The organism is Bacillus cereus group sp. BfR-BA-01350 (assembly GCF_022663775.1).
Taxonomy (GTDB): domain Bacteria; phylum Bacillota; class Bacilli; order Bacillales; family Bacillaceae_G; genus Bacillus_A; species Bacillus_A paranthracis.
Genome location: NZ_JAKUGD010000011.1, coordinates 57,672 through 115,342, shown reverse-complemented (window position 1 = coordinate 115,342; position 57,671 = coordinate 57,672). Strand labels below are relative to the sequence as shown.

Sequence of the window (57,671 nt, the reverse complement as noted above, 5' to 3'; positions counted from 1 at the left end):
GGTTTTCAATAAAGAATTGTGGTTGTACTGTTTTTCCTACATCATGATAGTACGCCCCTACACGCGCTAATACACCATTTGCTCCAACTGCTTCACAAGCCGCCTCAGAAAGATTCGCTACCATTACACTATGGTGATATGTCCCTGGCGCTTCTAATAAAATTCTACGCAACAGTGGATGATTCGGACTTGATAATTCCATAAGCTTCATACTTGATACAATTCCAAGTCCACTTTCTAAATATGGTAATATCCCCATAGCCAAAACGGATGAGATAATACCTGAAAGGGAAGCCATTAATAATTGGGTACCAATTTCAAGAGGCGAAAAATTCCCATTACGTAATAATAATAACGCCGCCAAGACGACTACATTTAAGATTGAAACGAGTATACCAGCTTGTAAAATCATCGTACGACGATTTTTTTCTCTTAAGAAAATGCTCACTGATAATGAACTTAATAACACATAAATGCCTACACTATAATTTAGTGTACTTGTTACTCCTTCATTAAACATAATACTTCCGCACACAGAAAAAATCATACTTGTTAAAAATACAAATCGATCGCCAATCATTAGTTTTACAAGTATCGTTCCCATCGCAACTGGGACAACATACGCAATTCCTGCATATTCAAGCTTTTGAAACAAACTAATAATTTTCATTAAAACAATCGTGATAGACAAAATTGTAATATACGCTAAAATGTACGGTTTGTCTTCTCTTTTCCGCTGTAAAAATACTTCAAACTGTTTATGCATAAAGTATAGTAACACACCAATGAGCACCGCTAATCCAACATAAGGCTGAAAACTATTACCTTTTTCTAATAAACCGACTAATTTCAACTGATTATACATATCACTTGAAATTGTTTCACCTTCTCTAACAATAACTTGTCCTTGAAGAATATAAACAGGTGGAACTAAATCTTCTTCTGCTTTCTTCTTCTCTTTCGTTACAGCCGGATCATAGAAATAATTTGCTGTAATCGCATATGACCCTAGCGCATTCACAGCTTCTTTCAATCCGCTATTCACATTCAGGCTTTTCATTTCATTAACAAATCGCTCTTTCGCTGCCATTTCTTCGGACATTTTAATATTTCCACCCATGATAACGCTAACAGACGTTAAAGCCGCATTCTTTGCTAATTCTAATTGATCCGGTTCTGCATTAATAAAGTATAATAAATTCTCATCCGATAATTCCTTCGTTAAATTGGAGGGCAACTTCTTCTTCAACTTTTCTAATTTATTCGCATCGGTCATCTTTTTTTGCTCTTCAGGTCCAGCAGCTTTCATCTCCTGAATTACTTCATTCACCTTAGCAAAAACATCATTCACAATATCTACTCTATTTTGTTTATATTCACTTCTATATGTATATTGATCCCCGACTTTTTGAGCGGCCTCTTGTTTTTTTCTTTCCGTTATAACCTTATCTTCAATTTTAATAGGAGAATGAATTGTTTTTTTCGCAATAGAATACATATCAACATCTAATTGCTCTGGTTTCACATTATTCATAAGTGCAAAAAACAGCACCGCCCCTAATAAAACATAAGAAATCCAACTTAGTTTTTTCGAATGTTGTAAATTACGAAACCACTTAGAAATTTCTTGAGATCTTAACATGATTTCAATACCTTCTCCTCTCTAGAAATAAAGTGAAACTATTTATAGCTTTCATTTCTTCTAGCCAACGATACTTTTAGGTAACATTTTTATACACCAGTACCTATAGTTTATTTCTCTTATCTTTTATGATAGTAAAAAATATGCCGTTCGCCAACCTTAATACAAAAAGAAATGATCCTGACAAATAGGATCATTCCATTTTATCATATGCCTCAATAATACGTTGTACCAGTGGATGCCTTACAACGTCCGTTTGTTCTAACGTAATGAATGAAAGACCTGATACACCAGATAAAATGTTAGCAGCTAGCGTAAGCCCTGATTTTACCCCTTTTGGTAAGTCTACTTGTGAAGGGTCCCCCGTAATAACCATTTTAGAACTAAAACCTAATCTAGTTAAAAACATTTTTATTTGTGCACCCGTTGTATTTTGCGCTTCATCTAAAATAACAAATGAATCATCGAGCGTACGTCCTCTCATATAAGCAAGAGGCGCGATTTCAATTACACCTCTCTCCATCATACGCTGCGTATATTCTTGTCCAAGAATATCGTGCAGAGCATCATACAATGGACGTAAGTACGGATCTACCTTCTCTTTCAAATCACCTGGTAAAAATCCTAAACTTTCTCCAGCTTCTACAGCCGGTCTCGTTAAAATGATTTTCTTTACATACCCTTGCTTTAAAGCTCTTACAGCCATTACTACAGCTAAGTATGTTTTCCCAGTCCCGGCAGGTCCTATTCCAAATACAATATCATTTTTCTTCATTGCATGAATATATCTTCTTTGTCCCATCGTTTTTACACGAATGGATTTACCTTTTGCCGTTTTAAAGATTTCTTCTTCATATAACTCTTCAAATTGAGCAATTTTCCCTTGTTGTGCGAGCTGAATTGCATACGCAACATCTCTTTCTGTAATTGACACACCTTTTCGAATAACAACAAGTAGTTGTTGTAAGATTTTTTCTACGAGTGTCACAGTTTCAACTGCTCCAGATGCATGAACAGTTTCACCTCTAGTTACGATTGATACATTCAGTTCCCGTTCAATTACTTTCAAATGAGCATCATTGACTCCAAAAAGAGCGATTGCTTCGTTAGTATTTTCCAATTGTTGGTTCATTTCTACTAATTGTTCTGCCATTACTCAGTCTCCTTGAATATCGGATTCGGATATTGGTTGTGGCTCTGCAATATTTTCAATCACAGTATAATGCAAAGTGACTTTTAGTTGATCCGCCTCAACCTCTTTACTCAAAATCTTATCACTTACAATCATAGCATGTTCATCCAATTTTTTCTTTAGTTCTTTTTCAGCCATTTCTTTCGCTACTTTCATTGCCTGTTTTTCTGTATATTCTCGGTTCGCCTCTTCCTCTTCTCGCACTACATCTTTTTCATATGCAATCGGCAGTGTAAAACCAAATAATTTCACATCATGTTTTACACTTTCCGTACGAGAACGTTTATACTTATCATGCTGAAATCCCCATATTTTTATTTTTGTACTCCCAAATGTAAGGTAATGCTCATTATACGTATTACCAGTATATACTTGAAATTGCGTCTTGAGTGGTACATTCACCTCAGATGTGTACCACGTTTCTCCATATACAATACCTTTCGCCGAAACAATCGTTGGACTCTCCTCATTACCGTATATCCCTGATACGAGAAGCTGCCCTTTTTCTACATGATCATTTTTTAAAACGACTGGTTTTCCAACTTCAACAAATGTTTTTGTAACAATCGCTTCTTTTTTTGCCACTAAATTTTGCGGCCTTTGTTCTTTTTCTTTTTTCGGCTCATTTTTTTCAACAATTTTAAAATGGTACGTCGTTCCCCTTACTTCTAGTCCTGCCCAAGTAATCGCATTAATATTGTCCGTCAAATGACGTTGTACATCTTCTACACTAGGCATTTGGAATTGTAATTTTCCTTTTTTAATACCCATTTTGTCCAATTCTTTCATCAATATATATTCTGTTTCAGGTTTCGCTCCTGTAATTTCAATTTTCCAAACCATATTCGATAATGCAATCATGCCAAAGAAGAAAATTAAAAAACCAATTAAGAATCCACTATTTTTAATTAAGCGCTTATTCCAAAATGGAAAACCGTAACGCCCAATAAAATATAGTTTACACTCATTTTTTCTATAAATCGGCTTTATTTTTTTCACATCTCGTAATAGCATACAAAAGACTAACGTTTCATCGGCGATTTTCTTAACGTCCCAAACTAATAATTTTCTACGCACACATTCGTTAACAAACCGCTCCGCTCCTCTACCTTCAATTCGTACCTTTACATATCCAAGCCACTTTATAAACCATTTATTTTTCATCTACTACCTTCACTACCTTTCCAAAAGTAGACACACTACTTTTCACTTTAATTAGCAAAATAGCTCGTACGAAAATGAAATAAAGAGTTTTATTTTCCATAAATAGCGGGATAAAGTGAGACTTTAATCAACCCTCACCAATTGGACTTTAATGGATAGCCCGACCCCCACCTAACTTCTTTGCTTTCGCTGAATTTTGAGGCGGGGGCTTACTGCCCATTAAAGCGGGATAAACTTAAATAGTAGGGGTAAATCATTAAAATAAAGAAGAAAAACTTCACATACGGAAGTTTCCCTTACTTCTCTTTCTGTTCGTCTTCTAAAAACGTCACTTGCTCAATTATCCCTTCAAGCAAAAGTTCTTCCGGAAGGATTGTTTTAATAACAAAGGACTGCCCCTTAATCAATAATTGACCATGTTTTAACAACAATCTTACTTCTTTATCTGAAAACACTAATAAACCTCGATGATTTTCTATATAGATATGCACTTGCCCAACAAGCGTGATCCGAGGTAGATCCATTAGCACATCCACTGGCAGGTCTATTTGCTTCGTTAACCAATTCTTCATTTGTTCTAATTTTTTCATCCCAAAAGACCCCCTCTCATCCCATATGTATGAAAAAAGAGCTTGTAATATCACGTCCAAACTGAAAAAAGCATAAAAAAACGTCTCATACGAAATGAGACGTTTTTTTATGCTAATAGCTGGATAACCAGCTTATTCACAAGCGATCCATCTGTTTTACCTTTTACTTTCGGCATAACAGCAGTCATCACCTTACCCATATCTGCTTTAGACGTCGCACCAACTTCAGAAATAACTTGCTTGATTATATCAACTAGCTCTTCTTCCGTTAATTGCTCCGGCAAATATGCGCTTAAAATCTGAATTTCACTTTGCAGTTTATTAACAAGGTCTTCACGACCAGCTTTTTTAAATTCAAGGAGGGAGTCCTTATGCTGTTTTACTTCACGAGCTAAAACTGTTAGTTCCTCTTCTTCAGTAAGAGTATGCTGTAGTTTAATACCTTCATTTTGTAAAGCAGCCTTAACCATACGAATGACGGTTAATTTTTCTTTTTGTTTATTCTTCATCGCTTGTTTCATATCATCGTTTAAACGACCGAGAAGACTCATAACTTACACCCTCTCTTAGAATTTACGCTTTCTTGCCGCTTCAGATTTCTTCTTACGTTTTACACTTGGTTTTTCATAAAACTCGCGCTTTCTTGCTTCAGCAAGTGTACCAGTTTTAGAAACCGATCTTTTAAAACGGCGAAGTGCATCCTCCAAAGACTCGTTTTTACGAACGACTGTTTTTGACATTCTCTTTCCCTCCCTCCGAAACATCACACTTACATACTAACTCCAGCATGCAAAAAGAAACACTTCTTCAGCATGTCTTTTACGATTATAATACATTTTATCACTTCAGGTCAACTATTTGGCAGAATAAAAGAAGAATAGATGCTCTTCCTTTTTCAAAAACTATGCAGATAGCTGTTATCTTTTCCCCTGAAGGCAACTATATTTTTGTCATTATACCTTTTTTCATGCAGAAACGTACGGAAAACTACTCATTTCGTACATTTTCAGTACTTAACTTCTCCACTAAAAAAGAAAGCATGCAAATCGTTTCCGTTTGCATGCTTTTTTATCCCGATTGGTGCGGGCTAATAATGAGCGGGGAATGAATCCCACGCTCATTAAAGTTTCACTTTATGCGCTTGCTGATTCCTTTTTCACATCATCTTCAAGGACACGAACAAATTGCGCTTCGTTATATGGATAACCAGCTTTTGTGATTTTTACTTTCACTAGTTTACCGATTAATTCTTCTGATCCTTCAAATACAATTTTCAAGTAGTTATCTGTATAACCTACATATAGGCCTTCACGGTCGCCCTCTTTAAATTGTTCTTCTGGAATAATTTCAAGTACTTCTCCTTCAAACTGTGATGCATACTCTTTCGCTAATTGATTAGATAGTTCAATTAAACGGTGAACACGATCATTCTTCACATCTTCAGGAACTTGATCTTCCATACGCGCTGCAGGTGTTCCTGTACGTTTTGAGTACGGGAATACGTGCAACTCAGAGAAGCGATTCTCTTTAATGAAATTGTATGTTTCCATGAATTCTTCTTCTGTTTCACCTGGGAAACCAACGATTACGTCTGATGTAATCGCAAGACCTGGTAACGCTTCTTTCAAACGATCTAAGCGCTCTTGGAAAAATTCCATCGTATATTTACGACGCATACGCTTTAATACAGTATTAGATCCAGATTGCAACGGAATGTGTAAGTGACGTACAACTACTTCAGACTTATCTAACACTTCAATTACTTCATCTGAAATCTGACTCGCTTCAATAGAAGAAATACGAAGACGTTTTAATCCGTCTACTTCCGCTTCCATATCACGAAGTAATCCAGCTAAGTTATAATCTTTAATATCTTCACCGTATCCACCTGTATGAATACCTGTTAATACGATTTCCTTATAGCCTGCATCTACTAATTGCTGCGCTTGTTTAATAACTTCTTTCCCATCACGAGAACGCATTAAACCACGCGCCCAAGGAATAATACAGAATGTACAGAAGTTATTACAACCTTCTTGTATTTTTAAAGATGCACGTGTACGATCCGTGAAATAAGGTACATCCAGTTCTTCGTATACACGTGTTTTCATAATGTTACGGACAGCATTAATTGGTTGACGCTCTTTACGGAATTCTTCGATGTATCCTAGCATCTTTTCACGATCTTGTGTACCAACTACAATATCTACACCTGGAATCGCCATAATTTCCGCTGGAGATGTTTGTGCATAACATCCTGTTACACAAATGACTGCATCTGGGTTTTGACGAACAGCACGTCTAATAACTTGACGACTTTTCTTATCTCCCGTATTTGTTACTGTACATGTATTAATAACATATACATCAGCTTTCTTTTCATATTCCGTTCTTTCATATCCACCTTGTTTAAACAATTGCCAAATGGCTTCTGTTTCATAGTGGTTTACTTTACAACCTAACGTATGGAACGCAACAGTTGACATTGATCATCACCCCATCAATTCAAAATGATACGAAGCAGCACTTAACGCGTATAACGGCGCCGTTTCTGTTCTTAAAATTCTTGGTCCTAAACTACATGGTACAAAATTATGTTCACGAAGCACTGTAATCTCTTCCTCTGCTAAACCGCCCTCTGGGCCAAATACAATCAATAACTTTTGACCTGGTTTCATCATCGTTAAAGCTTTCGCAAAATTAGATTTCTCGCCTTGTTTTGCTTCCTCTTCGTAAGCAACAAGACAAACATCATACTCACCACTCATTGAAAGCAATTGCTTAAATGATGCCGGAGCATGTACTTCTGGAATTTCACTTCTATGTGATTGTTCCGCAGCTTCTTTCACAATTTTTCTTAAACGCTCAACTTTTTTATCAGCTTTTTTCGCATCCCATTTTACGATAGAGCGAGATGCTTGAAATGGTAAGAATGCAGCTGCCCCAAGCTCAGTTCCTTTTTGGAAAATTAACTCTAGCTTGTCTCCTTTCGGCAGTCCACTTGCAATCGTCACGAAAACAGGAAGTTCACTTGACGCCTCTACCCATTCTACAATAGCCGTATTAATAAATTCACTGGTAATTTCATCAATTGAACATACTGCCGTTCTTCCATTTACACAGCAATAAATATGATCACCAACTGACATACGCATCACTCTTGCGATATGATGTACGTCATCACCTACAATGCGAATACTTGTCTCATTTACATGTTTCTCTTCTACAAAATAACGTTGCATATAATCACCTTAGTAGAGTTTCGTTCCTTTCGTAAGCCAATACTTACGAAAAGAACGAAACGTTATCATTTTTCATATAACAAACGGCAAGTCCCTCACCTTATAGTGAGAGACTCCCCTTTTCATTATAGACTAAAATCTATATTACGCATTTCGTGCAATAATTGCTACCCAATCTTCCATTCGCAACACTTCTTCAATTGTAAATCCAGCTTTTTCTAGTGCTTCAGAAATTACTTTTTCCTTTGCAGCAATAATGCCCGATGTAATAAATAATCCGCCTGATTTCACAACTCTTGCTGCATCTTCAGGGAATAATAAAATAATTTCTGCTAATAAATTAGCTACGATTAAATCAACAGGACCTTCAATACCTTCTAAAAGACTATTTTGTCCAACAGACACGACGTCATCTGTTTTATTTAAACGTACATTCATTTCTGCACTTTCAACTGCAACCGGATCTAAATCATAGGCTTGAACAGAAGACGCACCTAATTTTGCCGCTGCAATACTCAGTACACCAGAACCCGTCCCTACATCAATGATCGTATCACCTGGCTGTACTGTTTTTTCTAAAGCACGGATACACATCGTCGTTGTTGGATGAGTTCCTGTCCCAAACGCCATACCTGGATCTAATTCAATAATTTTTTCTTCCGGAGAAGATGGTGTATATTCTTCCCAAGTCGGTACAATTGTGAATGTATCAGAAATTTGTACTGGATGGTAATATTTTTTCCAAGCAGTAGCCCAATCTTCTTCATTGACTTCGTTAACGGTAATATTTCCAGTACCAATTTCGATGTCGTAAGATGGAAGCACATCAATAGATGATTTTACACTTGCAATCGTTTCATGTAAAGAATCCGTTTGCGGGAAGTATGCTTTTATTAATACACCTTCCGCCGGATATTCATCTGGGTTCAATGCATAAATTTCACCGTATTGTTGCTCGCGCTCTTTCGTTAACTCCGCTGGATCCTCAATCGCAACTCCACTAGCACCAGCTTCATGTAAAATATGAGAGACAGCTTCTACTGCTTCTTCTGTTGTATGAATACTAATTTCTGACCATTTCACAATTTACCAACTCCATTTTTTATTTCCATTATTCCCCTTTGAAAGCACGTTTAAGCTTTCCGAATAAACTATCATCCTGCTCTTCTTGCCCTGCAAATTCGCGTAATAAATCTTTTTGATGTGAAGTTAATTTCGTCGGTACAACAACACGAACGACTACATATTGATCTCCTTGACCATATCCACGTACATTCGGAGCACCTTTTCCTTTTAATCGGAATTCTGTTCCAGTTTGTGTTCCTGCTGGAATTTTCAGCTTCACTTTACCATGAACAGTAGGAACTTCTACTTCAGCACCAAGTGCCATTTGCGCAAACGTTAATGGCATTTCGCAAATAATGTGATCTCCTTCACGTTCAAAGAATTCATGACTTCTTACATGAACAACAACATATAAATCTCCTGCTGGTCCGCCATTTACGCCCGCTTCACCTTTTCCAGATACGCGGATTTGTTGACCATTATCGATACCTGCTGGAATTTTAACATTGATTTTTTTACGTTTACGAACTTTACCAGAACCGTGGCATGTCGTACATTTTTCTTTAATGATTTGCCCAGTTCCTGAACAATGACCGCAAGCTTGACGGTTTACGATACGACCAAATGGTGTATTTTGTTCTACACTTACTTGCCCTGATCCTGAGCAATGTTTACATGTTTCTTTTGAAGTTCCTGGTTTTGCCCCGCTACCTTTACAAGTATCACATGGATCTTCTACTGGAATCTCAACATTTAACTCTTTACCAAAAATAGCTTCTTCAAAATCTAAAGTGACTTGATATTGTAAGTCAGCACCTTGGCGCGGAGCATTTGGATCACGACGTCTGCCGCCACCGCCGCCAAAGAATGAACTAAAGATATCTTCAAAACCGAAGCCACCGCCGAAGTCTCCTCCGCCGCCAAAGCCACCGAAGCCTTGATTAGCACCAGCATGACCAAATTGATCATATTGCGCACGCTTTTGATCATCGCTTAATACTTCGTATGCTTCTTGTACTTCTTTAAACTTTTCAATTGCATTTTCTTCTTTACTTACGTCTGGATGGTATTTTTTAGCCAAACGACGATACGCTTTTTTTATTTCATCTTTTGAAGCACCCTTGCTAAGTCCAAGGACCTCATAATAATCTCGTTTACTCATAAATTTACAACCCCCGAATCTTTCACATAAACGTAATTTTAACACCGAAAGAAAGTGCTTTGCAACAAAGTTTCCTCACTTACAGTATGCAAAGTAAAAAACTTAAGACCCTCACACATTCCTTCTCATTCGTGAAAAAAGCCAAAGCCAAGGCACGCTTGACTTTGACTTTTTGTCATCTTACTTATTATGTTTAAAGTTGAATTACTTGTCTTCTTTTACTTCTTCAAACTCAGCGTCTACTACATTGTCTTTCTTCGCGCCAGCATCTTGTGCTCCTTGTGCACCTTCTGCTTGCCCTGCAGCTGCTTGAGCTTGCTCATATAGTTTAACAGTTAGTTGTTGTACGATTTCTTGTAAAGCGTCTTTTTTTGCACGGATTTCCTCAAGCTCGTTCTTCTCAATCGCAGCTTGTAATGCTTCTTTCGCTTCTGTTGCTTTTGCAACTTCAGCTGCATCTACTTTACCTTCTAAATCTTTTACAACTTTATCTGTTTGGAATACAAGTTGGTCAGCTTCGTTACGAAGTTCAACTTCTTCCTTACGTTTTTGGTCAGCGTCAGCGTTTGCTTCTGCTTCTTTTACCATACGATCTACTTCTTCATCAGAAAGACCTGAAGAAGATTGGATTGTAATGGCTTGCTCTTTGCTTGTTCCTAAATCTTTCGCACGTACGTTAACGATACCGTTCGCATCAATATCGAATGTTACTTCGATTTGTGGAATACCACGTGGTGCTGGTGGAAGGTCTGTTAATTGGAAACGACCTAATGTTTTGTTGTCAGCTGACATTGGACGCTCACCTTGTAATACGTGAATGTCTACTGCTGGTTGGTTATCAGCAGCTGTTGAGAATACTTGTGACTTACTTGTTGGAATTGTAGTGTTACGCTCGATTAATTTCGTGAACACGCCACCCATAGTTTCAATACCTAAAGAAAGTGGAGTTACGTCTAATAATAGTACGCCTTCTACATCACCAGTAAGTACGCCACCTTGAACTGCAGCACCTAACGCTACAACTTCATCAGGGTTTACACCTTTATATGGCTCTTTACCAGTTTCACGTTTAATAGCTTCTTGTACAGCTGGGATACGAGTAGATCCACCAACAAGAATAACTTTATCTAATTCGCTTGGAGCAAAACCAGCGTCTTTTAATGCACGACGAGTTGGCTCTAATGTTCTTTCAACAAGACCTGCTGAAAGCTCTTCGAATTTCGCTCTTGTTAATGTTAATTCTAAGTGTAATGGGCCAGCAGCTCCAGCACTAATGAATGGTAATGAAATTTGTGTTTGTGTTACGCCAGAAAGATCTTTTTTCGCTTTTTCAGCTGCATCTTTCAAACGTTGAAGTGCCATTTTATCTTGGCTTAAATCAATGTTATTTTCTTTTTTGAACTCAGCCACTAAGTGGTCAATAATAACTTGGTCAAAGTCATCTCCACCAAGACGGTTGTCACCAGCAGTTGAAATAACTTCGAATGTTCCATCTGCTAACTCAAGGATAGATACGTCAAATGTACCGCCACCTAAGTCATATACTAAGATTTTTTGCTCTTCATCTTGTTTTTCTAAACCGTAAGCAAGCGCTGCTGCTGTTGGTTCGTTGATAATACGCTCAACTTCTAAACCAGCGATACGACCAGCATCTTTTGTTGCTTGACGTTCTGCATCGTTGAAGTATGCAGGTACTGTAATAACAGCTTTCGTTACTGTTTCACCTAAGTATGCTTCAGCAGAAGCTTTTAAGTTTTGTAAAATAATTGCAGAAATTTCTTGTGGTGTATAATCTTTACCTTCAACTTCTACTTTGTAGTCTGTACCCATATGACGTTTAACAGACATGATTGTATTTGGGTTTGTAATTGCTTGACGCTTTGCAACTTCCCCAACTTGACGCTCTTCATTTTTGAAAGCTACAACAGAAGGCGTTGTACGGTTTCCTTCTGGATTTGGGATAACCTTTGGTTCTCCACCTTCCATAACAGCTACACAAGAGTTTGTTGTACCTAAGTCAATACCGATAATTTTACTCATGGCGAATCCTCCTACTTTTATGTAAATTATTGATTTACTTTTACCATTGATGGGCGAATTACACGGTCTTTTAATTTATAACCTTTTTGGAATTCTTCAACTACCGCGTTTGATTCAAATTCACTGTCTTCTACTTGCATAATAGCTTGGTGCTCATTAGGATCAAACTGTTTACCAACAGCTTCAATCACTTCAACACCTTCTTTAGCCAACGCTTCTAGCAATTGACGATGCACCATTTCCATACCTTGTAGTAAGGATTTCGTTTGCTCATCAGTTGCTTCCACTTGCATCGCTCTTTCAAAATTATCAAGAGCTGGCAAAATGTCTGAAACTAGACTTTGTGCTCTATATTTTTCAGCAGCCTGTTTATCCATTTGGACACGGCGCTTATAATTTTCAAAATCAGCTTGTAGACGTAATGTGCGACCTTCCGTTTCCGTTAGTTTCGCTTGTAACTCATCTACTTTTTCTTGTAAAAGAGCAGCCTCACTTTTTTCTTCTACAGTTTCTTCACTGTTTTCTGGCGTGACAGCTTCTTCAACTTGCGCTTCTTTTACTTCTTCTACCACTTGTTCGTTACGCTCTTCCACAATATTCACCTCCTTAAAAGGTATTAGGTATCATGCATAGCATGATTACCTAAGCATTATATATTACACACAGCAATGAAAAGTTCATCACTTGAGCGAATGTATTACTCTCATTTACTTTTTAAGTCCATCTGTAAATTGTCTCGTAAATAACTGTAACAAACTAATTACCCGAGAATATTGCATTCTTGTCGGACCTAAAATAGCAATTGTTCCAAGCTGTTCTTCTCCAATCGAATATGTTGCAGAAATTAAACTACAATCTTCCATGGCTGTCGCAGAGTTTTCCCTACCAATTTTCACTTGAATACCTACTTGTTTATGACGCAAAATATCATAAAACTCGGCTTCGTTATCAATCATCGTCAGCAAGGACCTTACTTTGTGAATGTCATGGAACTCTGGCTGGGAAAGCATATTTGCTTTTCCTCCAAAGTATATCTTTTCCGATAACGGAACTTGAAATGTACCATCCAACATTTTTATTGCACTATCGTAATTATGAACATACCCACGTAAAACTGTAACAATCTCTTTAAAGATTTTATTATGAAGTTCTTCCATCGGTACGCCAGATAGCTTTTCATTTAAAATATTAACCATTTTTTCTAAATCTGATAAATCAACAGATTCCGGAACGGTAATCGTTTTGCTTTGTACATGCCCTGTATCCGTTACAATAATAGCGACTGCGGTTTGACGATCAAGCGGAACAATTTGTACGTTTTTAAGTTTATTTGTGCTTAACTTCGGTCCAAGAACAATGGCCGTATAATTTGTAAGCTCTGATAAAATTTGAGCTGATTGTTGTGCAATCTTTTCCGCTTCAAAAATTCTTTCAGCAAATAAATCTTTAATTTGTACAATTTCATCGTTCGGTAAATTTTGCGGCGCTAAAAGATGGTCTACATAAAATCGGTATCCTTTTTCAGAAGGAACACGTCCAGAAGAACTATGCGTTTTCTCAATAAATCCTAGTTCCTCTAAATCAGCCATTTCATTTCGTATAGTAGCTGAACTAAATGTAATTTCATCTTTTTTAGCCAACGTCCTTGACCCAACAGGTTGCGCTGATCCAATAAAGTCATCAATAATTGTTTGTAAAATTAAGAGCTGACGTTCCGTAAGCATCTCATCATCACCTCTGTTAGCACTCTTTGTCTTCGAGTGCTAAATCTATTAATAACTTACCAAAATTGACATTCAATTGTCAACGGAAACGTCACGAAATAATGAAACTTTTTCACGTTAATGGAACATTTAATTAGTCAATCAAAAATGATTGGAATACTTCATTCCCTAATAATTTTCCTTTTCGCGTTAAACGAACATATCCATCGCTCTCTTCAAGCAATCCTTGTTCTTGGTTGTGTTGTAACTGTTTCGCGAAAACTTGATCCATTTCCATATTAAATTTCTTTTGAAACGCTATTTTAGATACACCTTTTGTTTTTCGGAGTCCTAAGAACAACTCTTCTTCCATTTTTTCTTTCTCCGTCACCACGTGAACATCTAAATACGGAAATCCGGTTTCATCGATTTTATTGAAGTATTGCTTGAGCGGCCCTACATTTTGGATACGTTCTCCATTTACATAACTATGCGCCCCAGCTCCAAATCCATAATACTCTTCATTATTCCAGTATGTGAGATTATGTCTACTTTCATTATTACCTTTTGAGAAATTACTAATTTCATACTGGGTATAGCCGTGTTTCTCCATTTCATCCATTACCATTTCGTACATTTTCGCTTCATGGTCTTCACCTGGTAGTCTTAATTTCCCTTTATTCATTAAGTTATAAAACACAGTTTTCGGTTCCACAATTAATGAATATGCCGAGAAATGTTGTACACCAAGCGTAAAAGCAATGTCTAATGTTTCTTTTACATCTTCTATCGTCTGTCCTGGCAGAGCATAAATAATATCTACATTTATATTTTTAAAGCCTACTTCCTGCGCTTCTCTAATTGCTACAAACGCATCTTCTCTCGTATGCTTACGTCCAATTTTCTCAAGCAATTCATCTCGAAATGTTTGCACACCAAAACTAATTCGGTTCACTCCACCTTCTAGCAATACATTTAATTTCTCTTTCGGCAAATCACCTGGATTCGCTTCAAATGTTAATTCACAATTCGGGGCAAACGGACGTAAACGACGATTTATAATATTTAATAATTTCTTTGTCTGTTCCATATTTAATGCTGTTGGAGTTCCCCCGCCAACAAAAATCGTTTTCATACTATCAAACGGTACCTTTTGAACTGTATTTATTATTTCTTTCTCTAAATACTCTAAATATTGATCGACCGGCTGGCGTTCAATAAACACTTTATTAAAATCACAATAGTGACAAATATGCTGACAAAACGGAATATGAATATATGCAGCTTGCACCAAAAATAACTCCTACCTTTCTAAAAAGAAAACCTCCGCGCTCGGGAGGCTTCTTTTACTTCTCTAACGTATTACGAATTTGTTCCATTCGCATTTTTCCCCAATCATACATCATTTCAACGATTGGTAAAAGCGACATGCCTAATTCCGTCATATAATATTCCACTCGCGGTGGAATTTCTGGGTATACTGTTCGATCAACAATCCCATCTTCCATTAACTCTTTTAATTGGTTTGATAAAACTTTATGAGAAATGCTCGGAAATAATCGCTGTAATTCACTAAAACGATGAGGCCCTTCCACACCAAGATGCCACAATATCACAACTTTCCACTTTCCACTAATAATAGAAAGCGTCAATTCCTTTTCACAATTAAAATTGCCATTTTGTATTTTTTCTTGAATATCTTTTCGAATATTTTCGGACATTAACAAACTCCTAACTTTATATGAACTAAAAAGCTCTCTCACTATTGTAAATGAGAGCTACTCAGATGTCTAAAAAGTAATTATACATAAAAAAGAAGCCGCATAAACGACTTCTTTTTCCACTCCAAATATTAGTTGTCATCCATTTTCAGTACAGCCATGAATGCTTCTTGCGGTACTTCTACAGAACCAACAGACTTCATACGTTTTTTACCTTCTTTTTGCTTATCAAGAAGTTTACGCTTACGAGAAATGTCACCACCGTAACATTTCGCAAGTACGTTTTTACGCATCGCTTTAATTGTAGAACGTGCTACAACTTTGTTTCCGATCGTCGCTTGAATTGGCACTTCGAACTGTTGTCTTGGAATTAAATCTTTTAATTTTTCTACGATTACTTTACCACGGTCATACGCTGAATCACGGTGTACGATAAATGATAGAGCATCCACTTGTTCATTATTTAAAAGAATATCCATTTTCACAAGTTTAGATGGTTTGTAACCAATTAACTCGTAATCAAATGATGCATATCCTTTTGTGTTTGATTTCAATTGATCGAAGAAATCATATACGATTTCTGATAACGGGATTTCATATGTTAATGTAACACGTGTTTCATCTAAATACTGCATATCAATAAACGTTCCACGTTTACCTTGGCAAATTTCCATTACAGCTCCAACATAGTCATTCGGAACCATAATTGAAGCTTTCACAAACGGCTCTTCTACACGATCGATAGACTGTGGATCTGGCATATTAGATGGGTTATCAACAATAACATCTTCACCGTTTGTTAAATAAACTTTATAAATAACGCTTGGCGCCGTTGTAATTAAGTCAATTTTAAATTCACGTTCAATACGCTCTTGAATAATTTCCATGTGAAGAAGTCCTAAGAAACCACAACGGAAACCAAATCCTAGCGCTTGAGATGTTTCTGGTTCAAACTCAAGAGCAGAATCGTTTAACTCTAACTTTTCTAATGCATCACGTAAGTCGTTGTAACGTGCAGAATCAATCGGATATAAACCACAGAATACCATTGGGTTTAATTTACGATAACCTGCTAACGGCTCAGCTGCTGGACGTTTCGCGTGTGTAATCGTATCACCAACGCGTGTATCACCAACATTTTTAATTGATGCTGCTAAGAAACCTACATCACCTACTGTTAACTCGTCACGTTGCGTAGTTTTCGGTGTAAATACACCTACTTCTGTTACTTCAAATTCTTTACCAGTTGCCATCATACGTACTTTATCGCCAACTTTTACCGTTCCATTTACAACACGGATATAAGCAATTACACCGCGGTACGGATCATATAAAGAGTCAAAAATCATACATTGTAATGGCTCTTCAGAATCACCTGTTGGTGCTGGTACTTTTTCAACGATTTGTTCTAAAATCTCTTCAATACCAATCCCAGCTTTTGCAGAAGCAAGTACAGCTTCTGATGCATCTAAACCAATTACATCTTCTACCTCTTGGCGTACACGCTCTGGGTCTGCACTTGGTAAGTCGATTTTATTAATAACCGGTAAAATTTCTAAATTGTTATCAAGCGCCAAGTATACGTTTGCTAACGTCTGCGCTTCAATACCTTGCGCTGCATCTACTACAAGAATCGCACCTTCACAAGCCGCTAAACTACGAGATACTTCGTACGTAAAGTCGACGTGTCCTGGTGTATCAATTAAGTGAAGAATATATTCTTCGCCGTCTTTTGCTTTATAGTTTAATTGTACTGCGTTTAATTTAATTGTAATACCACGCTCACGCTCTAAATCCATAGAGTCAAGCAACTGAGCTTTCATTTCACGTTGTGTTAACGCGTTTGTTTTCTCTAAAATACGGTCTGCTAACGTTGACTTTCCGTGGTCAATATGAGCAATGATAGAGAAATTACGAATTTTGGACTGTCTTTTTGCTCTTTCTTCTTTGTTCATCTATGTTCTCAACTCCTAATAGTCTCGCCAATATACACTAGCACTGATTATATCAATAGAGCAGCAAAGATTCAATGAAAACTCGTGCTGCTTACAATACAAATCATTCTATCTATATCTTATGCGAACAAACCATAAGAGACAAACCTTTTTCAAATTAAAAAACGGTCGTCTTACAAATCTGTAAAACAACCGTCCTCCGTTTGACTCTTAACTAAAAATCCCTTTTACTTTCCCGACAACTATATCTGTTCCAAACTTTGTTATTTCATAGGCAACGCTTGCTATCGCCATACCCACTCCTTCTACAACATTAAAACTTTTTAAGCTTTCTAATTGTTTTTGTTTTTCAGTAGCGGAAAACGAACTCTCCAAAATTCCTGATTCAGCGGCCTCACCTTTTGTTCCTGTCATATGAGCGATTTGTTCATACGACATTTGCTGATAACCTTTCATACTTTTCAATCCGTGATTTGCAAGTGTCACCCCTGCTGCCACCATAAGTAAGCATATGATCGCACTACATATACATAAAAGGGAAAAGCGGCTTACATGATTATCGTCTCTTTCCATCAATGTGTATACGCTCCTGTATTATCTTGGTCAATTTGATGATGCAGTGCTGCATTTAAACCACTTGCTATTACATTTGCCATATCCTCTATGAAAGCATCCACTTCTTTCGGAGTCACCATTAAATTATGACCAAGAGGAGATAACACTTCATAAATTAATTTTCTCTTCTCTTCATCTTCCAGTGTACCTACAGCACCTAAAAACATATTTCGGCTCTTTTCATCCGGCATATCTTCTTCTGTTAATTTTTTCTTTTCTCCAAATGTAAAACCAGCCGGCAACAAAGATCGAGAAGGTTTGTTTCCTTCTTTCATCTCCCGGCCAAAATGTTTCAAAATAAAATCAATTGTATCGCTTGTAATTGAAACGGCATCCACCACAGTCGGAACACCAATTGCGATAACAGGAATACCTAATGTTTCTTTACTCAGTTCCTTACGTTTATTCCCAACACCCGATCCAGGATGAATTCCTGTATCAGAAATTTGTATCGTACTATTTACCCTTTCAATAGAACGAGCAGCTAATGCATCAATTGCAATGACAAAGTCTGGTTTTGTCTTCTCAATGATTCCATAAATGACATCGCTCGTTTCAATTCCTGTAATCCCCATTACCCCGGGGCGAATTGCACTAACAGGCCTAAAGCCTTCTTCTACACTTTCAGGCTGCAATTGAAACAAATGTCTCGTTACCAATACATTTTCTACCACTATCGGTCCAAGCGCATCAGGGGTTACATTCCAATTTCCAAGACCAACAATTAAACAACTCGCTTCTTTCGTAACGCCAACCTCTTCTAAGAAATAGGAAAATTCTTTTGCAAAAATGCGCTCTACTTTTTGTTGCAATTCCGTATCTTGTTGACGTATACCTTGTACTTCAAGCGTTAAATAATTCCCAGGTTTTTTACCCATCGATTCAGAGGCAACTTCATCAATCGTTACTTTCGTAATGATAATACCTTCTTCTTCCCTCTCTTTTACAATAACGCCTTGTATCCCTTTCTCCTCTTCTTGTCGCTCTTGCAGCATTTGATGTGCCTCTACAGCAAGGTCAGTTCTAACGCTATATTTACTTAAATCTAATGGTTCTTTCATCGTATCTCCTCCGTAATTCATAGTAAATATCGTTAGATTTCCCAAAGTTATATAAGGTCATTCTTTCCTTTACGTGAAATTTCATAGATATACTATTGCAATTCTCTTCACCGTTTGATAGAATATCACTTGTTCTATGTTAAGAATCGAGTCATTCGATTGCACCAGGGAGGTGAAAAGTATGGCAAACATCAAATCTGCTATCAAACGCGCTAAACTTAGCGAAGAGCGTCGTGCACATAACGCTTCTATCAAGTCTGACATGCGTTCTGCTGTTAAAACTGTAGAAGCTTTAGTTACTAATAACGATCTTGAAAATGCTAAAGAAGCTTTCAAAACTGCTTCTAAAAAACTTGACAAAGCAGCTCGTAAAGGTCTTATCCACCAAAACGCTGCAGCTCGTCAAAAATCTCGCTTAGCGAAACAAGTAAACGCGTAAGGCGTTTAAAAAACGATCCATTTGGATCGTTTTTTTATATACAAAAAAGTTCACGCTCTTAGCACGTGAACTTTTTTGTTTCATCACATATGATTTAACCGCATTAAGAAAAACTCGAGCACAAGTTTTTTATCCATTTTTCCCGTTTTCATACTATAATCAGCTTCCGCTAATTCCATTATCACTTTTTTTAATTCTTCAAAAGAGAAAAACTTCGTTTGATTCATCGCTAATTTTACACGATATGGATGCACACCAATATGAGACGCGATTTGATTTTGGCCGTAACCACGCTGCTGTAACTCTTTCACTTGATGCAGTAAACGGAATTGACTTACTAATAACGCAAGCAATTTAATAGGTTCCTCCTGCTGCGTAAATAATCCATCCAAAATTTGCATCGCACCCGCGATATCTTTTTTTACCACTTTTTCTGTCAAAGCAAACACATTTTGTTCAACTGATTTTGGCACAAGCTCTGCAACGAGTTTCGGTGTAATGTCTCCGCCCATACCGACATATAACGTTAACTTGTCCATTTCCTTCGCCAACATCGTTACATTACTTCCCACAAGCTCTAACAACAAACTAACAGCCGCATGATCAATATGCACATGCACTTCATCTGCCCGAGCAACAATCCACTTCTGAACATCCTGCACTTGCATTGCATTCGCTTCTACTACATCCGCTGTTTTCTTTAATAGTTTTGTAATTTTTTTTCGTTCATCCAGCTTTTCGTAAGGCGCAACAAAAACAAGAATAGAAAAGGGAGAAGGTTCCCCGATATATTCTTCTAAAATTTTTATATTTTGTTCTAACTTTTCTTTTTGTGAAGTTAAAAAGAGTGGTGATTTTATTAATAACACTTTACGTTCTCCGAAAAAAGGAAGTGTGCGTGCATCCTCAACCACATCTTCTAAATACGCTTCTTCTAAATCATATGTCACAACATTAAACTCGCGATCTTCCTCTTCAAGCGCTTCTGTTGTAATAAGCTTTATCGTTTCATTTATAAAAAACGCTTCCGTCCCATACAGTAAATACAACGGAGCAAACTGCTTTTTTTTAATCTTTTTATGTATATCACTCATACTTTTTCCTACTCCCTAACTTGGCAATATATATTTATACTAATGCCCTAGCTTTTGTTTTACAAGTACAAAGGAACAGGCAATATAACCCGTCCCTTTATTTATATTAAACGCCACGCAATAAGCCCCGGGTTTCTTATTGGTGTGCGGTAATCACCTTCCCTTTATTATTCGCAATAAAAATTCGAGTATAAGTGCCAACTGTTAACATGCTTGGAAACAAAAATTCACATTACTTCATGATCTAAAAGTAGTAAAAACGCTCTATTTCTCCTCACATGGAAATTGTAGATTTTTTTCTGACAATATTTTATACTAAAGTGGAATGTTGGGGAGGGATTCTAAATGAATGATTTTGAACAAAACGTTCAAAGTAAACGCAATGACGCTATTGATTCAGGGGTAGGATTTATCGTCTCATTTGGTTTTTTCGCAACACTTTTCATCATTGCAACTGTTATTAAATTTATCGGTTCTTAAAGGCTGCTGCTTACTGGCAGTCTTTTTTATCTATTATGTGTTTCATCATATGTGATTTTGCTGCGAAAGGTTCCGTTTTCCCCTTTAAAAACATAGGAGATAGCCCCTTGCTTATCCGTACGCCATATTTCAATCCCCCTCTTCTTAAAACGCTCTATAACGTCCTTATGAGGGTGCCCATACCTATTACGCTCACCGGCAGAAATAACCGCTATATTAGGCTGTACGACGCTCAGAAAAGTTGTTGTAGATGACGTATTACTCCCATGATGAGCAACCTTTAAAACATCCGCTCGCAACTCTGGATACGTAGCTACTAAAAACTTCTCACCTTCTTCTTCTAAATCACCTGTAAACAACCACGTTAGTCCTCCTAATTTTGCCAACATTACAATTGAAGCGTTATTTTCACTGCTCTCCTTCCCTGTTGGCGCTAATACGAAAAATTCCGCTCCATTTATGCTCCAACTTTCTCCTTCTCTCACTTCTCTTATTTTCACTTTCTTTTCTAAAGCCTGTTTCTTTACTATTTTTTCTAATTCCGCATCTTGTTCCTTTCGGCCAAATACAACTTCTTTTACGGTTATATTTGATAATAACTGTTGCGCAGCACCTATATGATCCGCATCTCCATGCGTTATAATTAATTTATCGATCTTTTTAATACCTTCCTTTTGTAAATAAGGAATCAAAATATCATTTCCGACAGAAAATTCATGCTTTTTACGTTGCCATTCTTCCTTGTTTGGACGAATTGTTCCACCAGTATCAATAAGGTAAATCTCTTGATCATACGGGAGACGAATTAATATTGCATCTCCCTGTCCAACATCGAGAAAGGTAACACTCCCACTTTCTCGAAAATACGGATATACATAATGGCATGTACTAATAAAAAGAAATACACCCGCAGATATAAACAGAATCCCCTTCGTCATGCGCCTTTCCCAAACCACCAATATACTAATAATACTCACGCAATATAGGGCTACAAGAAGTATAGGTGTTTGCCCGAAATTAAGACGGGTAAATGGTAAGTTTTCGCAATAACTTAAAAAATCATTAGAAAGATTCAAACCTATTGATAGTACATTCCCAAGCCTTTTTGCAAGAAACGGAATGATCGGTATACATATCAAAATAACAATACTGCACGGCAATACAACGAGAGATAAAAACGGAACGTATAGGATATTTAAGAAAATACTATATGGAGAAAAATAACCGAAGTGATATAACAAAATCGGAGTACTAACGAGCTGTGAAATGAAAGAAATATAAATAGAATTTCGAATTACTCCATTACCACTCTCTAGTAAAAGCGGGGCAGATAAAAGTAAAACAAAACTACCGACGAAAGAAAACTGAAAACCAATATTAAACACGAGATATGGATCAAATATAAGCATACATATAGCTGTTATACTTAAAGCATCTAAGCTAGATAAACGAATAGAACACATAAAAGCAATTAACATGAAAACTCCTGTTATAGAAGCTCTTATAACAGATGGTGACGCTCCTGCTAAAATCATATATAGAGGAATGCAGAAGATAAGACATACTGTTGCTACCTCCCTTGTCACACCGTTTCTTAGCAAAATAAAATACACGATTACCATTAACAATACGATATGCGATCCTGAAATCGCCAACAAATGCACGAGACCGAATTGTTGATATTGCTCTTCAACTTCAAATGTCATTTGTTGTCTATCACCAAATACTAATGCATTCATAAAAGCACCTGATTGTTCTGGAAACATTTCTGCAACTTCTGAGATTGCTTGTTGCCTCAAAAGAAGAATCCATTGCACGAGTGACAACGATGTTTTATGGCATTCAGAAATATATGTAGCGTCCAATATGAAATGAATATTTTGCTTATATAAATAATCACGATAATTAAACCCATGGAAATTCCGAGCTATTTGTGGTTCTTTCCTCTCACCTTCGAATACACATGATACTCCTGCATGTAATTGTCGCATCTGTTTCTTTTCCAAAGCTGATTTCATTTTGTAACTTAACTGCACTATATTTTTATTCTGATCTTCAATTTGAAACGAGAGGCGATCTCCATTAATAAGAGGTGTATTATGTATCACTCCTCTTGTAGCTTCATAGGACTCTCCCAGAGGCTTGTTTTGCCCTTGAACATACGTGGTGTACATAGCGCCACTTAAACACGCTATCATGCAATAAAAGAAGGTTTTACGCGAAGTACGATATAAACAAAAGAAAATATTTAGAGCGAGACAACAAATTAGCCATACAACTGAAGAGGAGAAGGCAATTGCAATCCCTATTATAAATGAGATTGCAACATAGCCCCATTGTCCTTGCAACTCATACCCACTCCTTATAGCATCATTTTTGCTTTCGTGAATACATGCTGTAATTCTTCCATTGATAAGTTCTCTTTTTCTAAAGATGCAAATAGTTCTTTTAACTCCATATGACGTTTTTGATCCTCTAATGCTGCAATATCATATTCTAGCGGAACGTGTTTCACCGTTACATTCGCTTTTTCAAATAACTCTACGGCATACGGATGATTTTTATAATCCTGTGCATAATAAACTGCTGTAATACCACTTTGAATAATCGCCTTACAACATTGTAAACAAGGAAAATGCGTAACATAAATTTCCGCTTCCTCCGTTTTCACGCCAAATTTTGCACACTGTAATAAAGCATTCATTTCTGCATGAATTGTACGAACACAATGATTATCAATAACGTAGCATCCATCATCTATACAATGTACGCCACCTTTAATTGAACCATTATATCCACCAGCAATAATTCGTTTATCACGAACAATTGTCGCTCCTACTGCAAGCCTTGTACATGTACTACGTAAAGATAACAAATGGCTTTGCGTCATAAAATATTGATCCCATGAAATTCGTTCCATATTCTTCACCTACTTTTTTGTCTACTTGTAGTGTATCGAATGAAGAAAAACTTCGTCAATCTTTTACGGAATAATAATTTGATCTTTTATTTTCTCCAAAGACTTCACACCAATCCCATCAATCTCTAACAAATCTTCTATTTTTTGAAACGGACCATGTTCCTCTCGATATTTCAAAATACTTTCTGCTTTCCGAGAACCAATACCTGTAATTTTTTCAAGTTGTTCTTTAGAAGCTGCATTTATTTGAACTTTCCCCTCTCCCTTTGAAACAGCAGCTACCTCTTGCACTTGTTCGTTTTTATTCGGTACATAAAGAAGCATTTGGTCTTGTACCATTTGCGCTAAATTTACCTTCATCCTATCTGCCTCAGGCAAAAAACCACCTGCTTTTTCAATGGCATCCTTGACCCGGTCCCCTTCTTTCATTTCATACACCCCCTCTTTAACAACAGCCCCTTTCATATCAATTACAATTATTTTTTTCCGCTGCTTTGTATCCGATATTTTCGGTTTACTTTTCTTCTCTATATCTTTCGCTTGAACATCCGTTGCAATAGCTGACTGCTCTGTATGCTCGTTCGTTTTCCAGAAAAGAAGAAAAAGCACAGTTCCAATAATAGCTGCTAATCCTAACCATTTCTTTGGAAAATCCCACATCATTTTTCACCTCTAATCATAAATTTATAACATCATTCATATTGTTTAGGAGAAAGCTGTTACGAAGGAGGGATGAAACATTGAACATAGGAATTATAGGGACAGGAAACATGGGGAATATACTAATCGATGCATTTTTAGAAACCCGTGCTACCAAACCTTCGTGCCTTACGATCATTAATCGAACGCCCGCCAAAGCATATCATATAAAGGAAAAATACCCTTCTGTTCATATAGCCAAAACTATTGATGAGGTAATCGAACGATCGCATCTTATTTTTATTTGTGTAAAGCCGATAGATATATACCCAATCTTACAAAAATACGCCGAACATTTTTCTGATGAAAAGTGCTTAGTTTCTATCACAAGTCCAATATCTCCATCACAATTAGAGACACTTGTACCTTGCCATGTTGCTCGTATTATTCCGAGCATTACAAACCGCGCCCTATCCGGCGCATCACTATTTACATTTGGAAGTAACTGCTCTGAAGAATGGCAACAAAAACTATTTCGCTTATTCAAAAACATTTCTACTCCCCTTGTAATAGAAGAAGATATAACGCGCGTTTCATCTGATATAGCAAGCTGCGGCCCTGCATTCTTTAGTTATTTATTACAATGTTTCATTAATGCTGCTGTAGATAAAACAAATATTACACATGAAGAAGCCACTACTTTAGTAAGTGAAATGGTCGTTGGAATGGGGAAACTACTCGAAAAGGGAATTTTCACATTGCCTACTTTACAAGAAAAAGTATGTGTGAAAGGCGGCGTTACAGGAGAAGGTATTCGGGTTTTAGAAGAACATGTTGGAGATATGTTTCATAAATTAATCGAGCGGACACACGAGAAATTTGATGAAGATTTAAAATGCGTTGATCAGCAATTCAATAAACACACATAATAAATACGTCATCGTCATTCCAAATCCTTTTTATAAATACTTAATTTTTCACATTACATTTTTACTTAAACTAGCATTTTCACAATTCACGTATGTCATTTTCTTATTATCCTAGAACTAAAATTACAGCTTCTCCACAAAACAAAAGCAACCTTCTCGGTTGCTTTTGTTTTATCCGTTTTTCTTCGCCATGAAGAAAATACGCTCTGTTTGTTCTGTAACTTCAAGTCGCTCAAAGTCACCAGTTACACGAAGCACTGTAAAACCAGCTTCTTCAAGCCATTTCGTTAACTCTTCAACCGGATATGCACGTTGTACGTGACATTCGTCAAAACGATGGTACACATCTTCTTCTGGGTCTTGAACAAAGAATGTTAAATCATGTTCTACACTGTTTGAATCTTCACCAGGGAAGCAATTCCAAATAAGAGATATTTCTTCTCCATTCACTGTGTATGTTTCATTTTGAAATACATGATGTATTTTATATAAAGAATGTACATCAAATAAAAACAAACCATCTTGACGTAAATGATGAAACACTCTTCGGAATGTTTCTTGCACTCCATCTTCTTGCAATACATAGTTTAATGAATCACAAAAGATAGTTACACAGTCAAACTCACCTGGAACATCAAGCTCCCGCATATCTTGTTGGTAAAAAGGAATAAAATATCCTGCCTCGCCTAGTTTTTGCTGTGCGACTGCTAACATTTCTTCCGAAAGATCGACACCGATTACATCGTAACCCTTTTGTACAAGCGGAAGCGTTACATTACCAGTACCGCATGCTACATCAAGAATCTTCGCCTCTTTCATATCCGCTTGCTGCAAGCTTTCCTCTGTGAATTCCACCCATTTATCATAAGGGACATCATTCATTAGTTCATCGTACAGCAACGCAAATTGCTCGTAGTTCATTGGCCTAACTCTTCTGTAATATCTTCACGTGGCACATCGCCCCATAGACGCTCTAAATTATAGTGATTACGCTCATCTTTATGGAATACATGAGCAACTACATCTCCAAGGTCAACTAATACCCAGCGAGCTTCGTCAAAACCTTCCATACGTTGTACGTCGATTTGGAACTCGTGTGCTTTCGCTTTAATTTCACGTGCAATTGCTTGCACTTGCTTATCTGAGTTACCGTGACAAATAATGAAATAATCTGCAATTGGTGAAATACCTTGCATATTTAGGACAACCATATCTTCTGCTCTCTTATCATCAGCTGCTTTTGCTGCTAATACTAATAAATCTTTATCTTTCATTTACTCATTTCCTCCTTGATAACTGCATTGTATGTTTGGAATGTTAATGGATAAATCGTTTGATCTTTTTCCATTAAAAATTGAATTGTTCTCTTTAGCGCAAATAATAAAGCTTGATCTATATCCGTATATGCGAGTTTACGAGCTTCCTCCACCCCTGGAAACTTTCGCCCAGGCTCAATGTAATCAGCTACATAAATTACTTTATCTAACATCGTCATTTTCTCATGACCACTTGTATGATATGTAATAGCTTGCAGGATTTCAGGATCTGTAATACCTACTTCTTTTTCTACTAAGTATGCCCCAACAGGTGCATGCCATAACTCTTTGTTATAACAAAGTAAATCTTTCGGCAAACCTTCACTTTTAATGATCTCTTCCATCTCTGAAATCGCCCTACACTTCGCATAATCATGGAATATAGCTGCAACTTCAGCCTTTTTTTCATCCACACCGTATAATTTAGCAAGTTCAATTGCCGTCTCCATTACACCAATTGTGTGTATATAACGTTTTTCATGCATTTGTTGTTTCACAATATGAAGTGCTTCCTCACGATTCATACAACCCATTCCTCTCGATATATACCTGTACTTTTTCAGGAAGTAAATATTTGCATGTTTTCTTCTCTTTATATCTCTCACGTAATAAAGATGAAGAAACTGCAAACTCCGGAATTTCCACAGTGGTGATAGGATAAGGTGTATGCAATGTATAACCCGGTCTTGCAACCCCAACAAACGTTACAAGATCAAGTAACGCTTCAATGTTATACCACTTCGGTAAATACTCAACCATATCTCCACCAATAATAAAGTGAAACTGCACATCCGGATGCTTCTTCGTTAATTGTAGCATAGTGTCATACGTATAAGATGGGCCCTTCCTGCTTAGCTCTTCTAAACAAATAGAAAAATGTTCCTCTTCCTCAGTCGCAAGTTCTAACATTTGTAAGCGACTTTCTACACTTGTAATATTCCGCCCTTGTTTATGCGGCGGAATTTGGTTCGGTAAGAACCATACTTCTTCTAAATTCAAAGCATGATATACTTCATTTGCAATGAGCAAATGTCCATAATGTGGCGGATCAAATGTACCGCCAATGATGCCAACTTTTCTCAAAAGAAACGCCCCTTCCTTTTACATACAGCAACTCTCTTCATTGCCATCCGAAGAGAGTTTACTGTTAATAAAAGTTCAATTGGTTTCGATCTCTACACCATTACTAGTGATAAAAATAGCATATGCTATTTTTATCGAGGAAGTTTAATTTGCTTGTTTTCTCTTGATTCTTTGTATAAAACAATTGTGCTTCCAATTACTTGAACGATTTCCGCACGTGCACCTTTTGCAAGTTCTTCCGCAACTTCACGGCGATCGAATTCACAGTTTTGTAGCACACTTACTTTAAATAGCTCACGAGCTTCTAAAGTATCTGCGATTTGTTTAATCATATTTTCATTTACTCCGCCTTTTCCTACTTGAAAAATTGGTGTTAAATGATGTGCCTGTGCACGTAAAAATCTTTTTTGTTTTCCTGTTAACATATATGTTAGCCTCCAAGCTTTCTTATAACTAATTGTTTCATTCGTTCGATATTTGGCGTGCGCCCTGTCCACATTTCAAATGCAAGCGCTCCTTGATAAACAAACATATCAATACCATTTTGAATCATTGCACCTTGCTCTTTCGCCTCACATAAAATTTTCGTTTCAAATGGATTATAAATTATATCTGATACAATCGTTCCCTTTTTCAACGAAGAAATTTGTAACGGCGTATGTTCGACACGTGGATGCATACCTATTGTTGTCGTCTGAATGATAATATCATAATTCTCTTGTTCTTCTGTTGCTTTCTCTAACGATAAAGCAACAGAATGAACAGTAGCCGTACATGCAGCAATAAGTTCTTTCGCCTTATCTACTGTACGATTCGCTACATCAATCTCTTTCACACCTACATCAGCAAGTGAAAAATAAATAGCTCGACTAGCACCACCTGCGCCAAGCAATAAAATACGTTTCTCTTGAAGTGGTTCACTACTAATTGACTGTAGCGCTCGGACAAAACCAATTCCATCTGTATTGTAGCCAATCAATTTCCCATCCTTATGAACCACCGTATTTACTGCACCAATTTGTTTTGCTAGCGGGTCAATCTCATCCAAATAATCCATAATCGCAACTTTGTGCGGAGTTGTTACATTAAATCCTGAAATACCTAACGCTTTTAAACCTCTTACTGCTTCCCCTAGCACTTCCTCTTTAACAAGAAAAGCATGATAATGGGCATCCATATTCAAGTGTTCAAATGCATCGTTATGCATAACGGGTGATAATGAATGTCCAATTGGATTTCCGATTACACCATATAATTGTTTCATAAATCCCTCTCCATATTAAATTAAAGATTTACGCAATGAAACACTTACTCCTTTTGGTACGTGTGCAACAATTTTTGCTCCAGGTTCGTTCACAGTAACCCATCCTAATCCAGAGAATACAACATCCGTTTTTGGTTCACGAATATTAAACTCGTATTTCACTAGCTCTGGCATATTTTCTAATTCTTCTGGTGTTGGCGGGCTTAGTAAATCCCCTGCATGATTTTTATACAATTCATCTGCTTTCTCAAGCTTTGTACGATGGATTGTTAAACGATTTGAGAAGTGACAAGTAAATGCACGACGACCGCCACTTACGTAATCAAAACGTGCCAATCCGCTAAAGAACAATGTTTGTTCTTCATTTAATTGGAACACCATCGGCTTAATTTCTTTTGTTGGTGTAATAAGCTTTAAGCTTTGTTTTCCAACATAATGAGCCATTTGATGGTGGTTAATAATACCTGGTGTATCATATAAAGAAGATTCTTCGTCTAACGGAATATCAATTAAATCAAGCGTTGTTCCTGGAAAATGAGATGTTGTAATTACATTTTCAGTCTCATCACTAAATTCTTTAATCATTCGATTAATAAATGTTGATTTCCCTACATTTGTACATCCAACAACGTAAACATCTTTTCCGCCGCGGTAATACTCAATCGCATCTGCCAGCTCAGCAATCCCTTGTCCCTTCGCTGCACTAATTAAAAAGACATCTTCTGGCTTTAATCCTAGCTGCTTTGCACTATAGCGCATCCAATGCTTTACTTTATCATGTTTTACTGACTTAGGAATTAAATCAGCTTTATTCCCAACAAGTAATACTTTATTATTTCCCACGAAACGATGTAAGCCAGGTAACCAGCTACCATTAAAGTCGAAAATATCTACAATTTTAACTACTAACGCATCCGATTTTCCAATACCGTTTAGAATACGTAGGAAATCATCATCTGTTAATGAGACATCTTGAATTTCGTTATAATGTTTCAATCGAAAACAGCGTTGACAAATGACTTGTTCTTTTTCTAAAGATGAGGCAGGAGCATATCCCACTTCATTTTTATCTTCTGTTTGAATTTCTACACCGCAACCAATACATTTAATTGTTTCAGTCAAACTTTATTCCTCCCAGTTAATTAAACCTTTTTTCTTCATGTTTCTCATAATTCTTCGTTCAATTTTTCGATTAAAGCGCGTTACTAATCCGTCTGTTTGTGCTACTGGTACAACTAAAATTGTATGCAGTCCAACTCGGTTTCCACCTAGCACATCTGTCAGTAACTGATCCCCAATTACTACAACTTCATCTGGTTGCAACTGCATCTCTCGTATCGCACGCTTAAACGCACGAACAAATGGCTTACGCGCACTATGAATAAATGGAATGCCTAATGGATCAGCAAAATCTTTCACTCGTTGCTCATTATTATTTGAAACGACCGTTACTTGAATGCCTTGCTCTTTCATTTTCAAAAACCATTCTTCAAGTTGTGGCGTTGCATTTGGACGATCCCATTCAATTAAAGTGTTATCTAAATCAGTAATAACACCTTTAATTCCACGTTTTTTCAAATCTTCTGGTTGAACATGATATACATTTTTCACATATTCATTTGGTAAAAATAGTTTCAATTTCTTTCACCTCTTTGAGGAGTTTTCATAAAAATTTTTCGACAACATATTTCGATATATGGCCTGTGGATAAAATTGTACACATTTTCCACATTAATTTTTCGGTTAATTTGGAATTTACTAACAATCTATACACATTTTATCCACCTAGGTATGTGGATAACCACCCGTTTGTGACTGTCATATTTTTTTGGTACATTAAATGCAACAACGAATCAATCCTTATATTATTAGGAGGTGACTCACCTTGAAAACAAAACATATGGAACAGTTATCTACTGAGTTACTCACTGAGTCTTATTATAAAGCAAAAGAACTAAAATTAAATCCCGACTTCATTTTACTTATAAAACAAGAAATTATTAGACGCTCATTAGAGGACAAGCTCGTCAAATCGTCTTGATTACATATAAAGTGAAGTTTTAAGTAACTAACTTGTAAAAAGAGCCATCCTGCGATGGCTCTCGAATAAACAAGTACTCCCATCTAGGGAATTTCATCATTACGCATCTTTGTCCATAAATCTTGCTTACAGTTATAAAATCTTTTTTACTTATGAGCCAATCGAGTAGCAATCTTTTCACCAAGGCGAAGCTCTTGTCCACTCTTCAATTCTTGCACTACTTCTATCATATCTTTTTCAAACAATAACACAACTGTTGAACCGAATGTAAAGTATGCCATTTCTTCACCTTTTTGAACAGTGTCTCTTTCATGCAGCAGCTCAATACTATTTACAAACATAGCTCCTACTTTTACAAGCGCCATATGTTCACCGTCACTATTCACTTCTGTAACGGAGCGATAGTTTTTTGACAATGGTTCTTTCCCGTATTCCATACCAGCTGCATTTACCGGATATGATTTTCTACCGAGTACAAACCTTTCAGTCACAGAACCAGAAAGCGGACTATGAATACGATGATAATGACTTGGGCTTAAATAAATAACCATATATGTACCACCTGCATATCGCTGTGCACGTTCTTCATTACCTAGCATATCCACAATCGAATAACGCTTGCCTTTAATATCAAATGTTTTTGTGTCCTCAATAGGACCGTGATCAGCAAAAACACCATCAACAGGACTAACGATACTCGATGCATCTGTATCAATACTACGCTTTCCTTCTTTTAGCTTACGTGTAAATAATTCATGCAATGTTCTATATTCCTTCAAACCCTTTTCCATCTCATCTTGATTAATTTGAAATACTTTCGCATACGATGGAATAATGATAGAGCTCAAACGAGATTGTGCAAATTTACGTAATATATAAGAAGTAAAACGACCATTTGTAAGTTCGATCATAAGTCGATATAATGTACGTCGCAAATTGCGGAACCTCCTAATCAGTCTATAACTTTAGCTTCCCCTTCTTTTCCTTCTATATCATATGTAAAATTAGTTCTTATTCCCACATATCATATAGAACCGCCATATTATACATGCAGAAAACTAAGTACGGTATCATTCTTAAATTGTTTAGCACCTTCTAATATTACAGATAGAATCCGTCATTTTCAACAGTGAACATGGATTTCTTCTGAACACAACTCTTTTTCTTTCCTTATTTCCAAAAAGAAAAGCAGCCCATTTTAAAATACGGCTGCTTGTAATGTACATTATTCTTTTGCTTTTTTCTCTTTCTCTGCTCTTACAAATTCATGGAACATTTTCATTAAAGCGCGCTTTTCAATTCTTGATACGTAGCTTCTGGAAATACCAAGTGCCTTCGCAATCTCTCGTTGCGTCTTCTCCTTATCAAGCCCCAGTCCAAAACGCTTCACGATTACTTCTTTCTCTCGTTCGTCTAAAATATCGATATACTCTTTAATCTTTTCTAACTCCATACTAAGCTGGATCATATCAATTACATCTTCAGACTCTGATTTTAATATATCAATAAGCGATATTTCATTCCCCTCTTTATCTTGCCCGATTGGATCATGAAGTGAAACGTCCTTTTTCGTTTTCTTTAATACACGTAAATGCATCAAAATTTCATTTTCAATACAGCGTGCTGCGTACGTTGCAAGTTTCGTTCCTTTTCCTGCCGAATAGCTCTCGATTGCTTTAATGAGCCCGATTGTACCAATTGAAATTAAATCTTCTGCATCTTCCCCTGTATTTTCAAATTTTTTAACGATATGAGCTACAAGCCGTAAATTATGTTCAATTAACAGATTCCTTGCTTGAGCATCACCTTGCTCCATTAACTCTAAGTACTTTCTCTCATCGTCTGATGATAATGGCTGCGGAAACGCATTGTTCTTCACATAAGAAACAAAAACAAACACTTCTCGAACCATATATCCAATTGCGGCGAATAGACTCAAACCTTTCACCTCCGCCAAAATAGTGGTCTTTACTAAGTGTATGTGGGCATGAGGTTGTTTGTGTCTGTACGATATCATTCCCGTATGTTTTTAAGCATAATAATTGTCTCATAAAGCTTCACTACGTATACTTAAACAAAAGATTGGAGAGTGGAATATGAAATATTTCATTTCCCTCTTGTACCTGAGTAGCTTGTAAGAGATGAACTCCTTGTACGCTCTTGCAAGCTACTTGTACTACAAGGAGGGATTACAAATATGAAATTTGAAAGAACACGTGCTTATACAAGACACCAACGTCAACGTACAATGCGTCGAAAAATGAATATTGCAAAACACGCATGGGGATATACTCCTGAAATTGCCGGTATTTTTGCAAAAGGAAAAGTTCACTGTTCTTGTGGAATGTGTACAATAAAGTGGAGAACAGAAGGACCGCCTGCTAGTGTACAGAAGTGGTTATATAAAATTGATACATACGAAGAATAATCGTTCTTTCTAAAAAAAGTCTTCTCTCGAAGACCTTTTTCCCTATTTAAAAGTTTATTTACTCCAAATTTTCTCCCCAGTATGCGCATCAATATAACGAATTTCTCGACTACAGTCGAAGGATTCTTTATGATTTTCATCCGTTGTTTGTTTATACAATAGTTCGTAATTTGTTTCCTCTACCTCATTTTCTAAAAACCATTCTAAATAAACTCGCATGGCCCCTCTGTATATTTCTAACGCTTTTTCCTTTGTTACTTTTGGTGTTGTTTCGTATGTGAGCAATTCTTTTATAAAATTGCTAGACTCTCCAGAGTAGTGCATCACAGCACCATTCTCTGTATTAATATTAATCATAATATATTTTCCCTCTACTTGAATGTCATTTACATATATTGAAAAGGAAAATCTCTCAATTCCATCTTCCTTTTCATAATTATCCCAAAGTTGAACATAATTGGTTGCATCTGGAATAATATGCTCCAAAAATTGAAGTGCTTTGTCTAAACATTGGTCTCTAGATAAGAGCGTTTTCCTTTCTCGCTCATCCTTCCACATTAAACAGGAAAGTAATTGATTTGTTTCTTTATCTAAAGTAATTACAACGAAGTTATCATGTTTCAATATCGGGGAATACTTTTTATAGAATGCCTCCATTGAATATGCATCTTTCTCTTTTCTTTCTTTTTGTAATTCTTTCTCCAGTACAAATCTCATCTGAATTTCATACCTATCCTCTTTTTCATCTACTTTTATAAATTTTTCTTTATCCCAATCTAATAAATCGAGCACATCTTTTCTTTCACTGTTTTTTATCGCTTTAACAACTGGTACTGTAGAAGCTATTCTATAGTGATCTGGCCCAAACAAATCTTTGCCTGTACTTGCTTTAATAAACGCATGGCTAGGATCTGGTTCATATACAAGACGGTACCCTTTTACTTCTTCCCCGTTTTCATCCTCACATGAAGAGTATGTTAAATCTACAAATACAAGTCTCATATCTTGTCTAGCTTTCAAATTTTCTAAAACGACGTTCTCCTCAACAATTTCACTTGGCCATGATGGTTTTTTCTCTATAGCTTTTTGTCCATTGTAATGGAAATTCACAACATTCCCTGAAGAGTGAACTTGCACAACATATCCTGTATTTGGCAATGGATAGCCATTTACTTCTTGCATATAATTTACTTCTTTCCAACCGCGCCTGTCATCCTTAACAGTTACATATGTATAAAATTCATATCCTTCTTTTGTATATTTTTTTAAGAATATATTTGCAATCTCTCTTGCTTTATTCTCCTCTATCGCTTCCTCACCGCTCGAAAAAGCTTTTTCATCCTCTATCCTAAAGTCAATTAAACTACCAGTATTTCTATTCAACGTAATCCGTATTGTTCTCTCCTCATTCGCTTTATGTTCCCACCATAATAGATGATATGGGTCATCCACACCATCTTGATCATCTACAACAAGCCTATAATCATCTGGAATTTTAATAATATGAGCCACTTGCTCTTTTCTTTCTTTATCTTTTTGATTCATCATACCGCTCCCTTTATTACAATTTAAGGTAATTATAACAAACTCAACCAAAAAAATATAAACAAAAAAGACTAGAGATATCTCTAGTCTTCTACTTCGTTTCACGATGTAACGTTACTCGCTTTAATCGTGGACAATATTTTTTTAGTTCGATGCGCTCTGGATTGTTTCGTTTATTTTTTTTAGAAATATAATTACGATCACCGCACTCCGTACAAGCTAGTGTAATATTTACACGCATATGTAATTCTCCTTTCTTTTAAAGATCGCAAACTAAATCGTAATGATTACGATTTATATATTATATAACTTCATTCTATTTGTCAATTGCAAAAAAAGACAAAAAGCTGAAACAATTAGTTCATACGAAATTCACACGAATCTATTACTATAGAAACTGTACATAGTGAACTTATTAACAATCACGTTTATTCATATAGAATTTTTAATCGAAAGGAGTTGAAAGTATGAAAACTAAATATCGCTTTATGATTTCATCATTTGCTGCTTGCGCTTATATGCTTTGGTATTTAGTATAATAACAACCTCACTTGTAAATAGGAAAAGGTGTGTATATAAATGGAATATAATCAATCAACAGTTAACTACTGGAAAGCTTTTGTACTACCATATACATTTGCTTTAGAAGAGTTAAAAACTAAATTTGAAATTATGAACCGGGAAGCCCAATTTTTAGAGGATTACAACCCGTTTGAACATATAAAAACAAGATTAAAACAACCTGAAAGTATTATTAAAAAACTTGAGCGTAAAAATTTATTACCGACAGTTGAAAATGCGCAAACGCATTTACAAGACATCATCGGCATTCGTATTACATGTTGCTTCGTAGAAGATATCTATCATTTAAAAAATGTCATTCAAAAACGTGAAGATATGGAAATCATAGAAGTAAAAGATTATATCGCTAATCCAAAACAAAATGGCTATAAAAGTTTACACATGATTATCAAATACCCTTTATCACTAAATTCTGGTACAAAAGAAGTCTTTGCAGAAATTCAATTACGTACGCTTGCAATGGACTTTTGGGCAAGTTTAGAACATAAACTTTATTATAAATATGAGGGAAAAATACCTGAGTATTTAAAAGATGAACTACATGATGCAGCAATGAAAGCTGAAGATCTCGATAATAAAATGGCAACCATTCGCCAAGATATTGATGATATCGAAGCATGCTCAAATCAAATTATGTTACCACTATAAAAAAAGGTTCTCGCCAATGAGAACCTTTTTTGCTATTTACGAAAAGTTCTACTTTATTTCTTCTCTATCGTACGAACCTCTTCAATTTTCCAACCATCCTCTTCTTTTCCAATTGCATACTGTACTTTTTTCTGAAGAGTGATTTCTCCATCTATTTCCTTTTCTTTTGTTTCAACAACAACATACCCTGCTTTACTAGCTTTTATGTCTATATGTTCCAATTCAATTTTCTTATTTCCCTTTTGAAAAGCTGCTTCTTTTTGCGTTTTTAAGTCTTCGGCACTAGGCATCTTCTTTGAAAATAATTCTATATGTTCAGCAAGATTTTTTTCATTCGTTGTACTTACAAATTTATCCATAACATCTTGAATCGATTTCTCTTCTTCTTTTGTTATTTGTACCTTTTCCTCAGCTTTTGTAGTAGTAGCTTTTTGTTCTATCTTATTCTCTTTGGATTGACATCCAACTAGCAATAATACAACTATTAGAAAGGGGCCTACCCCCCTGAAAAAAGCTCTCATCTTCCCATCTCCTAAAAAGAAAAGTGAGGCATTTCGCCTCACTCTCATTTATAATTAGCGTCTTCCTTTATTCGGATCACCACCGCCAACAATATCAAAGACACGTTTAGCGAGATTTGTATTCTCTTGAACGCCAGAGAACAAGTATTTACCAGGGCCAAATGCATATACGTTTACATCTTCTCCTGTATGTCCACCTGTTGTCCAACCTGTAACCGAACGCTTATTGAAAATATCTTCAATCGCATTATCAATCTTTGTTACATCTTTTGAAGGAGCAATATCATTTACCGCTTTAATTTCTTCAGGTGTTAATTGTAAATCAATATATTTTTTCAATGTTTCTTCTACATTTGCACCTTTTACAATCTCATTTGCCATGAAGTCCGGTGTGCGTTTTGCAGCTTTAATTGTATCTACTTTAAAGTTGTACTCACCATTCGCACCTAAAGATAACCCGCCAGTAGCGTGATCTGCCGTTGCAATGACTAACGTATTTTTATCTTTTTTCGCAAACTCAATCGCAGCTTTAAATGCTTTTTCAAAGTCTTCCATCTCACTCATTGCACCAACGATATCATTATCGTGTCCTGCCCAGTCAATTTGACTTCCTTCAACCATTAAGAAGAAACCTTTTTTATTTTTGTTCAAACGCTCAATTGCTGCATTTGTCATTTCTTCTAATGAAGGTGTCTTCTCATTGCGGTCAATCATTTTATCTAAACCGCCTGGTGCAAATAAACCAAGAATTTGATCATTTTTATCATTTAACAATTGATCTCGATCTGTTACGTAACTATAACCAGATTTCTTAAATTCTTCTGTAAGATTGCGATCTTTTCTAACAAAGTTTTTTACGCCGCCGCCAAGCATAACATCTACTTTATGCTTCCCTTTAATTTTCTCATCAAAATAATCATTTGCAATTGCGTCCATATTTTTACGACTAATGTCATGCGCACCGAAAGCAGCTGGTGTTGCATGTGTAATTTCAGAAGTAGCAACTAATCCTGTTGATTTCCCTTTCTCTTTCGCTTGCTCAAGAACAGTTTTCACTTCTGCTTTATCATTATCAACTGCAATTGCCGCATTATATGTTTTAATTCCTGCTGACATAGCTGTTGCTGCTGATGCTGAGTCTGTGATATTTTCATGTTCATCTTCCGGATATGTTTTTTGTGTTCCTACAAGATGTTTATCAAACTCTGTAGATTCCATCTCGAATGTTTTTGGATTATCTTTCATATAACGGTGAGCTGTCATATATGAAGGGCCCATACCATCTCCAATTAACACAATAACATTTTTAATCTTTGCATTGCTTCCGTTCTCATCTGCGCTCACTTCACTAGAACGTGTAAAATTCCATGTTGCTACCGAAGTAACTGCTAATGATGCCACAACTGCAAATGGCCATGCTTTTTTCACAAACTTTTTCACTGTCTTGTCCCCCTAATTAGGTTATTCATTTCCCACTATCAAATTTAATAGAAGACTATTAAGAGAAAATTAGTTATATGTAAATTTTTTGTTAACTTATGTAAATATCAGTTATAATTTGTATAAGTTTGTCTTTTCATATCAACCATCTTCACCTTTACAATCAAAATATAAACAAGTTGGATTTCATTTAACATAAATCTCTTATTTAACATTTTCCATCTACTTTTATGAAAATTAATAGAAATGTGGTGAGCATGTATGAAAATAATAAAGCTTGATGAATCTTTTATTTTTGATTTACTCGACCTTTGTAAAGCTATTGGATGGTTACAAAATAAAGCATTTATGAAAAAACAATTCGAAATGTATCTTTCTCTCGGTACACTTGTCGGTTATATGCATGAAAATAAACTGATTGCAGCTGGAGGCGTATTTCCTTTTAAAGAAAGTTTTTCTACTATTGGCATGTTAATCGTCCATCCTCATTTTCAAAGACGAGGTATCGGGCGTATTTTGCTTAATCACTGCTTAGAACACACTCTTACAAAACAACCAATTGCACTTATTGCAACAAAAGCTGGCGAGCCTCTTTATACATCATGCGGATTTCAAACAGTAACAACAATTCATCGTTTTGAAAAACAAACTACTAAGACACATATCACTCCTACAAAACAAGTAAAAGAAAAGGACATTATATCGCTTATTTCTCTCGATCAAAGTACAACTGGTGCCGATCGTTCTTTACTGTATTCATTACTATTACCAAGAACAAGCCACTCTTTTAAAATTGAGAGACATAACTGTATAGAAGCTTTTTCCTTATGCATACAAAAAGGTAATACATTATGTATCAATCCACTTATCGCCAAACGAGAAGAAGATGCTATTCAATTACTACAAAACATATGTGAATGTTGGAATGGCACAGTAAGAATTGATGTCCCACATTCACAATTTTCATTTCGCAAATTTCTTCAAACAGAAAATTTCCAAGAAACGCTCCTTTCACCTCTTATGATCAAAAATGGTAGCCAACTTCCTGGAAATCGTAATATGCTATTTGCTATGATAGATACAGCGTTATGTTAGAAAGGGGACACCTAATTGAAGCGATTTAGCTATTTTATGGTAGGTTGTCTTACTCTTACACTATTAGTAGGATGTAGTGCAGCAGAAAAACCAGTAGAACAAGTAAAACAAGTTAAAAATACACTTACAGCGAAACTAGCTACTGAGGAAAAGATGGTGGAAGTAGATGGCCAAACCATTTACTTTAAGCAGATTGGTAACGAAAAGCCACCTTTACTTATGATCCATGGATTTGGAGGATCATCAGATGGTTTTCAAAAGATTTACTCAGACTTAGCAAAAGATCATACAATTATTTCTGTAGATGCTTTAGGATTCGGGCGCTCATCTAAGCCGATGGATTTTTATTATTCTTTCCCAACCCATGCAAATTTGTATTATAAATTAATGAAAAAACTAGGTTACGATTCGTTTGCAATATTGGGCCACTCAATGGGCGGAGAAATTTCTCTTAATTTAACATATTTATATCCAGAAGCCGTTACCCACCTTATTTTAACTGATGCTACGGGCGGTCCTCATACACTCGTTAATAAACAAGGATCACCAAGACCACAGTTGTCGACTGATTTAAATACCGTTTCTGCCATTGCAGATTATGATGAGAGCAAAGTGAAATTTAAACGTAATGATGAAGAGCATTATAATAAAATGAAATTATGGCCTAGACGTCTTCAAATTAATGCAAATGAAATAAAACAACCAACCTTAATTATATGGGGAAGAAATGATAGTAGCGTTTCTTGGAAAGAGGGCGAAACGTATCATCAATTTTTAAAAAATAGTACTTTCCATATTATCGAAAAAGGTTATCACGCACCATTTCGTCAGGAACCACAGGAGTTTGTAGGGTATGTGAAAGAATTCTTTGACAAAAACCCTATAATAACTGAAAAATAAGCGGGTATCTCATTTTGAGATACCCGCTTTCATATATTAAGCAGCTTGCTTTTGGCGTTTTTGAGTTTTTGAACCTAATACTTTCGGAATAACGAAACCATCTATTCCAAATTTACCAGCATTCATACCAGAAACTAGAACGAACATTGATAGAATAACCATTTCAGGATTCACACCAATTGACCCACTAAACATATAGGAAAAGTTCATTACAAGACCGAAAAAGACCGCTGTTTTTGTTAAACAGCCTACAATTAAACCAATTCCGACTAAAATTTCTCCCCACGTTACAAGTGTATTAAATAGATCAACGTTTGGAATTGCGAAATCTTGTAAAAATGATGCCCACCAAGATTGAACAGCCGGTTGTGCTCCTTTAGATTTTTCAATTGCACCTTGTAAATAACCAGTTGCATCGAATCCTTTCCCTTGTAGTTTACCGATTCCAGCCATTAACCATGTGTAACCAAGATATACTCGAATTACTGCTAATACAAAAGAAACTGCTTTGTTTTCTCTTAAAAATTGAATAACCATATATTCCTCCTAAAGTTGTAATTAAGTTAGTTACAGATAATATAATAACATTAGTTACTTATTTTTCAAACGTTAATTATGAATATTCAGTGACATGTGTATGAAATATTAAAAACTAACGTTTATATAGTAACTTTTATTACCTGTAAAAACTTGAACATATCATACCATAAGTGATAATGGTTTTCATTGAAGAAAATGTAAAAAAAATGTGAGTTAAATGTGAAACACGTTTATTCGAATATAGAATAAACGTGTTTCACACTACTTATATAATCGAAATGTATGTGTCTCTTTATCAATTAACCGTGCTTCTTCAAAAGCCTCTCCTAACGTTTTTTCATGGTTAATAAGCCCGTAAAATAAGCGTATTGTAAACATAAGTGCTGCATTCCCATCTACATAATCTATCGATCCAATATACGATTTCGCACCACTACGTAAGAAAGATTCTGCTAGTTTTTGTTCCCCTAACGTACACCCGCTATTTACAATATTTGTATTATGCAATTTTGCATATTTATAAATTTCTTCTGCACCAAAGTATCCTCTCGGTTCATCTTGTTCATATATATCTTCACCCAACTCTTCCATGACAAACTTTCCTTCCTCACCATGAAAGCAAAAAATAATATAATTGATATCGTTAAATAAGTTCTTTCCAGAAAGAACTTCTATAAAATCTTTCGGTCTACCAATCCAATATGTTACAACTCTTGCACCAAAATATTCAAGCGATGCTCGGATTGATTGCGCCTCTAAATCCGAATTAAAACCAACTACTAGTGCAACATTCAACATACACCCTCCATCCTATAATTAGATTTCACCAATTAGACTTTTAAAGGATACATCCATTTCATATATACCCGTTTCTTTCAAAAAATCAGCTCTAGTTAAAACGACTTTTTGTAAATATTGCCGATACGCAGTAATTGTCCCGTCGTGAGATACAATGCAAATTCTTTCAGCGCCTAGCTGACAACACCAAAGAAGAAATTCATCTACGATTTGCTGAAAACGATCCTCTGGAATAGTATTTATACCTTCCGTCCATAGCTGTTTATTTGTACTTTTCTCTATCAAAAAATGTGGAAATAAATTTGTTATTACCCCCTGATCTACTATGTGGTCACATGGTAATGTTTTTGCTCCTTCTCGATAAGGAAAAATACGTGGGGATGCATATGGATGGACGATTTTTTGACAAGCTACTTTCTCACTCCATATCGCCGCCGTTTGTAAAGTTCTAAGTGTAGGGCTAGCGATTAATATATCCGTTTCCTGTAATGGTACATTGTATTGAATGAATCTAGCCTGATTCCTTCCCTCATCCGTTAATGGTGGATGAAGCACTTGTAAACTTGCCGGCAAATCTTTTGTATGTTCTCCTTCACCGTGCCGAACAAAGACGAGTTTCATACCCATCCTCCTCTCAATATGAAATCCTCTTACATATTTCTTCCCTATTCCATTCTTTATTCCTGCTATATGAAACATCGATATGTAAAAAATATTTGACACAACAAATTGGAAAACATTACAATTATATGTGTAAAACACTTTTTACAAGAGAGAGGAGAAACATGCATATGAAATGGCTAACCATCTTAATTAGCATGATTATATGGGGATATATAAACGGATTTTTTAGTAGTGATAAAACTGCTAACCCTTGGATTACAGATGATGAACGTGAAACAAAAATTAAACAGAAGGCAATTATTGCAAGCTGGTCCGGTGTTTTTATGTTTTGTACCATTAATCTCTTAAACAAATGGTTAGGTATAGAAACGAGTAATACATCACCATACTTACCAACTTCTGTCGCAACTATTTTAAAAGAAAATGTAGAGTTACAAATTTTATTTATGCTATTTATTACGTATGGCATATTTTACGTATACTATCGAAGAAAACTAAGCGCTTAATTTTTTATCTCATGATTATCCTCCTAAATGGTTATAGTAATTAGGACAAGATGAAAGGAGCGATAGAAAAATGAGTAACTCGAATGACTTTTTAGATACACTGCATGAAAAACAAGCAAAAGATGAACAAAATAGAAAACGTCAGGGAAACGGAAACCCAGCGAAAAAGAAGCCAAATAAAACACATAAATAAGAATAAAAAACCTGCCTAAAATTATCTTTTAGGCAGGTTTTTTATTCTTATTTCACCGAGATAACATGTTCCCAATTCCATTTCTCGTAATACCACTCTGGTACATCTATATTTTCAATCCACTTCATTTCATGCTTTCCATCTCTATGAGCAAGCCATACATCTGCTTTCTTACGGTCTGAACGTATCCATATTAATTGATTGCTCTTCTTCATAAAGATTGGATGATAATCACCCTGCTTATGAGGTGGCTTTGTGATTCGATGCTGTACATTGCTTGTACTATCAACCTCATATAAAGATGGTAGTGGCCTTTTTTCTGGCAATGTTTCAAATCCTCCCTCTTTTGCTCGAGAGACGATAATTACGTTATCGTTCTTCCATGCAAAATCCCAATCAACATATCCTTGCGGCGTAAATATGTTCTGCTGAAGTGCTGGCAATTCTTTTACTTTTAAATGTTTATTCTCTAACGCAACTCTCCCGCTTCCTTCAATATAGGCCAATATATTGTTGGCTGGCGCCCATTTGAACCATTGTGTGTTTAATAACATTTGATCTACCTTTTCAAAACGACTACCATCTGCACGAACTAAGCAAAGCGTATTGCTATCAGCTGACCATGAAGCTGTCGGTACTGCTAAAAATGAAATCCACTTTTGATCTGGTGACCACTGAAACCCACTTGCAACTAACGCTAGGAAATCATCATGTTCATTTGGTAATGCATACAAATGCTTCATTTTGTGAGGATTCATATGTGCATCTTTTTGCACTTCATATAGCTGAGCCCCTGTCCATCCTGTTGGAAGTAAGTGTGCTTCAGAGGATACAAAAAACTTCTTTCCATCAGGATACCATGCATAATCTCCTACACCTGCCGATACATTTTCAAAATCTGTATTCTTTTTTTCTACATCAAATGTATGTAATGTACCTGTAAATATAAATGCAATTATATTTTCTGTTGGTGACCATTGATAATTCGATGCTTCTGAGTGAAACGGCGTAACTTTCTTTCCATCTTTCAGCCGATATAACTCAAGACTACCTTGTTTCTTTCCTTTTACATATGCCAGCCACTCTCCATCATGAGACCACTTTGGCCCTGTTATATACTCTCCTTTTGTAAGTTGTTTTTCTTTTCCATCAACTTTAATCCAGAGGTCATGATGACGAATAAAAGCAATTTTCGCTTCATTATTTTCTGCGCTACTATTAATAGGTGAACATAAAAATACGACTAACATTGTACCAACGCTTACTATGAACCGTTTCATAACACCCCTCCATTTCCCTCATAGCATTCCTCAATGTCCACCTACAATATGTAAAAAATACCTATTCGACATAATCAGAAAAAATTTCCCAAGAAATTTTAAATTCATAGAGGGTTGGTATGAATTATGTCGAAAATATAGTTTAGCTAACATCCGATTATGTAATTCGAGATAAATTTGTAAGATTACTTTTCGGAATATTAGCACTTTTTATTAGGGGGAGTTTCAATGAAAAAAACTACATCTACACTATTAAGTATGGCGCTCGTCTTTTCCAGTTTTGGAGCTTTAAGCGCACATGCTGAATCGCTGCAAAAGGAGAAACAATTTAGTCCACAGTTAAAAGCGAACATTGAACAATGGGGAGAAAACAAAATTGCGCAAAATGTTGAAACAAAAACATCAAAAGAAATTTCTGTCATTGTAGAATTGCAACATGCTCCACTCGCTTCACAAAGTAACATTCAGCATGCTCCAGATTTACAAAATAATAATGCACAGTCTTATCATACCGTGCTTAAAAAAGCACAAGAAGATACGACTAAGAAAATAAAAGAAAAAGCACCTGGTGCAAAAATTAAAGAAGTGTATAATACGTTATTTTCTGGATTCTCTATTTCAGTTCCTGGAGATCAAATTACCGCTCTTGCTTCTTTACCCGAAGTAAAAGCAGTCTACCCGAACTTAACATATAAATTACATGAAGCATCAAAAAGCACTACTAATGAAGAAGCACCAAATATCGGCGGACCGACAATTGGTGCAACTGAAGCATGGAATTTAAAAGACCCATCTGGCAAACCGCTTGATGGAAAAGGTATGAAAGTAGCGATTATCGACTCTGGTGTAGACTATACACATCCTGACTTAAAAGCAAATTATATCGGTGGATATGACACAGTTGATGAAGATAACGATCCAATGGATGGTAACGTACATGGTACCCATGTAGCTGGAATTATTGCTGGTAACGGAAAAATTAAAGGCGTTGCTCCAAATGCTTCTATTCTAGCCTATCGTGTAATGAATGATGGTGGAACTGGTACAACAGAAGATATTATTCAAGGTATTGAACGAGCAATCCAAGACGGTGCTGACGTTTTAAATTTATCTCTTGGACAAAGCTTAAATACACCTGATCAGCCTGTAACATTAACATTAGAACGTGCAGCAAAACTTGGGGTTACTGCAGTTGTTTCAAATGGAAATGATGGCCCACATCCTTGGTCTGTTGATGCACCTGGAAATGCAAGCAGCGTTATATCAGTTGGAGCATCTACTGTTTCTATCCCGTTTCCAACGTTCCAAGTAGCTGGTTCCAGCAAAACATATCAAGGGTTACCGTTATCAAAGTCCGATTTCCCAATAGGAAATGATTCCCCTCTTGTATACGTTGGCTATGGTAATCCAAGTGATTATGCAAAACAAGATGTGAAAGGGAAATTTGCACTTGTTTTACAAGGTACTTCTAGTACGTTAGTAAAAGCAGAACAAGCGAAACAAGCTGGTGCAGTTGGTGTACTATTCATTTCTACAGAAAAAGAAATCAATATTATGCCAGAATATTTTATGCGTGAAAATCTAGCCCTTCCAGTTATGCAATTATCAAATGTACACGGTGAAGAGTTGAAAAACTTAATTACAAAGCGTAAGAAAAATATAAAAATTGGCCAACCAAATCCAACCGAATTGATTGCTAACTTCAGTTCCAGAGGTCCGTCACAAGGAAGTTGGCTTATAAAACCAGATATAATTGCACCTGGCGTACAAATTATGAGTACAGTACCGAGAGGCGGCTATGAATCTCATAATGGTACAAGTATGGCTGCTCCACAAGTAGCTGGAGCGGTTGCCCTCTTGCGTCAAATGCATCCTGATTGGACGACAGAGCAATTAAAAGCATCCCTTGCCAATACCGCAAAAACTTTAAAAGATGTGAATGAAAATACATATCCTATTATGACACAAGGATCTGGTTTAATTAACATCCCGAAGGCAGCTCAAACAGATGTATTAGTCAAACCTAACAATGTGAGCTTCGGTCTTATTAAGCCAAACAGTGGTAAAGTAAAACTGACGCAAAATATTACGTTACAAAATCTATCTAGTAAAAAGAAAAGTTTTTCAACTCGTGTGGAATTGCTAGATACAAACACAAAAACAAAAGTAAAAACTTCTGTACCTTCATCGATTAGCATACAGCCGAATAGTAGTACCGAAAAACCATTTACTATCACTGTCGATAGTTCGCTACCCCAAGGTGTCTATACTGGAAATGTGTATATAAAAGAACAAGGTAAGAAGGAAGAAACTCGCATTCCATTTACATTTAGTATCGATCCTAAAGATTACAAACGTATAGATGGACTCGAAATTATTAATTCTACATTTAGTCCAAATGGTGACCAAATATTAGACGATAATCTCATCAACTACTATTTAGTTGCACCTGTAGATGATGTAACATTGCATGCAAATTTAGTTACAAAAGAACGTGTAACGTACCAAGGGATTATCCATCAAGCTAAAAATGAAACAGCTGGATACAAACCTTTCAAATGGAATGGTACAAAAGCAGATGGTACTCCGTTAGCTGACGGTCTATACCAAATCGAAGCAGTTGCCTCTAATTCTGGTGGGGAAACAAAACAAACAGCTGCTGTATTTCTGGATCGAACTGCACCTAAGTTAACATACGAAATTGACCAAGAAAACCTTGTAATCACAGGAAAAGTGGATGATATCTTACTAGATTGGATGACAGAATCTGGTTGGGTAGCACCTGGAATTCCAGTGAGACTACAGTATGAAATCAACGGAAATGGTGTATGGGAAAGTGCATTCCTAAATCCTTGGGAGAAAAATTACGGCATTTATTTAGATCGTACTCAATTACAAGAAGGTAAAAATACAATTCACATTGTAGCAACAGATGCAGCTGGAAATACCTCTAATTTAAATGTTGATTTAGAAGTAAAATAAAGTGGCACCACGATGCTTTTGCCCTTATCAGATGTTCCGATAAGGGCTTTTTCTATTTCTCACGGAAACTAATGTTAAATAATTCCGAATCTTATGATAAAATTTTATAAGCGCTTACAATTTTGAAGGGTGGTGGTACAAGCTATACGAAACTGATATTTAATTTTACAGAAAAAAGGAGGATGTCTAAATGACAAAGAAAACAGAAATTCCATCGCATTTAAAACCATTCGTATCCACACAGCATTATGATCAATACACACCGGTGAACCACGCTGTATGGCGTTACATTATGAGACAAAATCATAGCTTCTTAAAAGACGTTGCTCATCCAGCCTATGTGAACGGACTACAATCATCTGGTATTAATATAGATGCAATACCAAAGGTAGAAGAAATGAATGAATGTTTGGCGCCAAGCGGCTGGGGCGCTGTAACGATTGACGGACTTATTCCTGGCGTCGCATTTTTCGATTTTCAAGGGCACGGATTGCTACCAATCGCAACAGATATTCGCAAGGTAGAGAATATCGAGTATACACCAGCTCCAGATATTGTACACGAAGCTGCAGGACACGCACCTATTTTACTTGATCCTACATATGCAAAATATGTGAAACGATTTGGACAAATTGGTGCAAAAGCTTTCTCAACAAAAGAAGAACATGATGCATTCGAAGCTGTTCGTACATTAACAATTGTAAAAGAAAGCCCTACTTCTACTCCTGATGAAGTTACAGCTGCTGAGAATAATGTACTTGAAAAACAAAAGTTAGTTTCTGGCTTATCAGAAGCGGAACAAATTTCACGTCTTTTCTGGTGGACAGTAGAATATGGATTAATTGGAAATATAGATGCTCCAAAAATATATGGTGCTGGTCTCCTTTCTTCTGTTGGCGAAAGCAAATATTGCTTAACAGACGCTGTAGAAAAGGTTCCATTCTCTATAGAGGCATGTACAAGTACAACTTATGACGTAACAAAAATGCAACCACAACTATTTGTTTGTGAATCATTTGAAGAATTAACAGAAGCACTTGAGAAATTCTCTGAAACGATGGCCTTTAAAACAGGTGGTAAAGAAGGATTAGAAAAAGCAATTCGCTCTGAAAATCATGCAACTGCTGAATTAAATAGCGGCTTACAAATTACAGGTACATTTACCGAGACAATTGAAAACGATGCAGGTGAATTGATTTACATGCGAACGAGCTCGCCAACAGCATTAGCCATTCACAATAAACAGCTAGCGAATCATTCTACGGCTGTACACAGTGACGGCTTTGGAACACCGATTGGATTACTCACTGAAAATATTGCATTAGAAAATTGTACAGATGAACAACTACAAGCATTAGGAATTTCAATTGGAAATATTGCTGAGTTTACTTTTGCAAGTGGTATTCATGTAAAAGGAACAGTAACAGATATTGTAAAAAACGATAAAAAAATTGCGCTTATTTCCTTTATCAATTGCACAGTTACTTATAACGACCGCGTTTTATTTGATGCTTCATGGGGCGCATTTGATATGGCTGTTGGTTCAACAATTACTTCGGTATTCCCAGGTGCCGCAGATGCTGCAGCATTTTTCCCAACGGATGAAGAAGTTCAAAAAATACCTGCTCCACTTGTACTGAATGAACTTGAACGTATGTATCAAACCGTTCGTGACATTCGAAATGAAGGTATTTTACACGACGCGCATATCGAGCAATTAGTAGCAATTCAAGAAGTATTAAATAAATTGTATCCGAAAGAATGGTTACTTCGCCTTGAAATATTAGAATTGCTTTTAGAGCATAACAAAGGGCATGAAACATCAGCAGCATTATTACAACAACTTTCTACTTTCACAACGGATGAAGCTGTAACACGTCTTATTAACAATGGTCTTACGCTACTTCCAGTAAAGGATGTGAAAAATGATGCTACGATTAACTGAAGAAGAAGTTCAAGAGGAATTATTGAAGTTAGATAAATGGGTAGTAAAAGATGAAAAATGGATTGAAAGAAAATATATGTTTTCCGACTACTTAAAAGGAGTCGAATTTGTCTCTGAAGCCGCCAAACTATCAGAAGAACATAATCACCACCCATTTATCCTTATCCAGTATAAAGTAGTCATTATTACTTTGTCATCTTGGAATGCAAAAGGTTTAACGAAACTCGATTTTGAGCTTGCGAAGCAATTTGATGAACTATTTGTCCAAAATGAAAAAGCCATTATAAGAAAGTAAAAAGGAGAAGCCTTTATTAGGCTTCTCCTTTTATTTTGAAATGGATACAATGTCCAAATGGATCCTCTACTTGTAATATTCCATCTTTGTACGTAGCAATCTTGCCAATATTTTTTAAGCTTTCACATACTTGCTCTTTTTGTTTTTCATTTGCTAATACAATTGTGAAATATTTCAAGCCAACGGAATTTGGCATTTGCGGTAATATTCCTTCACCTTGCCACGTATTTAAACCGATATGGTGATGGTAGCCACCTGCCGATACAAAGAGCGCCCCATTACGAGCTGGGATCGTTACTTCAAAACCAAGACCATCCACATAGAAACGTTTCGCTTCTTCCAAATCAGCTACATGGAAATGAATATGTCCCATCACAGTACCAGCTGGAAATCCGTTCCATTTACTTCCTTGCTGCAATAATTCTTCACCAGCTAACGGGTTACTAACAAATGGTAGCTCTCCATTCTCATCACGCCAAACTTCTTTTTGACGATCATGATAAATTTCAATCCCGTTTCCATCTGGATCAGCTAAATAAAGGGCCTCACTAAAGTAATGGTCAGCTCCGCCGTGCAGTGGATAAACCATTTCTACAAGATGACGAAGGATATTCGCTAAATCCTGTCTGCTCGGTAATAAAATTGCGTAATGATATAAACCCGTTCTCCCTCTTTGCTTTGGTAAGGCTTCTTTCTTTTCTTCAATGATAAGGAGTGGTTCGTTATTTTCATTCCCAAATGTAACGACCATTTCATCTTCTTTTAGTACTTTCATACTTAATACTTCTGTATAAAACTCTAGTGATTTCTTTATATTTGATACATATAAATGAACAACATCAAGCGTTGTATCGGGATGAAGTTGAAAACTCATCTTGTTAGCCTCCCATTTAAATTAGTTCTTCTTTGACATTTTCTCTTTTAAGAAATTATCTACAAAACCATCCGCTTTCGCAACAAATAAGTACGCACCCATTGCTAGTAATGCAAGCTCTAATTCGAAACCAGGATTTTTTCCATCTCCTAATAAACCAGCTGACCATTTTACTTTTACAATTGCTCCAACCATAACTAGTGCAAATAATAATCCAATATATCTTACACCTAAACCTAGAATTAATAATAGACCGCCAACTAATTCAACTGTTGCTACACCGTATGCAAGTCCTCCTGGTAAACCAATGCTTGTGAACCACCCTGCAATATTGTCAATTCCCGATTGGAATTTTGTTAAACCGTGCATAAAGAACGTTACCCCTAACACGATACGAATAATTAAGTTACCAATATGTTGATTCATTTCCTTCTCTCCTTTATAGTTTTCTTATACAAAACTTTTATTTACATTACAAAACATACACTAATTTTTTTTATTCGTCAATTCATTTTCACTGGGAAAATATATATTTTTTTTGCTATGATACAAATAGTTGTTTATAAAAAGGAGCTTGATTTTATGAATATTGGTTCTGCAATACGTGAAATTCGTCAACGTAGAGGCATAACAATTGCACAAATTTGTGAGGGAACAGGTCTTTCTAAAGGGTTTATGAGTCAGGTTGAAAATAATAAAACATCACCATCTATCTCAACTTTAGAAACAATCTCCAATTTTTTAAACGTTCCTCTTCCCTATTTATTGTTAGAACAAAAAGATCGATTAAAAGTTGTCAAAAAGGTAGAGCGTAAATATAGTGTATACGGAAAAGATGAACAAAGAATTGAACATGTTGCAGAGCAAGGTGGCCTTCGCCTCAATCTCGTAGAAATTCCTGCTGGGTTTCCGAAAGAAAACACACCAAATGCCCATGAAGGAGAAGAATGTCACCTTGTATTACGCGGAAAACTAGAAGTTCAACACGGAGAAGATGTTGCAATTGTAGAAGAAGGGGATTCTTTCTCCTGGAATGCATGTGTTCCTCATATCGTTCGTAATATAGGAGAAGAAACTGCATTATTACTCATCTCTAGTCATGCTGAAAATCGAAAACGTGTTTATTAAACAAAAAAGAAGCCTGTAAATCAGGCTTCTTTTTATCCTCTTATAACTCCATAGCTTGTCCCAACTAGTACAGTTTTTTCGTTTTGATTGCGATAAACTGACTCGATTGAAACCTTTTTGTATCCTTCCATCTGTTCAACATTCGTTAAAGTTAATTCACAAGTGATCGTATCTCCTGCAAAAACTGGTCTAATAAACTCACTTACTAATTCTCTTGCTATGTAATGTAATTCTTCTCCTACTTTCGTTCCAATACTAGCAGTCAATAAACCATGAACCATTAAACGTCCATTTTCATCATATTCCATATGATGCCTACCTTTATCCCCTGTAATATTTGCAAATTCAAAAACCTCTTCCTCAGTAAATCTTCTTTCGTATTTAAATACATCCCCAACTTTTATACTCATTTTTATCCCCCTAATAATAAACAGAATTTTCTTTCATTTTACCATAAAATGAATCTTAGTTCAGTTTATATTATTAAAATAGTATGCCTTTTTCTGTTCTACTTTTTCTCCTTATCGGTGCCCCTCTTTTTTGGCTATTTGATATCCATAGTACGCACATGTTCCATTTCTCGATAACTCTCTCACCTCAAAACCACAACTTCTATAAAAATCAAAATTACTCGCAGAAGTATGCGCAAACCAGTCACCATGTGGCAATTTTTGCAAACAAAGAGCGACAAGTTTCTTACCTAATCCCTTCCCTCTATATTCACATTTCACAACTAAATTTACTATGTTCGCGACCATGATTCCATCAGAAATGACTCTAACCATTGCAATCATCTCTTCTTCATCCCAAATTGTGAATGCCCATGTTGAATTTTCAAATGCTATCGTAAATTTTTCAATTTGCCAAGAAGGGATATTATCATTGCTCCAACCGGCATCTTCAAATAAGGTCTTAATTGCATATGCAGGTACACCATTCGTTCCCTCACGAATAATAAGTCCATTATGATAAATGTACATGTAATCCCCCCTTTATTTTTATATACCATTCTTCAAAAGATGCAATTTACCTTTTTTCATCCAACACGCCTAATAGAATAAACGAGAACATCGATCCCATGAAATGAAGTTGTTTTCTCATAACTAAGCCCTGTTTTTCTAGCAACAAAGATTGAGGCGGGGTGGTCCGGATTAATAAGAGAGATTAATTTATTCATTCGTAACGCTTGGAAGCCATAATCTCGAAATGCTGCCGCTGCTTCTTTCGCGTACCCTTTTCCCCAATACTGAGGTAATAACCAATAACCAATTTCAATTTCCTCTTTTCCATCTATTTGTTGCTTCACTAATCCTGCATGACCAATTCGTATTCCTGTTTCCTTTTCAATTAATACAAATAAACCGAGACCATTTTTATAGCTAGGAATCACCCACTCCTCCAAACTTTTTTTACACTGCATATATGTTTTTAACGTCCCATTTCCAATATAACGCATTACCTTCTCATTTCCCCATAGTGAAGCGTAGAACTGTAAATCATCCATTGTATATTTGCGAATTTGTAAACGATCTGTATGAAACATTTCTGTACTCCTTCCCACGAATTTTTACTTAATTACACGCTCACGTCTTGTATCCATACTAAATGTTACTATCTATTATAAATGAACTAACATTGAAATACAGAATATTCAATCTCAAAAGAATTTAAAAAAGGCAGTAGACAAATATTGTCTACTGCATCCATATCATAACTAGCATAAAGAAAACTACAATTGAGGGGGGTGTAGGATTTTCAAATACACTAGATACTTATCCCGTTCTAACGGGCGGTAAACTTTCCAATTATATAAAAGTGAAAAGTTTACCGCACATAAGAACTTTGGCGGTCAGTAAGAAAGCACCGTTAAGTAGTCAAATACACGCTGTGCTTTTTCTCCACCCATTCGTGCATGTTGAAGAAGAGAAATACCATGTGGACCAGATGCACGTAATGCTTCTGGTTGTGCTACTAAAATAGCTTGTACAACTTCTATTTCTCCCAGCATAGCGGCCGCGAAAATATCCATTCGAGCACCCTTTTCTAATAAGTAAAGAGCAATATCTTTACGCCCTACATGTGCCGCTGCTCCTAACGCACTTTCCCAATCTGACCCACCCCAATTGTAAGAGGCATGAAGTAAACTTGGCGATTCAGCCAACAGTTCTTGTACTTTTTCTAAATCTCCGTGAGCTGCCATAACAAATTCCCTTACTAACTCAGTGGTAACACGTTCTTCTGTTCGCATTTTGCTCCTCCTTTTTTAGAAATTCGTTTCGGTGTAAAAAATGGCTTTTCGCTTCCTTGAAAAATATCTACCTCTATGCCAAATATATGTTGAAACATTTCATGACATAACACTTCTTCTGGTACACCATCATACTGAAGCTTCCCTCGCTTTAATACGAGTAAACGATCACTATATTGAGCCGCTTGGTTAATATCATGTAAAACCATTATAATTGTCATACCAAATTCCTCGTTTAGTCGTTTCACAAGTTCCATTACTTCCAACTGATGAACGATATCTAAAAAAGTTGTTGGCTCATCCAATAATAAGACGTTCGTACGTTGTGCTAGCGTCATTGCAATCCAAGCGCGTTGTCTTTCCCCTCCTGATAAAGATTGTAAAAGACGATATTCATACCCTTCAAGATTTGTAACAGACAATGCCCAATCAACAATTTCTTCATCTTCTTTATTTAAGCGACCTCTCCATGATTTATGAGGGCCTCTTCCAAATTCGATTAATTCTTTCACTGTTAAATCTAATTGATGATCATGCATTTGTGGTAACATCGCTAATTGCTTCGCTACATCGGCACTTTTCATCGTATGAATACTTTTTCCATCTAAAACGATATCTCCTTCGCTCTGTTTAAGTAGTCTTGCCATTAAACGAAGCAAAGTAGATTTCCCTGACCCATTCGGTCCAATTAAACTAACGACCTCTCCAGCTTTAATATGTACATTCATATTTTGCATTTGAAATCTTTCAGAATGTGCGTAAAACACTTTGTTAACGGAAATCACGTTGCTTGCCTCCCCTATGAATTAAATATAAGAAGAACGGACCGCCTAAGAAGGATAATAAAATACCGACAGGTAATTCAATTGGATCGAACCAACTTCGAGCTATCGCATCTGCGAAAACAAGTAATATTCCTCCGCCAAGGCATGATAATGGCAGTAAATATTTATAATCATTCCCAACTAATAAACGTAACATATGTGGTACGACGAGACCGACAAATCCAATAAGACCAGAAACACTCACCGCAATTCCAGCTAATAATGTACTTACTACTATTAAATAAAACCGGCTTCTCTCCACGTTATGCCCCAATAATTTCGCCATTTCATCTCCAAGCATTAATACTCGAATATGTTTGATACCAAAGAAAGCTAATATAATAGCGAATATTGCATAATAAATAATCATGTTTAAATGTGCCCAGCTCACACCACCAATGCCACCTGCTAACCACGGTAACACGGACTGTACTTTGTCACTATGCAATAACATTAACGCTGATGTTGCTGCACCAATTAATGCATTGATTGACACGCCTACTAAGACAATTCTTGAAGGTGGCGCCCCTTTTTGCCATGATAAAGCATAAATGATCATCGCCGTTATGAAAGCTCCTAAAAACGCCCCGAGCGGTAAAAAAGCCATATGCTGAGGGAATAAAATCATAATTACGATTGCTACAAGGCCTGCTCCAGATGAAACCCCAATAATACCGGGGTCTGCAAGAGGGTTTCTCATCACCCCTTGCAGCATTGCGCCAGATGCAGCTAAACATGTTCCTACTATAAATCCAACGAGCACTCTTGGTATACGAAGGTCCCATACAATTCGATGAACTGTCGACCCTTCATCTTGTATCCCTGTTAGAATATCTCGTAAAGAAAAGGATAAGCTTCCTGCGAAAAGGCCGTAAAAAAGACCTAAAATCGTTAATATAACTAAACTAACTGCTATGATCCATCTTTTTTTCGCAAAAGGATGTTCCTCTTCCCTTACTACTTCACTACTTTCCATACTTATCATTTCCTTACATCTTGTATACTTTTATACATAAAGTCCATCGCTTCTGTAACTTTTGTTCCAGGATTTGATCCAAATAAGTCAGGTGGCAAAATAACTACACGATTTTGTTTTACTGCATCTAAATTTTTCCATGCTTCATTTTTCATCATTTCACCTTCAAATGCTTTTTTAACACTATTTGGATCTCCATGTGTAATTAAATAAATCACATCTGGATTTGCCTCAATAATGCGTTCTACGCTTAACTGCGCATATTGCGGATATTCCTTCATTTCTGGAAAATCAGCAGCGATATTTTTTCCGCCTGTCTTTTCTAAAATATCACCTGATAAAGAGGTTGGTAATGCGGCTAAATATGTACCTGGTGCTCCATACACTAGCAGTGCTTTCACATAGCTCTTTTTCTCATATTTCTTCATTTGAACATTAATTTTTTGATTAAGTTCGTTTGCTTTATCTTCTTTCTTCATTATCGTTCCATATAGCTCAATATTCTTTTGAATATCTTGTACAGAATTCGCAGAAGAAATCATTACTTTCGTTCCTTGTCCTTCCACCGTTGGAATGTTCTTTTGAAATCTATTGTTAGCAATAAGTACATCAGGCTTTAAGCTAGCAATTTGCTCAAAATTTGGCTGATGTGCATTCCCGATTACTTGTATTTTCTTTATATCCTCTGAAAGAGTTATTTTTGCATCCGGACGACCTACTATTTTTCCGCCTAAAGCATGAATAATATTCATGTCTCCCATACTTAATGTCGCAAAACTCTCTGGCACTTTATCGAATGTCACCTTTCTTCCTGACAGGTCGGTAACTTCTATTTTCTCTTTTCCTTTTTCTGTTTTTGTTGCCGATGCTTTTTCGTCTCCTTTTGCACTGCAACCTATTAATAAGAAAAAAATAGATAAAATCGCTGTGAATAGCGTAATAGATTTTTTCATTCTTTCACCTCTAATTGATAATGATAATCATTAACTACTATTCTACTTTAATTGATAAGGATTATCACTGTCAATATAAAACGCATACATTTTCTAGAAAAACAAAAAGCGTTACAAAAAAGATTCCTTCTTTTTGTAACGCTCTATTTATCAATATTATTCACATTCGTTTCCCTCTAACTCGTCTCGCATCACTTTCACACGCTGAAAGAAAAAGAAGGATAAACTTAAAAATATAACAATGCTCCCCATCATAACAAAAGGTTGTGATGTTTCTTTTGCTCCACTTGGAATCAATAAGCCAACCATTAACAATGTACTTACAGCGAGAAGAATTTGTCCGAACCGAGTATAATCTTCTATTTTCTCTTGTAATTCTTTCATTATATTCTCACTCCTCCATTTCACTGTATCATATTCTATTACACTTAAAGACAAGTAAATACAGCCATTCTGGGAGATGTTTTCCAAAAGACAAAGAGCCGCTTTATGGCGGCTCTTTCACAACCATTACTCACCTTTATATGCTTTCATATAAATTTCTTTCAGTTCTGAAATGAGAGGAAGTTTTGGATTAGCTGTCGTACATTGATCTTCAAAAGCTCTTTCTGCTAATAATCCAACAACCTCTTCAAATTGGTCTTTATCTACTCCTTGTCCTGCAATACTCATATTAATATTTAAGCTTTTTCCAAGTTCAATAATTGCTTGGACAAGTGATTCCACACCTTCTGCCGCCGAACTTGCTGGGAGCCCGAGCATTCTCGCAATATGTGCATAGCGTTCATCAGCTACAAAGTGCTCATATTTTGGGAACAACGCGTGTTTTCTTGGCTTAATAGCATTATAGCGAACTACGTGCGGCATAAGTATTGCATTCGCACGACCATGCGGAATATGGAATTCCGGTCCAATTTTATGTGCTAAACTGTGATTAATACCTAGAAAGGCATTGGCAAATGCCATTCCTGCGATAGCAGAAGCATTAT

The 57,671-nt window shown here is 36.2% G+C and carries 65 protein-coding genes (2 of these 65 cut by a window edge); 14 read left to right on the top strand and 51 right to left on the bottom strand.

Going from position 1 to position 57,671, the window contains the following annotated elements; translation table 11 throughout:
- The 18 genes from MR147_RS21245 to gpr all read right to left on the bottom strand — a co-directional run.
- A protein-coding gene (locus MR147_RS21245) for an HD family phosphohydrolase (RefSeq protein WP_000946450.1) crosses the window boundary here: on the bottom strand, positions 1 to 1,642 show its 5' portion. 503 nt of this gene lie to the left of the window's left edge; 1,642 of the gene's 2,145 nt are visible here — the first part of the coding sequence; its start codon is at positions 1,640 to 1,642; its stop codon lies beyond the left edge, outside the window.
- 193 nt (positions 1,643 to 1,835) lie between these two features.
- A complete protein-coding gene (locus tag MR147_RS21240; protein WP_000840516.1) occupies positions 1,836 to 2,795 on the bottom strand; it encodes a PhoH family protein in 960 nt (319 codons plus the stop codon).
- 3 nt (positions 2,796 to 2,798) lie between these two features.
- Positions 2,799 to 3,998, bottom strand: a complete 1,200-nt coding sequence (gene yqfD, locus MR147_RS21235; RefSeq protein WP_000792485.1) for a sporulation protein YqfD — start codon at positions 3,996 to 3,998, stop codon at positions 2,799 to 2,801.
- A 296-nt stretch (positions 3,999 to 4,294) separates the two neighbouring features.
- On the bottom strand, positions 4,295 to 4,588 hold the full coding sequence (yqfC, locus tag MR147_RS21230; RefSeq protein WP_000732266.1) for a sporulation protein YqfC: 294 nt from the start codon (positions 4,586 to 4,588) through the stop codon (positions 4,295 to 4,297).
- 107 nt (positions 4,589 to 4,695) lie between these two features.
- Positions 4,696 to 5,139 (bottom strand): GatB/YqeY domain-containing protein, encoded by a 444-nt coding sequence (locus MR147_RS21225; RefSeq protein WP_000054571.1) that lies wholly within the window; start codon positions 5,137 to 5,139, stop codon positions 4,696 to 4,698.
- Positions 5,140 to 5,154: 15 nt separating this feature from the next.
- Positions 5,155 to 5,328: a 30S ribosomal protein S21 gene (rpsU, locus tag MR147_RS21220; protein ID WP_000048061.1), complete on the bottom strand. Its 174-nt coding sequence runs from the start codon at positions 5,326 to 5,328 to the stop codon at positions 5,155 to 5,157.
- Positions 5,329 to 5,721: 393 nt separating this feature from the next.
- Positions 5,722 to 7,074 (bottom strand): tRNA (N(6)-L-threonylcarbamoyladenosine(37)-C(2))-methylthiotransferase MtaB, encoded by a 1,353-nt coding sequence (mtaB, locus tag MR147_RS21215; protein ID WP_000108677.1) that lies wholly within the window; start codon positions 7,072 to 7,074, stop codon positions 5,722 to 5,724.
- Between the two features lie 6 nt (positions 7,075 to 7,080).
- Entirely contained in the window at positions 7,081 to 7,830 is a 750-nt protein-coding gene (locus MR147_RS21210) for a 16S rRNA (uracil(1498)-N(3))-methyltransferase (protein WP_001190138.1), read from the bottom strand.
- A gap of 144 nt (positions 7,831 to 7,974) precedes the next feature.
- On the bottom strand, positions 7,975 to 8,913 hold the full coding sequence (gene prmA, locus MR147_RS21205) for a 50S ribosomal protein L11 methyltransferase (protein ID WP_074607044.1): 939 nt from the start codon (positions 8,911 to 8,913) through the stop codon (positions 7,975 to 7,977).
- A gap of 28 nt (positions 8,914 to 8,941) precedes the next feature.
- Entirely contained in the window at positions 8,942 to 10,057 is a 1,116-nt protein-coding gene (gene dnaJ, locus MR147_RS21200; protein WP_074607047.1) for a chaperone protein DnaJ, read from the bottom strand.
- Between the two features lie 204 nt (positions 10,058 to 10,261).
- Positions 10,262 to 12,097, bottom strand: coding sequence for a chaperone protein DnaK (gene dnaK, locus MR147_RS21195; protein ID WP_074607049.1), 1,836 nt, complete (start codon positions 12,095 to 12,097; stop codon positions 10,262 to 10,264).
- A gap of 26 nt (positions 12,098 to 12,123) precedes the next feature.
- Positions 12,124 to 12,690, bottom strand: a complete 567-nt coding sequence (grpE, locus tag MR147_RS21190) for a nucleotide exchange factor GrpE (protein WP_000392709.1) — start codon at positions 12,688 to 12,690, stop codon at positions 12,124 to 12,126.
- 114 nt (positions 12,691 to 12,804) lie between these two features.
- Positions 12,805 to 13,821 (bottom strand): heat-inducible transcriptional repressor HrcA, encoded by a 1,017-nt coding sequence (gene hrcA / locus MR147_RS21185; protein ID WP_000954949.1) that lies wholly within the window; start codon positions 13,819 to 13,821, stop codon positions 12,805 to 12,807.
- Between the two features lie 133 nt (positions 13,822 to 13,954).
- Positions 13,955 to 15,094 carry a radical SAM family heme chaperone HemW gene (gene hemW, locus MR147_RS21180; RefSeq protein ID WP_074607051.1) on the bottom strand — a complete coding sequence of 380 codons (1,140 nt, stop codon included), beginning with the start codon at positions 15,092 to 15,094 and terminating at the stop codon, positions 13,955 to 13,957.
- Between the two features lie 52 nt (positions 15,095 to 15,146).
- On the bottom strand, positions 15,147 to 15,521 hold the full coding sequence (locus MR147_RS21175) for a winged helix-turn-helix transcriptional regulator (RefSeq protein WP_001293546.1): 375 nt from the start codon (positions 15,519 to 15,521) through the stop codon (positions 15,147 to 15,149).
- 131 nt (positions 15,522 to 15,652) lie between these two features.
- Positions 15,653 to 17,476 carry an elongation factor 4 gene (gene lepA / locus MR147_RS21170; RefSeq protein ID WP_001030955.1) on the bottom strand — a complete coding sequence of 608 codons (1,824 nt, stop codon included), beginning with the start codon at positions 17,474 to 17,476 and terminating at the stop codon, positions 15,653 to 15,655.
- 210 nt (positions 17,477 to 17,686) lie between these two features.
- Complete coding sequence (locus MR147_RS21165; RefSeq protein WP_074607053.1) at positions 17,687 to 18,049, bottom strand: YqxA family protein; 363 nt, start codon at positions 18,047 to 18,049, stop codon at positions 17,687 to 17,689.
- Positions 18,049 to 19,152, bottom strand: coding sequence for a GPR endopeptidase (gpr, locus tag MR147_RS21160; protein ID WP_000662626.1), 1,104 nt, complete (start codon positions 19,150 to 19,152; stop codon positions 18,049 to 18,051). The genes MR147_RS21165 and gpr overlap by 1 nt, the downstream gene beginning before the upstream one ends.
- Before the next feature lie 181 nt (positions 19,153 to 19,333).
- Here gpr and rpsT point away from each other — a divergent pair, with 181 nt between their 5' ends.
- Positions 19,334 to 19,591 carry a 30S ribosomal protein S20 gene (gene rpsT, locus MR147_RS21155; RefSeq protein WP_001274011.1) on the top strand — a complete coding sequence of 86 codons (258 nt, stop codon included), beginning with the start codon at positions 19,334 to 19,336 and terminating at the stop codon, positions 19,589 to 19,591.
- Between the two features lie 83 nt (positions 19,592 to 19,674).
- On the opposite strand, the gene holA is transcribed toward rpsT, so the two are convergent.
- On the bottom strand, positions 19,675 to 20,685 hold the full coding sequence (gene holA / locus MR147_RS21150) for a DNA polymerase III subunit delta (RefSeq protein ID WP_001279918.1): 1,011 nt from the start codon (positions 20,683 to 20,685) through the stop codon (positions 19,675 to 19,677).
- A 345-nt stretch (positions 20,686 to 21,030) separates the two neighbouring features.
- Between holA and MR147_RS21145 the strand changes: the two genes are divergently transcribed.
- Entirely contained in the window at positions 21,031 to 21,165 is a 135-nt protein-coding gene (locus tag MR147_RS21145) for a YqzM family protein (protein WP_000997609.1), read from the top strand.
- 26 nt (positions 21,166 to 21,191) lie between these two features.
- On the opposite strand, the gene MR147_RS21140 is transcribed toward MR147_RS21145, so the two are convergent.
- The 3 genes from MR147_RS21140 to MR147_RS21130 form a co-directional block, all read right to left on the bottom strand.
- Complete coding sequence (locus tag MR147_RS21140) at positions 21,192 to 23,513, bottom strand: DNA internalization-related competence protein ComEC/Rec2 (RefSeq protein WP_242304714.1); 2,322 nt, start codon at positions 23,511 to 23,513, stop codon at positions 21,192 to 21,194.
- 14 nt (positions 23,514 to 23,527) lie between these two features.
- On the bottom strand, positions 23,528 to 24,085 hold the full coding sequence (locus MR147_RS21135; RefSeq protein ID WP_000439783.1) for a ComE operon protein 2: 558 nt from the start codon (positions 24,083 to 24,085) through the stop codon (positions 23,528 to 23,530).
- Positions 24,086 to 24,148: 63 nt separating this feature from the next.
- Positions 24,149 to 24,748 (bottom strand): helix-hairpin-helix domain-containing protein, encoded by a 600-nt coding sequence (locus tag MR147_RS21130; RefSeq protein ID WP_242304713.1) that lies wholly within the window; start codon positions 24,746 to 24,748, stop codon positions 24,149 to 24,151.
- Positions 24,749 to 24,825: 77 nt separating this feature from the next.
- Between MR147_RS21130 and comER the strand changes: the two genes are divergently transcribed.
- Positions 24,826 to 25,653 (top strand): late competence protein ComER, encoded by an 828-nt coding sequence (gene comER, locus MR147_RS21125; RefSeq protein WP_061132138.1) that lies wholly within the window; start codon positions 24,826 to 24,828, stop codon positions 25,651 to 25,653.
- A 171-nt stretch (positions 25,654 to 25,824) separates the two neighbouring features.
- Here the strand turns inward: comER and MR147_RS21120 are convergent, their stop codons facing one another.
- From MR147_RS21120 to MR147_RS21085, 8 genes are all read right to left on the bottom strand, one after another.
- The gene (locus MR147_RS21120; protein ID WP_001105568.1) at positions 25,825 to 26,574 is read right to left on the bottom strand and encodes a class I SAM-dependent DNA methyltransferase; all 750 of its coding nucleotides are present in this window, start codon (positions 26,572 to 26,574) and stop codon (positions 25,825 to 25,827) included.
- Positions 26,571 to 26,927: a ribosome silencing factor gene (gene rsfS, locus MR147_RS21115; RefSeq protein ID WP_000653200.1), complete on the bottom strand. Its 357-nt coding sequence runs from the start codon at positions 26,925 to 26,927 to the stop codon at positions 26,571 to 26,573. The genes MR147_RS21120 and rsfS overlap by 4 nt, the downstream gene beginning before the upstream one ends.
- On the bottom strand, positions 26,924 to 27,493 hold the full coding sequence (gene yqeK / locus MR147_RS21110; RefSeq protein ID WP_001078246.1) for a bis(5'-nucleosyl)-tetraphosphatase (symmetrical) YqeK: 570 nt from the start codon (positions 27,491 to 27,493) through the stop codon (positions 26,924 to 26,926). Before yqeK ends, rsfS begins: the two co-directional genes overlap by 4 nt.
- Complete coding sequence (gene nadD / locus MR147_RS21105) at positions 27,483 to 28,052, bottom strand: nicotinate-nucleotide adenylyltransferase (RefSeq protein ID WP_001233255.1); 570 nt, start codon at positions 28,050 to 28,052, stop codon at positions 27,483 to 27,485. The genes yqeK and nadD overlap by 11 nt, the downstream gene beginning before the upstream one ends.
- Positions 28,053 to 28,183: 131 nt before the next feature.
- Positions 28,184 to 28,477 (bottom strand): ribosome assembly RNA-binding protein YhbY, encoded by a 294-nt coding sequence (gene yhbY / locus MR147_RS21100; protein WP_000955224.1) that lies wholly within the window; start codon positions 28,475 to 28,477, stop codon positions 28,184 to 28,186.
- A 5-nt stretch (positions 28,478 to 28,482) separates the two neighbouring features.
- Positions 28,483 to 29,316 (bottom strand): shikimate dehydrogenase, encoded by an 834-nt coding sequence (gene aroE, locus MR147_RS21095; protein ID WP_074607062.1) that lies wholly within the window; start codon positions 29,314 to 29,316, stop codon positions 28,483 to 28,485.
- 15 nt (positions 29,317 to 29,331) lie between these two features.
- The gene (yqeH, locus tag MR147_RS21090) at positions 29,332 to 30,438 is read right to left on the bottom strand and encodes a ribosome biogenesis GTPase YqeH (protein WP_000140795.1); all 1,107 of its coding nucleotides are present in this window, start codon (positions 30,436 to 30,438) and stop codon (positions 29,332 to 29,334) included.
- A 3-nt stretch (positions 30,439 to 30,441) separates the two neighbouring features.
- Positions 30,442 to 30,954 (bottom strand): YqeG family HAD IIIA-type phosphatase, encoded by a 513-nt coding sequence (locus tag MR147_RS21085; protein ID WP_000765311.1) that lies wholly within the window; start codon positions 30,952 to 30,954, stop codon positions 30,442 to 30,444.
- Positions 30,955 to 31,201: 247 nt separating this feature from the next.
- Here MR147_RS21085 and sda point away from each other — a divergent pair, with 247 nt between their 5' ends.
- Positions 31,202 to 31,357: a sporulation histidine kinase inhibitor Sda gene (gene sda, locus MR147_RS21080; RefSeq protein ID WP_000850094.1), complete on the top strand. Its 156-nt coding sequence runs from the start codon at positions 31,202 to 31,204 to the stop codon at positions 31,355 to 31,357.
- A gap of 146 nt (positions 31,358 to 31,503) precedes the next feature.
- Here sda and MR147_RS21075 read toward each other — a convergent pair whose 3' ends face one another.
- Entirely contained in the window at positions 31,504 to 32,292 is a 789-nt protein-coding gene (locus tag MR147_RS21075; protein ID WP_001254997.1) for a phosphatidylserine decarboxylase, read from the bottom strand.
- 290 nt (positions 32,293 to 32,582) lie between these two features.
- The gene (sigK, locus tag MR147_RS21070; RefSeq protein ID WP_000051382.1) at positions 32,583 to 33,296 is read right to left on the bottom strand and encodes an RNA polymerase sporulation sigma factor SigK; all 714 of its coding nucleotides are present in this window, start codon (positions 33,294 to 33,296) and stop codon (positions 32,583 to 32,585) included.
- Positions 33,297 to 33,554: 258 nt separating this feature from the next.
- Between sigK and MR147_RS21065 the strand changes: the two genes are divergently transcribed.
- A complete protein-coding gene (locus MR147_RS21065; RefSeq protein ID WP_000667453.1) occupies positions 33,555 to 33,785 on the top strand; it encodes a hypothetical protein in 231 nt (76 codons plus the stop codon).
- 54 nt (positions 33,786 to 33,839) lie between these two features.
- Here the strand turns inward: MR147_RS21065 and MR147_RS21060 are convergent, their stop codons facing one another.
- Positions 33,840 to 35,333: a YcdB/YcdC domain-containing protein gene (locus tag MR147_RS21060; RefSeq protein ID WP_242304712.1), complete on the bottom strand. Its 1,494-nt coding sequence runs from the start codon at positions 35,331 to 35,333 to the stop codon at positions 33,840 to 33,842.
- An 88-nt stretch (positions 35,334 to 35,421) separates the two neighbouring features.
- Positions 35,422 to 35,571: a 50S ribosomal protein L33 gene (rpmG, locus tag MR147_RS21055; protein WP_001265617.1), complete on the bottom strand. Its 150-nt coding sequence runs from the start codon at positions 35,569 to 35,571 to the stop codon at positions 35,422 to 35,424.
- 338 nt (positions 35,572 to 35,909) lie between these two features.
- Here rpmG and MR147_RS21050 point away from each other — a divergent pair, with 338 nt between their 5' ends.
- Complete coding sequence (locus MR147_RS21050) at positions 35,910 to 36,560, top strand: GTP pyrophosphokinase (protein ID WP_000456225.1); 651 nt, start codon at positions 35,910 to 35,912, stop codon at positions 36,558 to 36,560.
- Between the two features lie 53 nt (positions 36,561 to 36,613).
- Here MR147_RS21050 and MR147_RS21045 read toward each other — a convergent pair whose 3' ends face one another.
- A complete protein-coding gene (locus tag MR147_RS21045; protein WP_074607066.1) occupies positions 36,614 to 37,081 on the bottom strand; it encodes a hypothetical protein in 468 nt (155 codons plus the stop codon).
- Positions 37,082 to 37,135: 54 nt separating this feature from the next.
- Positions 37,136 to 38,521 carry an alkaline phosphatase gene (locus MR147_RS21040; RefSeq protein WP_242304710.1) on the bottom strand — a complete coding sequence of 462 codons (1,386 nt, stop codon included), beginning with the start codon at positions 38,519 to 38,521 and terminating at the stop codon, positions 37,136 to 37,138.
- A 261-nt stretch (positions 38,522 to 38,782) separates the two neighbouring features.
- Here MR147_RS21040 and MR147_RS21035 point away from each other — a divergent pair, with 261 nt between their 5' ends.
- The gene (locus MR147_RS21035; protein ID WP_242304707.1) at positions 38,783 to 39,616 is read left to right on the top strand and encodes a GNAT family N-acetyltransferase; all 834 of its coding nucleotides are present in this window, start codon (positions 38,783 to 38,785) and stop codon (positions 39,614 to 39,616) included.
- A gap of 15 nt (positions 39,617 to 39,631) precedes the next feature.
- Positions 39,632 to 40,516 (top strand): alpha/beta fold hydrolase, encoded by an 885-nt coding sequence (locus MR147_RS21030; protein WP_242304705.1) that lies wholly within the window; start codon positions 39,632 to 39,634, stop codon positions 40,514 to 40,516.
- Between the two features lie 36 nt (positions 40,517 to 40,552).
- Here MR147_RS21030 and MR147_RS21025 read toward each other — a convergent pair whose 3' ends face one another.
- The 3 genes from MR147_RS21025 to MR147_RS21015 form a co-directional block, all read right to left on the bottom strand.
- A complete protein-coding gene (locus MR147_RS21025; protein WP_000236600.1) occupies positions 40,553 to 41,053 on the bottom strand; it encodes a DoxX family protein in 501 nt (166 codons plus the stop codon).
- Positions 41,054 to 41,317: 264 nt separating this feature from the next.
- Entirely contained in the window at positions 41,318 to 41,854 is a 537-nt protein-coding gene (locus MR147_RS21020) for a delta-aminolevulinic acid dehydratase (protein WP_074611021.1), read from the bottom strand.
- An 18-nt stretch (positions 41,855 to 41,872) separates the two neighbouring features.
- Positions 41,873 to 42,481 (bottom strand): histidine phosphatase family protein, encoded by a 609-nt coding sequence (locus MR147_RS21015; RefSeq protein ID WP_139302932.1) that lies wholly within the window; start codon positions 42,479 to 42,481, stop codon positions 41,873 to 41,875.
- A gap of 164 nt (positions 42,482 to 42,645) precedes the next feature.
- Between MR147_RS21015 and MR147_RS21010 the strand changes: the two genes are divergently transcribed.
- Together MR147_RS21010 and MR147_RS21005 are read left to right on the top strand one after the other, a co-directional pair.
- The gene (locus tag MR147_RS21010) at positions 42,646 to 42,984 is read left to right on the top strand and encodes a phosphoglycerate mutase (protein ID WP_242304703.1); all 339 of its coding nucleotides are present in this window, start codon (positions 42,646 to 42,648) and stop codon (positions 42,982 to 42,984) included.
- A 70-nt stretch (positions 42,985 to 43,054) separates the two neighbouring features.
- Complete coding sequence (locus MR147_RS21005; protein ID WP_000071861.1) at positions 43,055 to 43,177, top strand: DUF4023 domain-containing protein; 123 nt, start codon at positions 43,055 to 43,057, stop codon at positions 43,175 to 43,177.
- Between the two features lie 47 nt (positions 43,178 to 43,224).
- On the opposite strand, the gene MR147_RS21000 is transcribed toward MR147_RS21005, so the two are convergent.
- Positions 43,225 to 44,457, bottom strand: a complete 1,233-nt coding sequence (locus MR147_RS21000; protein ID WP_242304701.1) for an eIF2A-related protein — start codon at positions 44,455 to 44,457, stop codon at positions 43,225 to 43,227.
- A 228-nt stretch (positions 44,458 to 44,685) separates the two neighbouring features.
- On the opposite strand from MR147_RS21000, the gene MR147_RS20995 reads away from it, so the two are divergent.
- From MR147_RS20995 to MR147_RS20985, 3 genes are all read left to right on the top strand, one after another.
- Positions 44,686 to 47,439 (top strand): S8 family serine peptidase, encoded by a 2,754-nt coding sequence (locus tag MR147_RS20995; protein WP_074610308.1) that lies wholly within the window; start codon positions 44,686 to 44,688, stop codon positions 47,437 to 47,439.
- 190 nt (positions 47,440 to 47,629) lie between these two features.
- Entirely contained in the window at positions 47,630 to 49,384 is a 1,755-nt protein-coding gene (locus MR147_RS20990) for an aromatic amino acid hydroxylase (protein WP_242304699.1), read from the top strand.
- Complete coding sequence (locus tag MR147_RS20985; protein ID WP_074610311.1) at positions 49,365 to 49,679, top strand: 4a-hydroxytetrahydrobiopterin dehydratase; 315 nt, start codon at positions 49,365 to 49,367, stop codon at positions 49,677 to 49,679. The genes MR147_RS20990 and MR147_RS20985 overlap by 20 nt, the downstream gene beginning before the upstream one ends.
- A 16-nt stretch (positions 49,680 to 49,695) precedes the next feature.
- Here MR147_RS20985 and MR147_RS20980 read toward each other — a convergent pair whose 3' ends face one another.
- Together MR147_RS20980 and MR147_RS20975 are read right to left on the bottom strand one after the other, a co-directional pair.
- Complete coding sequence (locus MR147_RS20980) at positions 49,696 to 50,553, bottom strand: VOC family protein (protein ID WP_074610313.1); 858 nt, start codon at positions 50,551 to 50,553, stop codon at positions 49,696 to 49,698.
- A 21-nt stretch (positions 50,554 to 50,574) separates the two neighbouring features.
- Positions 50,575 to 50,979, bottom strand: coding sequence for a DoxX family protein (locus tag MR147_RS20975; RefSeq protein WP_001071557.1), 405 nt, complete (start codon positions 50,977 to 50,979; stop codon positions 50,575 to 50,577).
- A 156-nt stretch (positions 50,980 to 51,135) separates the two neighbouring features.
- Here MR147_RS20975 and MR147_RS20970 point away from each other — a divergent pair, with 156 nt between their 5' ends.
- On the top strand, positions 51,136 to 51,681 hold the full coding sequence (locus MR147_RS20970) for a helix-turn-helix domain-containing protein (RefSeq protein WP_001020702.1): 546 nt from the start codon (positions 51,136 to 51,138) through the stop codon (positions 51,679 to 51,681).
- 32 nt (positions 51,682 to 51,713) lie between these two features.
- On the opposite strand, the gene MR147_RS20965 is transcribed toward MR147_RS20970, so the two are convergent.
- The 9 genes from MR147_RS20965 to adhE form a co-directional block, all read right to left on the bottom strand.
- Positions 51,714 to 52,091 (bottom strand): hotdog family protein, encoded by a 378-nt coding sequence (locus MR147_RS20965; RefSeq protein WP_000025006.1) that lies wholly within the window; start codon positions 52,089 to 52,091, stop codon positions 51,714 to 51,716.
- Between the two features lie 111 nt (positions 52,092 to 52,202).
- Positions 52,203 to 52,661, bottom strand: a complete 459-nt coding sequence (locus MR147_RS20960) for a GNAT family N-acetyltransferase (RefSeq protein WP_000276116.1) — start codon at positions 52,659 to 52,661, stop codon at positions 52,203 to 52,205.
- 56 nt (positions 52,662 to 52,717) lie between these two features.
- A complete protein-coding gene (locus MR147_RS20955; RefSeq protein ID WP_000469125.1) occupies positions 52,718 to 53,224 on the bottom strand; it encodes a GNAT family N-acetyltransferase in 507 nt (168 codons plus the stop codon).
- A 306-nt stretch (positions 53,225 to 53,530) separates the two neighbouring features.
- Positions 53,531 to 53,929, bottom strand: coding sequence for an ankyrin repeat domain-containing protein (locus MR147_RS20950; RefSeq protein ID WP_001258469.1), 399 nt, complete (start codon positions 53,927 to 53,929; stop codon positions 53,531 to 53,533).
- Positions 53,896 to 54,714 (bottom strand): ABC transporter ATP-binding protein, encoded by an 819-nt coding sequence (locus MR147_RS20945; protein WP_000626544.1) that lies wholly within the window; start codon positions 54,712 to 54,714, stop codon positions 53,896 to 53,898. Before MR147_RS20945 ends, MR147_RS20950 begins: the two co-directional genes overlap by 34 nt.
- The gene (locus tag MR147_RS20940; RefSeq protein WP_242304697.1) at positions 54,701 to 55,729 is read right to left on the bottom strand and encodes a FecCD family ABC transporter permease; all 1,029 of its coding nucleotides are present in this window, start codon (positions 55,727 to 55,729) and stop codon (positions 54,701 to 54,703) included. Before MR147_RS20940 ends, MR147_RS20945 begins: the two co-directional genes overlap by 14 nt.
- A gap of 5 nt (positions 55,730 to 55,734) precedes the next feature.
- Positions 55,735 to 56,682, bottom strand: a complete 948-nt coding sequence (locus MR147_RS20935) for an ABC transporter substrate-binding protein (RefSeq protein WP_242304695.1) — start codon at positions 56,680 to 56,682, stop codon at positions 55,735 to 55,737.
- 156 nt (positions 56,683 to 56,838) lie between these two features.
- Positions 56,839 to 57,066, bottom strand: coding sequence for a YrhC family protein (locus tag MR147_RS20930; protein WP_000661445.1), 228 nt, complete (start codon positions 57,064 to 57,066; stop codon positions 56,839 to 56,841).
- 126 nt (positions 57,067 to 57,192) lie between these two features.
- Positions 57,193 to 57,671 carry the end of a bifunctional acetaldehyde-CoA/alcohol dehydrogenase gene (gene adhE / locus MR147_RS20925; protein WP_242304693.1) on the bottom strand. Its footprint extends 2,125 nt past the window's final position, so the window shows 479 of its 2,604 coding nt (coding positions 2,126–2,604); its start codon lies beyond the right edge, outside the window; the stop codon is at positions 57,193 to 57,195.

Coding starts and splice junctions, on each gene's coding strand:
- MR147_RS20965 (WP_000025006.1), bottom strand. CDS start 52,091: ATGAGTATAAAAGTTGGGGATGTATTTAAATACGAAAGAAGATTTACT.
- MR147_RS21060 (WP_242304712.1), bottom strand. CDS start 35,333: ATGATGAATCAAAAAGATAAAGAAAGAAAAGAGCAAGTGGCTCATATT.
- MR147_RS21000 (WP_242304701.1), bottom strand. CDS start 44,457: ATGAAACGGTTCATAGTAAGCGTTGGTACAATGTTAGTCGTATTTTTA.
- rpsT (WP_001274011.1), top strand. CDS start 19,334: ATGGCAAACATCAAATCTGCTATCAAACGCGCTAAACTTAGCGAAGAG.
- hrcA (WP_000954949.1), bottom strand. CDS start 13,821: ATGCTTACGGAACGTCAGCTCTTAATTTTACAAACAATTATTGATGAC.
- MR147_RS20935 (WP_242304695.1), bottom strand. CDS start 56,682: ATGAAAAAATCTATTACGCTATTCACAGCGATTTTATCTATTTTTTTC.
- MR147_RS20970 (WP_001020702.1), top strand. CDS start 51,136: ATGAATATTGGTTCTGCAATACGTGAAATTCGTCAACGTAGAGGCATA.
- mtaB (WP_000108677.1), bottom strand. CDS start 7,074: ATGTCAACTGTTGCGTTCCATACGTTAGGTTGTAAAGTAAACCACTAT.
- holA (WP_001279918.1), bottom strand. CDS start 20,685: ATGAGTGATATACATAAAAAGATTAAAAAAAAGCAGTTTGCTCCGTTG.
- MR147_RS21025 (WP_000236600.1), bottom strand. CDS start 41,053: ATGGTTATTCAATTTTTAAGAGAAAACAAAGCAGTTTCTTTTGTATTA.
- yqfD (WP_000792485.1), bottom strand. CDS start 3,998: ATGAAAAATAAATGGTTTATAAAGTGGCTTGGATATGTAAAGGTACGA.
- MR147_RS20955 (WP_000469125.1), bottom strand. CDS start 53,224: ATGTTTCATACAGATCGTTTACAAATTCGCAAATATACAATGGATGAT.
- MR147_RS21165 (WP_074607053.1), bottom strand. CDS start 18,049: ATGGAAAGAGACGATAATCATGTAAGCCGCTTTTCCCTTTTATGTATA.
- MR147_RS21015 (WP_139302932.1), bottom strand. CDS start 42,481: ATGGGTATGAAACTCGTCTTTGTTCGGCACGGTGAAGGAGAACATACA.
- MR147_RS20995 (WP_074610308.1), top strand. CDS start 44,686: ATGAAAAAAACTACATCTACACTATTAAGTATGGCGCTCGTCTTTTCC.
- MR147_RS20980 (WP_074610313.1), bottom strand. CDS start 50,553: ATGAGTTTTCAACTTCATCCCGATACAACGCTTGATGTTGTTCATTTA.
- dnaJ (WP_074607047.1), bottom strand. CDS start 10,057: ATGAGTAAACGAGATTATTATGAGGTCCTTGGACTTAGCAAGGGTGCT.
- MR147_RS20930 (WP_000661445.1), bottom strand. CDS start 57,066: ATGAAAGAATTACAAGAGAAAATAGAAGATTATACTCGGTTCGGACAA.
- rpmG (WP_001265617.1), bottom strand. CDS start 35,571: ATGCGTGTAAATATTACACTAGCTTGTACGGAGTGCGGTGATCGTAAT.
- MR147_RS21010 (WP_242304703.1), top strand. CDS start 42,646: ATGAAATGGCTAACCATCTTAATTAGCATGATTATATGGGGATATATA.
- MR147_RS20985 (WP_074610311.1), top strand. CDS start 49,365: ATGATGCTACGATTAACTGAAGAAGAAGTTCAAGAGGAATTATTGAAG.
- lepA (WP_001030955.1), bottom strand. CDS start 17,476: ATGAACAAAGAAGAAAGAGCAAAAAGACAGTCCAAAATTCGTAATTTC.
- gpr (WP_000662626.1), bottom strand. CDS start 19,152: ATGAAAGAACCATTAGATTTAAGTAAATATAGCGTTAGAACTGACCTT.
- MR147_RS21020 (WP_074611021.1), bottom strand. CDS start 41,854: ATGTTGAATGTTGCACTAGTAGTTGGTTTTAATTCGGATTTAGAGGCG.
- aroE (WP_074607062.1), bottom strand. CDS start 29,316: ATGAAACAATTATATGGTGTAATCGGAAATCCAATTGGACATTCATTA.
- MR147_RS21135 (WP_000439783.1), bottom strand. CDS start 24,085: ATGGAACGAATTTCATGGGATCAATATTTTATGACGCAAAGCCATTTG.
- MR147_RS20975 (WP_001071557.1), bottom strand. CDS start 50,979: ATGAATCAACATATTGGTAACTTAATTATTCGTATCGTGTTAGGGGTA.
- MR147_RS21050 (WP_000456225.1), top strand. CDS start 35,910: ATGGAATATAATCAATCAACAGTTAACTACTGGAAAGCTTTTGTACTA.
- MR147_RS21035 (WP_242304707.1), top strand. CDS start 38,783: ATGAAAATAATAAAGCTTGATGAATCTTTTATTTTTGATTTACTCGAC.
- MR147_RS20990 (WP_242304699.1), top strand. CDS start 47,630: ATGACAAAGAAAACAGAAATTCCATCGCATTTAAAACCATTCGTATCC.
- MR147_RS21175 (WP_001293546.1), bottom strand. CDS start 15,521: ATGTCCGAAAATATTCGAAAAGATATTCAAGAAAAAATACAAAATGGC.
- dnaK (WP_074607049.1), bottom strand. CDS start 12,097: ATGAGTAAAATTATCGGTATTGACTTAGGTACAACAAACTCTTGTGTA.
- MR147_RS20950 (WP_001258469.1), bottom strand. CDS start 53,929: ATGCGAACAGAAGAACGTGTTACCACTGAGTTAGTAAGGGAATTTGTT.
- MR147_RS21065 (WP_000667453.1), top strand. CDS start 33,555: ATGAAATTTGAAAGAACACGTGCTTATACAAGACACCAACGTCAACGT.
- MR147_RS21045 (WP_074607066.1), bottom strand. CDS start 37,081: ATGAGAGCTTTTTTCAGGGGGGTAGGCCCCTTTCTAATAGTTGTATTA.
- MR147_RS21130 (WP_242304713.1), bottom strand. CDS start 24,748: ATGATGTGGGATTTTCCAAAGAAATGGTTAGGATTAGCAGCTATTATT.
- rsfS (WP_000653200.1), bottom strand. CDS start 26,927: ATGAAAGATAAAGATTTATTAGTATTAGCAGCAAAAGCAGCTGATGAT.
- MR147_RS21120 (WP_001105568.1), bottom strand. CDS start 26,574: ATGAACTACGAGCAATTTGCGTTGCTGTACGATGAACTAATGAATGAT.
- yhbY (WP_000955224.1), bottom strand. CDS start 28,477: ATGTTAACAGGAAAACAAAAAAGATTTTTACGTGCACAGGCACATCAT.
- MR147_RS21225 (WP_000054571.1), bottom strand. CDS start 5,139: ATGAGTCTTCTCGGTCGTTTAAACGATGATATGAAACAAGCGATGAAG.
- yqfC (WP_000732266.1), bottom strand. CDS start 4,588: ATGAAAAAATTAGAACAAATGAAGAATTGGTTAACGAAGCAAATAGAC.
- MR147_RS21210 (WP_001190138.1), bottom strand. CDS start 7,830: ATGCAACGTTATTTTGTAGAAGAGAAACATGTAAATGAGACAAGTATT.
- MR147_RS20940 (WP_242304697.1), bottom strand. CDS start 55,729: ATGGAAAGTAGTGAAGTAGTAAGGGAAGAGGAACATCCTTTTGCGAAA.
- MR147_RS21145 (WP_000997609.1), top strand. CDS start 21,031: ATGAATGATTTTGAACAAAACGTTCAAAGTAAACGCAATGACGCTATT.
- yqeK (WP_001078246.1), bottom strand. CDS start 27,493: ATGAATCGTGAGGAAGCACTTCATATTGTGAAACAACAAATGCATGAA.
- rpsU (WP_000048061.1), bottom strand. CDS start 5,328: ATGTCAAAAACAGTCGTTCGTAAAAACGAGTCTTTGGAGGATGCACTT.
- MR147_RS20960 (WP_000276116.1), bottom strand. CDS start 52,661: ATGTACATTTATCATAATGGACTTATTATTCGTGAGGGAACGAATGGT.
- MR147_RS21005 (WP_000071861.1), top strand. CDS start 43,055: ATGAGTAACTCGAATGACTTTTTAGATACACTGCATGAAAAACAAGCA.
- MR147_RS21240 (WP_000840516.1), bottom strand. CDS start 2,795: ATGGCAGAACAATTAGTAGAAATGAACCAACAATTGGAAAATACTAAC.